The sequence below is a fragment of the Mycobacterium sp. genome (assembly GCF_035633495.1).
GTDB lineage: Bacteria > Actinomycetota > Actinomycetes > Mycobacteriales > Mycobacteriaceae > Mycobacterium.
The window spans coordinates 1-57,671 of the sequence record NZ_DASQEU010000038.1; the positions used below are offsets into that span (position 1 = coordinate 1).

General features: G+C 68.3%; 42 protein-coding genes and 5 pseudogenes (1 of these 47 running past the window's edge). 29 read left to right on the forward strand and 18 right to left on the reverse strand.

The features are described from left to right. The 5 genes and pseudogenes from VET27_RS05825 to VET27_RS05845 all read right to left on the reverse strand — a co-directional run. Positions 1-379: pseudogene (locus VET27_RS05825) on the reverse strand (type VII secretion-associated serine protease); the annotation flags it as partial. Between the two features lie 232 nt (positions 380-611). After that, entirely contained in the window at positions 612-869 is a 258-nt protein-coding gene (locus tag VET27_RS05830; RefSeq protein ID WP_526516024.1) for an HPr family phosphocarrier protein, read from the reverse strand. Positions 870-903: 34 nt separating this feature from the next. Continuing rightward, positions 904-2,907, reverse strand: a complete 2,004-nt coding sequence (locus VET27_RS05835; RefSeq protein ID WP_526516026.1) for a PTS fructose transporter subunit IIABC — start codon at positions 2,905-2,907, stop codon at positions 904-906. Positions 2,908-2,929: 22 nt separating this feature from the next. Continuing rightward, positions 2,930-3,907: a 1-phosphofructokinase gene (pfkB, locus tag VET27_RS05840; protein ID WP_526516028.1), complete on the reverse strand. Its 978-nt coding sequence runs from the start codon at positions 3,905-3,907 to the stop codon at positions 2,930-2,932. Then, positions 3,904-4,683, reverse strand: coding sequence for a DeoR/GlpR family DNA-binding transcription regulator (locus VET27_RS05845; RefSeq protein WP_526516030.1), 780 nt, complete (start codon positions 4,681-4,683; stop codon positions 3,904-3,906). Before VET27_RS05845 ends, pfkB begins: the two co-directional genes overlap by 4 nt. Positions 4,684-4,785: 102 nt before the next feature. Between VET27_RS05845 and VET27_RS05850 the strand changes: the two genes are divergently transcribed. Continuing rightward, complete coding sequence (locus tag VET27_RS05850; RefSeq protein WP_526516032.1) at positions 4,786-6,507, forward strand: phosphoenolpyruvate--protein phosphotransferase; 1,722 nt, start codon at positions 4,786-4,788, stop codon at positions 6,505-6,507. Between the two features lie 99 nt (positions 6,508-6,606). Beyond that, positions 6,607-7,486: pseudogene (locus VET27_RS05855) on the forward strand (pirin family protein). On the opposite strand, the gene VET27_RS05860 reads toward VET27_RS05855, so the two are convergent. Continuing rightward, on the reverse strand, positions 7,483-9,636 hold the full coding sequence (locus VET27_RS05860; RefSeq protein WP_526516034.1) for an FUSC family protein: 2,154 nt from the start codon (positions 9,634-9,636) through the stop codon (positions 7,483-7,485). The pseudogene VET27_RS05855 and the gene VET27_RS05860 overlap by 4 nt on opposite strands. A gap of 23 nt (positions 9,637-9,659) precedes the next feature. Further along, a complete protein-coding gene (locus tag VET27_RS05865; protein WP_526516036.1) occupies positions 9,660-10,223 on the reverse strand; it encodes a TetR/AcrR family transcriptional regulator in 564 nt (187 codons plus the stop codon). Positions 10,224-10,409: 186 nt separating this feature from the next. Between VET27_RS05865 and VET27_RS05870 the strand changes: the two genes are divergently transcribed. The 7 genes from VET27_RS05870 to VET27_RS05900 all read left to right on the forward strand — a co-directional run bounded on the left by VET27_RS05870 (position 10,410) and on the right by VET27_RS05900 (position 16,684). Further along, positions 10,410-11,045, forward strand: coding sequence for a TetR/AcrR family transcriptional regulator (locus tag VET27_RS05870; protein ID WP_526516038.1), 636 nt, complete (start codon positions 10,410-10,412; stop codon positions 11,043-11,045). A gap of 116 nt (positions 11,046-11,161) precedes the next feature. Continuing rightward, positions 11,162-12,094, forward strand: coding sequence for a class I SAM-dependent methyltransferase (locus VET27_RS05875; protein WP_526516040.1), 933 nt, complete (start codon positions 11,162-11,164; stop codon positions 12,092-12,094). A gap of 68 nt (positions 12,095-12,162) precedes the next feature. Then, entirely contained in the window at positions 12,163-13,572 is a 1,410-nt protein-coding gene (locus VET27_RS05880) for an aldehyde dehydrogenase family protein (RefSeq protein ID WP_526516042.1), read from the forward strand. A 55-nt stretch (positions 13,573-13,627) separates the two neighbouring features. After that, the gene (locus VET27_RS05885; protein ID WP_526516044.1) at positions 13,628-14,491 is read left to right on the forward strand and encodes an SDR family oxidoreductase; all 864 of its coding nucleotides are present in this window, start codon (positions 13,628-13,630) and stop codon (positions 14,489-14,491) included. 41 nt (positions 14,492-14,532) lie between these two features. Continuing rightward, the gene (locus VET27_RS05890) at positions 14,533-15,501 is read left to right on the forward strand and encodes an NADPH:quinone oxidoreductase family protein (RefSeq protein WP_526516046.1); all 969 of its coding nucleotides are present in this window, start codon (positions 14,533-14,535) and stop codon (positions 15,499-15,501) included. Continuing rightward, positions 15,498-16,205, forward strand: coding sequence for a haloacid dehalogenase type II (locus VET27_RS05895; protein ID WP_526516048.1), 708 nt, complete (start codon positions 15,498-15,500; stop codon positions 16,203-16,205). The genes VET27_RS05890 and VET27_RS05895 overlap by 4 nt, the downstream gene beginning before the upstream one ends. Beyond that, positions 16,202-16,684, forward strand: a complete 483-nt coding sequence (locus VET27_RS05900; RefSeq protein ID WP_526516050.1) for a DUF456 family protein — start codon at positions 16,202-16,204, stop codon at positions 16,682-16,684. Before VET27_RS05895 ends, VET27_RS05900 begins: the two co-directional genes overlap by 4 nt. A gap of 40 nt (positions 16,685-16,724) precedes the next feature. On the opposite strand, the gene VET27_RS05905 is transcribed toward VET27_RS05900, so the two are convergent. After that, on the reverse strand, positions 16,725-17,039 hold the full coding sequence (locus VET27_RS05905) for a hypothetical protein (protein WP_526516052.1): 315 nt from the start codon (positions 17,037-17,039) through the stop codon (positions 16,725-16,727). 117 nt (positions 17,040-17,156) lie between these two features. Between VET27_RS05905 and VET27_RS05910 the strand changes: the two genes are divergently transcribed. Further along, the gene (locus VET27_RS05910; protein ID WP_526516054.1) at positions 17,157-17,477 is read left to right on the forward strand and encodes an EthD family reductase; all 321 of its coding nucleotides are present in this window, start codon (positions 17,157-17,159) and stop codon (positions 17,475-17,477) included. Positions 17,478-17,484: 7 nt separating this feature from the next. Here VET27_RS05910 and VET27_RS05915 read toward each other — a convergent pair whose 3' ends face one another. Genes VET27_RS05915 through VET27_RS05930 form a run of 4 tightly spaced genes read right to left on the reverse strand, consistent with a single transcriptional unit; the run spans position 17,485 to position 34,521 of the window. Further along, on the reverse strand, positions 17,485-18,291 hold the full coding sequence (locus tag VET27_RS05915; protein WP_526516056.1) for a tyrosine-protein phosphatase: 807 nt from the start codon (positions 18,289-18,291) through the stop codon (positions 17,485-17,487). Further along, complete coding sequence (locus VET27_RS05920; RefSeq protein ID WP_526516058.1) at positions 18,291-19,517, reverse strand: acyl-CoA dehydrogenase family protein; 1,227 nt, start codon at positions 19,515-19,517, stop codon at positions 18,291-18,293. The genes VET27_RS05915 and VET27_RS05920 overlap by 1 nt, the downstream gene beginning before the upstream one ends. Before the next feature lie 34 nt (positions 19,518-19,551). Then, positions 19,552-22,032, reverse strand: a complete 2,481-nt coding sequence (locus tag VET27_RS05925) for a PEP-utilizing enzyme (protein ID WP_526516060.1) — start codon at positions 22,030-22,032, stop codon at positions 19,552-19,554. 6 nt (positions 22,033-22,038) lie between these two features. Beyond that, on the reverse strand, positions 22,039-34,521 hold the full coding sequence (locus VET27_RS05930; protein WP_526516062.1) for a type I polyketide synthase: 12,483 nt from the start codon (positions 34,519-34,521) through the stop codon (positions 22,039-22,041). A 230-nt stretch (positions 34,522-34,751) separates the two neighbouring features. Here VET27_RS05930 and VET27_RS05935 point away from each other — a divergent pair, with 230 nt between their 5' ends. The 4 genes from VET27_RS05935 to VET27_RS05950 are packed head-to-tail and all read left to right on the forward strand — an operon-like array spanning position 34,752 to position 38,822. After that, entirely contained in the window at positions 34,752-36,356 is a 1,605-nt protein-coding gene (locus tag VET27_RS05935) for a pyruvate, phosphate dikinase (protein WP_526516064.1), read from the forward strand. Next, positions 36,341-36,922, forward strand: coding sequence for a MarR family transcriptional regulator (locus VET27_RS05940; RefSeq protein WP_526516066.1), 582 nt, complete (start codon positions 36,341-36,343; stop codon positions 36,920-36,922). Before VET27_RS05935 ends, VET27_RS05940 begins: the two co-directional genes overlap by 16 nt. Before the next feature lie 59 nt (positions 36,923-36,981). Then, positions 36,982-37,623, forward strand: a complete 642-nt coding sequence (locus VET27_RS05945; RefSeq protein WP_526516068.1) for a response regulator — start codon at positions 36,982-36,984, stop codon at positions 37,621-37,623. 2 nt (positions 37,624-37,625) lie between these two features. Continuing rightward, on the forward strand, positions 37,626-38,822 hold the full coding sequence (locus tag VET27_RS05950; protein WP_526516070.1) for a sensor histidine kinase: 1,197 nt from the start codon (positions 37,626-37,628) through the stop codon (positions 38,820-38,822). A 98-nt stretch (positions 38,823-38,920) separates the two neighbouring features. Here VET27_RS05950 and VET27_RS05955 read toward each other — a convergent pair whose 3' ends face one another. Both VET27_RS05955 and VET27_RS05960 read right to left on the reverse strand, forming a co-directional pair. Beyond that, complete coding sequence (locus VET27_RS05955; RefSeq protein ID WP_526516072.1) at positions 38,921-39,160, reverse strand: hypothetical protein; 240 nt, start codon at positions 39,158-39,160, stop codon at positions 38,921-38,923. Between the two features lie 163 nt (positions 39,161-39,323). Beyond that, positions 39,324-40,463 carry an acyl-CoA dehydrogenase family protein gene (locus VET27_RS05960; RefSeq protein WP_526516074.1) on the reverse strand — a complete coding sequence of 380 codons (1,140 nt, stop codon included), beginning with the start codon at positions 40,461-40,463 and terminating at the stop codon, positions 39,324-39,326. A 135-nt stretch (positions 40,464-40,598) separates the two neighbouring features. Here VET27_RS05960 and VET27_RS05965 point away from each other — a divergent pair, with 135 nt between their 5' ends. Genes VET27_RS05965 through VET27_RS05975 form a run of 3 tightly spaced genes read left to right on the forward strand, consistent with a single transcriptional unit; the run spans position 40,599 to position 43,452 of the window. After that, positions 40,599-41,696, forward strand: coding sequence for an NAD(P) transhydrogenase subunit alpha (locus VET27_RS05965; protein WP_526516076.1), 1,098 nt, complete (start codon positions 40,599-40,601; stop codon positions 41,694-41,696). Continuing rightward, positions 41,696-42,019 (forward strand): proton-translocating transhydrogenase family protein, encoded by a 324-nt coding sequence (locus tag VET27_RS05970; RefSeq protein WP_526516078.1) that lies wholly within the window; start codon positions 41,696-41,698, stop codon positions 42,017-42,019. Before VET27_RS05965 ends, VET27_RS05970 begins: the two co-directional genes overlap by 1 nt. Beyond that, on the forward strand, positions 42,016-43,452 hold the full coding sequence (locus VET27_RS05975) for an NAD(P)(+) transhydrogenase (Re/Si-specific) subunit beta (RefSeq protein ID WP_526516080.1): 1,437 nt from the start codon (positions 42,016-42,018) through the stop codon (positions 43,450-43,452). Before VET27_RS05970 ends, VET27_RS05975 begins: the two co-directional genes overlap by 4 nt. An 81-nt stretch (positions 43,453-43,533) precedes the next feature. Here VET27_RS05975 and VET27_RS05980 read toward each other — a convergent pair whose 3' ends face one another. After that, on the reverse strand, positions 43,534-44,544 hold the full coding sequence (locus VET27_RS05980) for a magnesium transporter CorA family protein (RefSeq protein ID WP_526516082.1): 1,011 nt from the start codon (positions 44,542-44,544) through the stop codon (positions 43,534-43,536). Between the two features lie 140 nt (positions 44,545-44,684). Between VET27_RS05980 and VET27_RS05985 the strand changes: the two genes are divergently transcribed. Next, positions 44,685-45,023, forward strand: a complete 339-nt coding sequence (locus VET27_RS05985; protein ID WP_526516084.1) for a hypothetical protein — start codon at positions 44,685-44,687, stop codon at positions 45,021-45,023. A gap of 56 nt (positions 45,024-45,079) precedes the next feature. Here the strand turns inward: VET27_RS05985 and VET27_RS05990 are convergent, their stop codons facing one another. Next, entirely contained in the window at positions 45,080-45,868 is a 789-nt protein-coding gene (locus VET27_RS05990; RefSeq protein WP_526516086.1) for an RNA polymerase sigma factor SigF, read from the reverse strand. Positions 45,869-46,254: 386 nt separating this feature from the next. Here VET27_RS05990 and VET27_RS05995 point away from each other — a divergent pair. Continuing rightward, positions 46,255-46,410 (forward strand): annotated as a pseudogene (locus tag VET27_RS05995) (ABC transporter ATP-binding protein); the annotation flags it as partial. A 26-nt stretch (positions 46,411-46,436) separates the two neighbouring features. Here the strand turns inward: VET27_RS05995 and VET27_RS06000 are convergent. Next, positions 46,437-46,547, reverse strand: coding sequence for a hypothetical protein (locus VET27_RS06000; protein WP_526516088.1), 111 nt, complete (start codon positions 46,545-46,547; stop codon positions 46,437-46,439). Positions 46,548-46,692: 145 nt separating this feature from the next. On the opposite strand from VET27_RS06000, the gene VET27_RS06005 reads away from it, so the two are divergent. Both VET27_RS06005 and VET27_RS06010 read left to right on the forward strand, forming a co-directional pair. Next, positions 46,693-47,373, forward strand: a complete 681-nt coding sequence (locus tag VET27_RS06005; protein ID WP_526516090.1) for a TetR/AcrR family transcriptional regulator — start codon at positions 46,693-46,695, stop codon at positions 47,371-47,373. Next, a complete protein-coding gene (locus tag VET27_RS06010; RefSeq protein ID WP_526516092.1) occupies positions 47,370-49,160 on the forward strand; it encodes an acyl-CoA dehydrogenase C-terminal domain-containing protein in 1,791 nt (596 codons plus the stop codon). The genes VET27_RS06005 and VET27_RS06010 overlap by 4 nt, the downstream gene beginning before the upstream one ends. 28 nt (positions 49,161-49,188) lie before the next feature. Here VET27_RS06010 and VET27_RS06015 read toward each other — a convergent pair. Beyond that, positions 49,189-50,277, reverse strand: a pseudogene (locus tag VET27_RS06015) (alcohol dehydrogenase catalytic domain-containing protein). A 36-nt stretch (positions 50,278-50,313) separates the two neighbouring features. Here VET27_RS06015 and VET27_RS06020 point away from each other — a divergent pair. The 8 genes and pseudogenes from VET27_RS06020 to VET27_RS06055 all read left to right on the forward strand — a co-directional run. Next, entirely contained in the window at positions 50,314-50,769 is a 456-nt protein-coding gene (locus VET27_RS06020; protein WP_526516094.1) for an acyl-CoA thioesterase, read from the forward strand. A 37-nt stretch (positions 50,770-50,806) separates the two neighbouring features. After that, positions 50,807-51,250, forward strand: a complete 444-nt coding sequence (locus tag VET27_RS06025) for an SRPBCC family protein (protein WP_526516096.1) — start codon at positions 50,807-50,809, stop codon at positions 51,248-51,250. A gap of 50 nt (positions 51,251-51,300) precedes the next feature. Continuing rightward, positions 51,301-52,731 (forward strand): annotated as a pseudogene (fadD5, locus tag VET27_RS06030) (fatty-acid--CoA ligase FadD5); the annotation flags it as partial. A 307-nt stretch (positions 52,732-53,038) separates the two neighbouring features. Then, positions 53,039-53,755 (forward strand): MlaE family ABC transporter permease, encoded by a 717-nt coding sequence (locus tag VET27_RS06035; protein ID WP_526516110.1) that lies wholly within the window; start codon positions 53,039-53,041, stop codon positions 53,753-53,755. A 1-nt stretch (position 53,756) separates the two neighbouring features. Then, complete coding sequence (locus VET27_RS06040; RefSeq protein WP_526516098.1) at positions 53,757-54,626, forward strand: MlaE family ABC transporter permease; 870 nt, start codon at positions 53,757-53,759, stop codon at positions 54,624-54,626. Positions 54,627-54,629: 3 nt separating this feature from the next. After that, entirely contained in the window at positions 54,630-55,856 is a 1,227-nt protein-coding gene (locus VET27_RS06045) for an MCE family protein (protein ID WP_526516100.1), read from the forward strand. Continuing rightward, the gene (locus tag VET27_RS06050) at positions 55,853-56,884 is read left to right on the forward strand and encodes a virulence factor Mce family protein (RefSeq protein ID WP_526516102.1); all 1,032 of its coding nucleotides are present in this window, start codon (positions 55,853-55,855) and stop codon (positions 56,882-56,884) included. The genes VET27_RS06045 and VET27_RS06050 overlap by 4 nt, the downstream gene beginning before the upstream one ends. Next, a protein-coding gene (locus VET27_RS06055) for a virulence factor Mce family protein (protein WP_526516104.1) crosses the window boundary here: on the forward strand, positions 56,881-57,671 show its 5' end (the start). It continues 808 nt past the right edge of the window; 791 of the gene's 1,599 nt are visible here — the first part of the coding sequence; it begins with the start codon at positions 56,881-56,883; its stop codon lies off the right edge, out of view. The genes VET27_RS06050 and VET27_RS06055 overlap by 4 nt, the downstream gene beginning before the upstream one ends.

Here is a 57,671-nt window from a genome sequence, read left to right on the forward strand (position 1 = left end):
TGAGCGTGCCGTGGGAGTCGCAGTCGTTCATGCCGTCGCCGGCCTTGTCGACGAAGTCGCCGCCGGGCAGGGCGGGGACGCGCGGCGAGCCGTTCACCCCGGTGTCGATGACGGCGACAGTTACTCCGGCACCGGTTGCAAACTTCTGGGCGTCGCTAAGTCGGAGGTAGTCGTTGGGCCAGGGCTTGTCAGCGAAGTTCGCGCCGGGGAAGCTGATCGGCGACGAGCAGACGCGGCGTAGCTCAGTGGGCGAATCCGGACCCGTCTCGTCAGGTGGCAGCGCCGACGGATCGATGGCAGGCGGCTCGATGGCGAATGCGGGAGGGGCGCTGAACACCGTCAGGAACAGCACGGCCAGCAACATGGCGATCCTGCGCATCACGCGCCACACCCCTTGCCCCGACGTCCGTCCAGCTTGTGCTGAGCTGCCCACAGCAAAGCAAAAGCCGCCCTGCGGACGGCGTATCCCCTCACGTCGAGCCCCCTGACCACGTGCACCCCGCAATCCTACGGTGCGGCGGGAGTGCCTCATGCACCTTTCTCGACGAGCTCAGGGGAGGCGCAGGTAGCGTCTCCCCTGAGTCGAACGGTGTGACCGTCGATGCGTCTACCTAGGCATCGAGGTCCTGCTGGATGAGCTCCGCGACGGTGGTCAGCGCAGACTCGTCGTCCGAGGCGACCGTGACCTTTGCCCCGTTGTCGGCGCCGAGCGTCATGATCATCAGCGCCGAGCCGGCGTCGACCGGTTCACCGCCGTCCATGGACAAGGTCACCGGAACTCCGGCGTTCACGACGGCTTCGGCGATGATTGCTGCCGGTCGGGCGTGGAGGCCGATCGACGAACCGACGATGACGGTCTTGGCGGGCATGGTGGATCTCCTTAGTGTGTTGGTGTCGAGGATGTCAGGCGGCGACGAGCTCGGGAGCGGAATCCGCGTCGGTCTTGGGCTTGGCGAACTGCTTTGCGGCGACGACGGCCACCGCGGCGACGACGGTTCCGGCCGCCAGGGCGACCAGGAACCACGCCAGATGCCCGATGGCGAAGAACACGAAGATCCCGCCGTGCGGCGCCTTGAGCGTCACGTCGAACGCCATGATCAAGGCGCCGGTCACTGCGCCACCCGCCATCATCGAGGGGATGACCCGCAAGGGGTCGGCCGCCGCGAACGGGATCGCGCCCTCGGAGATGAACGAGGCTCCGAGAAGCCAAGCGGCGCGGCCGTTCTCGCGCTCGGGCTCACTGAACAAGCCGGGCCGCAGGACGGTCGATGCCAGCGCCATCGCCAGCGGCGGCACCATGCCGGCCGCCATGACGGCAGCCATGATCCGCAGCGTTGACGGGTCGGCGACGTTCAGCCCGGCGGTGGCGAAGGCGTAGGCGGCCTTGTTCACCGGGCCGCCGAGGTCGAAGCACATCATCAAGCCGAGGATGACGCCTAGGATGATCACCGAGCTGCCGGAGAGACCGCCGAGCCAGCTGGTCAGGCCGGAGGTGATCGCGGCCAGCGGACGGCCGAGCAACAGGAACATCAGCAGGCCGACGACGAGCGATGCGATCAGCGGAATGATCACCACCGGCATCAGGCCCCGCAGCCAGCGAGGGACGTCGATGCGGCTGATCCACAGGGCGGTGAAGCCGGCGATGAGGCCGCCGACGATGCCGCCGATGAAGCCGCCGCCGACGAAGACGGCCACCGCGCCTGCGGTGAATCCCGGTGCGATGCCGGGGCGGTCGGCGATGGCGAACGAGATGTAACCCGCCAGCGCAGGCACCAGGAACCCGAACGCCAACCCGCCGAGTGTGAACAACACTGCGCCGAGGTACTGAAGGAAACCGCCCGACGGCAGGTTGGTCAGCGAGTTGGTGGTGGCGATGATGTTGCCGAGAGACTGCGTCGCGCCGTCGGGCTTGTTGGCGATGTCGTAGCCGGCGAACAGGAAGCCGAGTGCGATGAGCAGCCCGCCTGCGGCGACGAACGGGATCATGTAGCTGACGCCGGTGAGCAGGATCTGCCGGGTGCGGGTGCCCCAGCCGACTCCTCCGGACGCGGACGGGCTGGACGACGACGGTGCGCCCGTCACGCCCTCCACTCGGGCCGCGTTCGGATTGTCCGCCGCGGCAAGCGCTTCGGTGACCATCTTGTCGGGCTCGTTGATAGCCCGCTTGACGCCGGACGCGATGACCGGCTTGCCTGCGAAGCGACCTCTGTCCTTCACGCCGACGTCGGTGGCGAAGATGACGGCGACCGCGCCGGCGATGGTCTCGGCGGGCAGCGGTGTGCTGCCCGAGGAGCCCTGCGTCTCGACCTGCAGATCGATCCCGGCCTTCTTGCCAGCGGCGACCAACGAATCGGCGGCCATGTAGGTGTGTGCGATGCCGGTGGGGCAGGCGGTGACGGCGACGATGGTCTTGGTCTTCGCAGGCTCGACGGGCGCGGCAGCGGCGGCGGGAGCCGGAGCCGGGTTGACGACGCCCTCGACCAGCTCGACGACCTCGGCGGCGGATCCGGCATTGCGCAGCGATTCGACGAACTCCTTGCGCACCAACGCCCGCGCGAGGCTGGACAGCAGCTTCATGTGCTCGGCGCCGCCGGAGTCCGGCGCGGCGATCAGGAACGCGAGATCGGCAGGACCGTCGGGCGCGCCGAAGTCAACCGCAGGGGACAGTCGGGCGAACCCGATGGTGGCCTGGTCGACGTAGGGGGAGCGGCAGTGCGGGATCGCGATGCCGCCGGGAAGACCGGTGGCGGACTGCGCCTCTCGTGCCATGGCGGCGGCGGCGAGGCCGGCGCCGTCGGAGGAGCGCCCGGCATCGGCGAGGCGAGCGGCGAGCAGGCCGATGACGGCCTCCTTGTCGCCGCCTGCGTCGACGCCGATGGCGACGAGGTCGGTGGTGATGATGGACATTGTTTTTCTTCCTCTTGTCGGGTTAGGGACGGCTGGACTCGGGTGTAATCGCATACACCCGAACGGCATTCAGATCGATCTGTGATGGCGAGGGGAGTGCAGAGCCGGGGAGGGCCGCTGCCGCACTGCCATACGCCACCGCCATCTGCAGGCGGCGTGGGGGCTCGGCACCGCCGACCGCGGCACGTACGTAGCCGGCCAGCGAGGAGTCGCCGGCGCCGACGGTGCTGCGCGGCGTGATGGGTGGCGGTGCGGCCATCCAGCTGCCGGTGGGGTCGACCAACACGGCGCCGGCCGCCCCCAGCGTGACGAGTACGGTCTTGGCGCCGCGCTCGATGAGCCGGTTCGCGGCGGACACCACCGGTGCCGGATCACCCTGGGCGGCAGCCCGTTCGAGTTCGTCCGGCGATGCGCCGACGAGGCCGGCGAGTTCCTCGGCGTTGGGCTTGATGACGTCCGGCGCCGCCGTGCCGAATCCTGCGGCCAGTGCGGCGAGCGGGCGCTCGGAGGTGTCGACGGCGATCTGGCAGGGCGCCGACGCCAGCCGTGCGACGACGTCGGCGTACCACTCGTCGGGCACGCCGGGCGGCAGGGATCCGGAAAGCACTATCCACGAGGCGTTCTCGGCGTGGGCGACGACCGTCCGGGTCAGGGCGTCGAGCGCCGCGGCGTCGAGGTGGGCGCCCGGCTCGTTGAGCTTGGTCGTGGTGCCGTCGGCCTCGGTGATCGCCAGGTTGGTCCGCACGGCGCCGCTGACCGGCACGCACTCGAAGGAGACGCCGGCCGTGCGGAGGGCGGTCACCATCGGGTCGTCGTCGGCGGCTGGCAGGACGGCGACGACGTCGAGGCCCGCGAGGATCAGTGCGCGGGCGACGTTGACGCCCTTGCCGCCCGGCTCGCTCGTGGCGGAGGTGACGCGGTGCACGGCGCCGCGGGTCAGCGGTGTGCTCAGCCCGACGGTGCGATCGATGCTGGGGTTGGGGGTGACGGTGACGATCATTCGTCGCCTCCCGTCGCGATGACCTCGACGCCCTGATCGGTCAGGAGCCGACGGTCCGCGTCGGAGATCTCGGCGTCCGTGATGAGGGTGTCGACGCTGGAGAGCGGCGCGAAGCTGACGAAGTCCTCGCGACCGACCTTCGTCGAGTCGGCGGCGACGACGACGTAGTTGGCGCACGCGACCATGGCTCGTTTCACCGCGGCCTCCTCGCTGTCGGGGGTGGACAGTCCATGCCGGACGCTGATGCCGTTGGTGCCGATGAACGCGATGTCGACGCGAAGGTTGTCGAGCACGCGCAGCGCCTGTTCGCCGACGGTGGCCTGGGTGATGCCTCTGACCCGGCCGCCGAGCAGTTGCAGTGACACCGTCGGTACGGACGCAAGTCGCGCGGCGATGGGTACCGAGTTCGTAACCACGAAGAGTTCGCGGTCGGTGGGCAACTGATTGGCGATGCGCGCCGTCGTGGTGCCCGCGTCGAGGAGCACGCTCGCCCCGTTCAGGGGGAAGAAGTCGGTGGCGGCCTCGGCGATCGCGTCCTTGTAGTCGGCGCGGGTGGTCTCCCGCTCGCCGACCCCCGGCTCGACGAGGTGCAACGCCCGCGTCGGGACGGCGCCACCGTGGACGCGGCGCAACACGCCTGCCCGGTCGAGTGCGGCGAGGTCGCGGCGCACGGTCTCGGTCGTGACGTCGTAGGTCTGCGCGAGTTCGGCCACCGAGGCGCGGCCCTGGCTGATCACCAGTTCGGCGATCGCTTGTTGGCGCTCTTCGGCGTACACGACTCTCCGTCTTTGTGGGATATGTGGTTCTGAAATGTTGATATTGTTGGTTTTACCCCTGACTGTGTTGACTTGTCAATGGATTCTTGTAACCTAGTTCACATGAGCACGACATCGTCTTCCACGTCACTTCATTCCGCGGACGTCGCGCCACTGTCGGCGGGAACCGTTCTGCAGGGCATCCCCGCCGTGGGAGGTGTGCAGTACGCCCCGGTGATCAGGCCGGGCTCGCGGCCGAGCGTCGACGACGCCGTGACGGGTAGCGACCTAGGCGAATCCGATCGGCCCGGCGAGGTTGCGCGCTTCACCGCAGCGGCCGCCACGGTGGCGGACCGACTGCGCGAACGCGCCGCAAACGCATCCGGCGCCACCTCGGAGGTGCTGGCGACTACGGCCACCCTGGCGCAAGACCGAGCCTGGATCGCGGCCACCGAGAAGCGGATCGGGGAGGGCAACCCCGCAGTGCGCGCGGTGACCGGGGCGGTCGACGAGTTCGTCGCCATGTTCACCCAACTGGGCGGACTGATGGCCGAACGGGTGACCGACCTGCGTGACATCCGCGATCGCGTCATCGCCGAGCTCAGCGGCCTGCCCGAGCCGGGCGTGCCCGTGCCGGAGGTGCCGTCGATTCTGTGCGCCGAGGATCTGGCCCCGGTAGACACCGCAGGGCTGGACGCCTCGCTCGTGGTCGCCATCGCCACCACGCTCGGCGGGCCCACCAGCCACACCGCGATCATCGCCCGCCAACTCGGCATCCCCTGCGTGGTCGCCGTCGAGGGTCTCGACGCGGTCGCCGCCGGCACCATGGTGATGGTCGACGGCACGGTCGGCACCGTGACGGTGTCGCCCGACGCATCCGCGGCGACCCGCGCCGTCGACGCGGCGCGGGGCGAAGCCGAACTGGCGAAGAGCTGGAGCGGTCCCGGCGCCACCGCCGACGGGCACGTCGTCGCGATCCTGGCCAACGTGCAGGACGGCGCGGCCGCACGGTCGGCGCGCGAGACGCCCGCGGAGGGCATCGGTCTGTTCCGCACCGAACTGTGCTTCCTGAACCGCTCGACCGAACCCTCCGTCGACGAGCAGGCAACGATCTACGGCGAAGTGCTCGACGCGTTCGACGGACGCAAGGTCGTCATCCGCACCCTCGACGCCGGTTCGGACAAGCCGCTGAAGTTCGTCGGCCATCCCGACGAGGCGAATCCCGCGCTCGGCGTTCGCGGCATCCGCATCGCAAACGGCAACCCCGGCATCCTGACCAGACAGCTCGAGGGGATCGCTGCGGCGGCGAAGGCAACCGGCCACGCGCCGTGGGTGATGGCGCCGATGATCGCCACGCCCGCGGAGGCGGAGGCCTTCGCCACGGAGACCCGGGCACACGGGCTCGTGCCCGGGGTGATGATCGAGATCCCTGCGGCGGCACTGCTGGCCGACCGCATCCTGGAGCACGTCGACTTCCTGTCGATTGGTACCAACGACCTGACTCAGTACACGATGGCCGCCGATCGGATGTCGGCCGAGCTGGCCACGCTGACCGATCCCTGGCAGCCCGCGGTGCTGGCGTTGGTCGCGATGACGGCGAAGGCGGGTGTCGCGGTCGGCAAGCCCGTCGGCGTCTGCGGTGAGGCCGCCGCCGATCCACAACTGGCGTGCGTGCTGGTGGGGTTCGGTATCTCGTCGCTGTCTGCAGCCGCGGCCGCCGTCAGCGCCGTCGGGGCGAAACTCGCCCAGGTCACGCTCGCGCAGTGCCGCGAGGCGGCCGACGCGGCCCTGGCCACGGCGACCGCGGCCGACGCACGCGCCGCCGCGAGCGCGGTCCTCTCCTGAGGCCGAGCAGACGCAAAAGTGCCCGTTTCGCGGCGTGTTGCGACACCTTTGCGTCTGCTCGCGCAAGAGAGGGGCAGTGCTTCGACATAGGAGACACCGATGCCCGCCATCACCCTTGACCGCATCGCGGGAACCGCCGCGACCGATACCTCACGTCCGGTGCGGTCGGTGACGACCGGGCCGCGCGGTTACGAAGGCGAGGGCTTCCCCGTCGTCCGTGCCTTCGCCGGCGTCAGCGCTGCCGCGCTGGATCCCTTCGTGCACATGGATCAGATGGGCGAGGTCGAGTACGAACTAGGCGCACCGCGGGGCACCGACTGGCACCCGCACCGCGGCTTCGAGACGGTGACCTACATGATCGACGGCCGCTTCGCGCACCAGGATTCCCACGGCGGTGGCGGACTCATCACCGACGGCGCCACGCAGTGGATGACCGCTGGCTCGGGCATCCTGCACATCGATACGCAGCCTGCCGAACTCGTCGAGAGCGGCGGCACGTTCCACGGCATCCAGCTCTGGGTGAACCTCCCCCTCAAGGACAAGTTCGCCACCCCGCGGTACCACGCGATCGAGGGCGGACAGGTCAAGCTGTTGTCCTCCGACGACGGCGGCGCGTTGGTCCGGATCATCGCAGGCGAGATCGACGACCAGCAGGGCCCTGGCTCGACACATACGCCGATCACGTTGGCGCACGCCACCATTGCGCCCGGGGCACGCGTGGACGTGCCGTGGAACCGCTCGCGGTCATGGGCCCCGGCGACCGGATCACCGTCGCGGCCAGTGGAACGCAGGACTCACGCACCCCCGCCATGTAGGTTCTGCTGTTGGGCGGCAGGCCCATTCGCGAGCCGTGTTCCACTACGGCCCCTTCGTGATGAACTCGAAGTCAGAAGTCATCCAGGCGATGGAGGACTTCAACGCAGGCACGTTCGGCACGATCCCGCCGGACGCGTTGATGCCGCACACCGAGGGGCGTTAGCCGCTCTTCAGCGCGACTGGGCTCGCCGGTTCCGGGTAGAGCAGCTCCAGTTCGCCGAGGTTCGCCGCCACCGTGACCAGCGGTAGCGCCGCCCTGATCGCCAGCTCATTGTCGCCGGCCTCGGCGCGGAGGGCCAAGACGAAGTCGTCGCTGATCGGGCCGAGATCGTGCACCGGACGTCTGCCGTGCAGGCGTTCTCGGATCGCGGCGGTGTGCATCTCGAGCACCTTGCGCACCCGCGGATAGACGGTCAGTGGCGGCGGCACCACGTCGGCGACCAGCTCGGCGGCGGTGCGCACCCGAACGGCACGGTTGGCGGCGCGAATGACCGGCGCGCGCTGATCCGTCGACCCACCGCTCTCCGAAAGGTAATGGCGTACGGCATCATCCAGCGTTCGCGACGCCGTCATGGCGGCGTGGCCCAACGAGAAGACCCGGTCGTTGGCCGATTCCGAGGCGCCACGGGTCACCCGTTTGACCGCCACGGTGAGATACGTCGCCCCTGCGGCGACGGCGGCGTCCACGGCCCGCGACACCCGCGCCGCCGCGCCACGCGGCCAGAGCAGCACCGACACGACGGCGCCCACCATCGCGCCGACGAGGACGTCCTCCACCCGGATCAGGCCCACCTGCCAACCGCTCGGATTGATGACGTTGAAGATGATCAGCACCATCATCGTGAACATCGCCTGGCCCGCCACGAAGGAGGCGACCTCCGGCACGTACGCCGATCCGAAGGCGACGACGGGCAACGCGATCCACAGCACGATCGGATCGACACCCATCAGCTCGATGAAGACGACGCCGAGCAGGAAGCCGATCGTCGTCCCCACGACGGCGCGGACCACCCTCGTTCCCGTGGTCAAAGCGCTGCTGCGCAGGACGGACATCGCACCGAGGACCACCCAGAAGCCGTGCTGGACGGGAAAGACGTGGGTGACGGCGACCGCGAGGGCGAGGCCGAGGCCGGTACGGATGCTGTTGCGCACGACGACCGCTCTGGTGGAGAGGAACCCGCCGGGCAGCGAGGTGAGCGCCTGCGACTCGGAGAGGAGGCGTTCGGCGGCCCCTGCCTCGGGCAGCCTGCGGCCGAGAACGCGGGCCCATACCGGGCGGGCGTCGGCCGCGGCGGCGATGCCGATGACCCGTCCCGTGGTGCCCACGCAGCCCGATATGGTTCTGCGGGTCAACAGCTTTCGTCCCACACCGATGGCGGTGGCGTCGTTGGGTTCGGCGAGTATGTCGGTGATGTCGTCGCGGTAGCGGCTCTTGGCGATCAGCCGTTGGACCGCCAGCGCTTCGGACAAGTTCGCGCGGTAGGTGTCTCGGTCGGCGACCCGCGTGCCGAGCACCTGGGCGCTCTCGCGCAGCACCCGCACGACGGGATCACGCATCTCGGCCAGCAGATCGCCGCTGGAGTCGTTGACGCGATCGGAGAGCCACTGCAGGTCGTCGACCACGCGCACCAGCGCGCGACTGCCCGCGGTCAAACCCACCGGCCGGAAGTCGGCGCCGAGGAAGTTGGCCCGCAACGCGCCCATCGCCGACGCCACGTCGTCAGCCGATGCTGCACCGTCGAGGCGGTCGGCCAGGGTCCGGCACACCAGTGCGGCGTGACGGCGAAGGTCGTCGTGGTGACGAGGCGGCAGCAGGAACAACGCAGCGGGCACGGCCAGCGAGAGCGCGATGAACCAGCCGAGGAGGCGCTCGGGGATGGGACCCACGGGCGTGCACGCGGGCAGCACGAAGGTCAGCAGCGTCGACCGCTGACCCGCGGCGAAGGTCTCACTGAGAACGCCGGAGAACGTCACGGTCACGGCGAGGACGAACATCGTCAGCACCGCCAGCCAGGGGATCGGCGCCACCAAAGAACCCAGCGTGATGAGAACGACGCCGTTGACGCCGAGACCGCCGTAGGCCAGCGCCCGCGCGGGCCGGTTGCCGGGGAAGTCGACGGTGATCAACAGTGCCACCGAGCCGAAGATCGCGAACAACGGTGTCTGCGAATCACTTCCGACGGCGAATCCGGCGGCGGCGGCGAGCGGCAGCACGATCGCCGCCCGGACTGCGCGTCGCGCCGCGTCGTTCTCCGGGTCGCGCTCCCCGACCCGATCGATCGCCCGGCGCCAGAGGCCAGCCGGGGTCAGCATGCACCGGATGGTAGACCGGCGCGTCAGGTGATGTCCGGCACCGAGGCGAACCGGCCGGAATCGAGGGCGTCGAGCAACTGAGCGCCGATCCACGCCAGGTCCTTCGAGGCGAGCGGCAACCTGGACTGCTCGTAGCCGATAAACAGGTACATCGCCGAGGACGCGAACACCCGCGCCCGGTGCTTGTCGTCCAGGATCGCGAACGCGGCGTCGAGAAGCACGTCGAAGCGCCTCTGATCGACGGCAGACTGAACGGCCTGCACCTCGGCGTCGATCGAACTCCAGACGCGGATCGCCGCTTCGGTGCCGTGCGGCAGTTCGAGGGCGGTCTGAATGAACTTGCCGATGCGCCGCCGGGGATCGAGCTGCGTGCAGACGGTCGCGATGCTGATGGCGCGGGCTTCGGCCCAGTAGTCGACCAGAGCCCGGGTGTACGCCGACCAGCTGGGGAAGTAGTGATAAAAGGACCCCGTGGTGACGCCGAGGCGGTGGCATACGCCTGCGAGTTTGAGGCCGCCGTACCCGAGGTCGGACAGCACTTCGAGGCCAGTCTCGAAGTAAGACTCCCGAGACACCGAACCCGCCATGAGAGGAAAGCCTAGTTGCCGGGGCGAGGTACGCACCTAGATGGTGGCTGTCAGGGATGTCGGAATTCCGTCATATTCGCAAGTTAGCCCCGATTGACGACGGGGATGGTTTGCTGGAGTCGAGGCGTTTACGCCCTGCAACCATTCGGGTTCTGGATCCCAGGTGACATGTGGCACAATTTGACTGTGCCGCATACCTCGACCCGAGGACCTGGCCGCCCACCTGCAGCGAAGGCGGCTGAGACGCGGGAGCGCATCGTGCGCGCAGCACGTGAGGTTTTCAGCGAACTCGGTTATGACGCAGCAACATTCCAGGCCATCGCGATACGTGCCGATCTGACGCGCCCGGCGATTAATCACTACTTCGCCAGCAAGCGGGTTTTGTACGCCGAAGTGGTCGAGAAGACCAACGAGATGGTGGTTGCCGCAGGCATGGCCAAGGCGGAGGGGCAGACCTCGCTGCAGAAGCGCCTTTCGGCGTTCTTCTCGGCTGTCATGCAGGCCGATACCCGTGACCGGTCGGCTGCTGCGTTCCTGGTTACCTCGGTGCTGGAATCCCAGCGCCACCCCGAGCTCAGCCGCGACGAGCACAACTTGCTCAAGACGTCCAGGGCGTTCGTGACCTGGGCCGTTACCGATTCGCTCCAGCGTGGCGAGCTCACGACGGACACCGACGTCCCGACGCTGGTCGAGATGCTGGTCGCCGTCATGTGGGGCATGGGTTTCTACGCCGGATACGTCGGCGGCCACGACGAGCTCACCACCATCGTCGACAAGCTGGAGCTTCTGCTGGCGAACAAACTCTGGAAGCTTGCCGAGTAACTCGGCTTGCTTCAGCATTCCGCTCGAGGTGGCGTAGCCCACACCGCCGCATAGCTCGACTAACTTTCTCGGTAGCATGGCGAGCGACCTGAACGGCTACCAAACGAACGGCACCCATGAGTTCCTTGCGCACGCACGACGACACCTGGGACATCGCCACCAGCGTGGGATCCACCGCGGTGATGGTGGCCGCCGCGCGGGCCGGTGAGACGGAGCGCGAAACGCCGTTGATCCGCGACCCGTACGCCAAGGTTCTGGTTGCCGGCGCGGGTACGGGGATCTGGGAGATCATGCTCGACGACTCCTTCGTCGAGAAGGTCGCGGAAGCCGACCCCGAGGCCGCGGCAATCTTCGAGCACATGGGCAGCTACCAAGCCGTGCGGACGCACTTCTTCGACGCGTTCTTCGCCGATGCGGCCGCCACCGGAATCCGTCAGGTCGTCATTCTGGCGTCGGGCCTGGACTCCCGGGCGTACCGGCTCGACTGGCCGGCCGGCACCACCGTTTTCGAGATCGATCAGCCCAAGGTCCTCGAGTACAAGGCGGCGACCCTGGCAGAGCACGGGGTACGACCGACCGCGCTCCGCCACGAGGTGCCCATCGACCTGCGCTACGACTGGCCGACGGCGCTGTTGGAAGCGGGCTTCGATGCTGCGGTGCCGACGGCGTGGCTCGCGGAAGGCCTGCTGATGTATCTGCCGGCCGACGCCCAGGACCGGCTGTTCGCGCAGATCACCGAACTGAGCGCCTCCGGCAGTCGGGTCGCCGCCGAGACCGTCGGGGTGCAGGCGGAAGACCGGCGTGAAGTGATGCGCGAACGGTTCCAGCAGATCGCCGCGCAGTTCGGCATGGAGGACGCCATCGACGTGGGCGACCTGATGTACCACGACGAGAACCGGTCGGACGTCGCTGACTGGCTGAACGGACACGGCTGGGCGGCGTCGGCGGTGACCTCGCGGGACGAGATGCGTCGCTTGGGCCGCTGGGTTCTGCCGGAGGAGACCGACCAGAAGGCGTTCTCCGACTTCGTGGTGGGCGAGCGCGGCTGACTGAGGTCTGTTCGCCAACCAGGTGGTTGGTTAGGATCGGGTATTCCTCGGGTCAGGAAGGACTCCCCATGACCACCGAATTCGTCGCTCCGCCCAGCTCAGCGGCCACTGCAGTCGACATTCCCGCCGTCGTCGCCGGACTGCGCAAAACCTTCGCCACCGGTCGGACCCGTGACGTCGCCTGGCGCAAACAGCAGTTGCAGGCGCTCGAGAAGCTGGTCGTCGACAACGAGGCCGCCATCTCGGAGGCACTCGCGCAGGACCTCGGCCGCAAGCCCTTCGAGGCGTGGCTGGTCGACACCGCCGTCACCGCCGGTGAGGCTAGATTCGCGGCCAAGCACGTCGGCAAGTGGACGAAGCGCAAGCATCGACTGCTCGAGTTCTCCCAGCTGCCCGGCCGCGGGTGGGTGGAGTACGAGCCGTACGGCACGGTGCTGATCATCGGCGCATGGAACTTCCCCTTCAATCTGACCCTCGGCCCGCTGGTAGGTGCGCTTGCAGCGGGCAATACCGTCGTGCTCAAGCCCTCGGAGATCTCGCCCGCATCCTCGGCCCTGATGGCCGAGCTGGTGCCGAAGTACCTGGACACCGACGCGATCGCCGTGATCGAAGGCGACGGCGCGGTCAGCCAGGAGCTGATCTCGCAGGGCTTCGACCGGCTGTGCTTCACCGGTGGCACCGAGATCGGCCGCAAGGTCTACGAGAGCGCGGCGTCGCACCTGACCCCGGTCACCCTCGAGCTCGGTGGCAAGAGCCCGGTGATCGTCGCGGCTGATGCCGATATCGACGTGGCCGCCAAGCGAATTGCCTGGATCAAGGTAGTGAACTCGGGCCAGATCTGTCTGGCCCCGGACTACGTGCTGGCTGATGCGTCCATCCGGGACGACCTAGTGCGCAAGCTCGGCGACGCCCTGGACGAGTTCCAGGCCGATCAGCCCGAAGGTTTGCGCATCGTCAACGTGCGCCACTTCGATCGGCTGGCCGGCTACTTGGCCGCCACCAAGGGCACCGTAGCTTTCGGCGGTGGAATGGATGCGGCGCAAGCGAGGATCCAACCGACGGTTATCGTCGACCCCGCACCGGACGAGCCGTTGATGACGGACGAGATCTTCGGACCCATTCTGCCGGTGCTTACCGTCCAATCCCTGGACGAAGCAATCGAATTCGTCAACTCACGGCCCAAGCCGTTGGCGGCCTACCTGTTCACCAAGAGCAAGGACGTGCGTGAGCGGGTCATCAAGGAGGTGTCGGCGGGCGGCATGCTGGTCAACCACCTGCTGTTCCATGCTGGGACGTCCAAGCTACCGTTCGGCGGGGTTGGCGCATCGGGGATGGGGGCCTACCACGGGAAGTTCGGCTTCGAGGAGTTCAGTCATCGCAAGTCGGTGATGACCAAGCCCACCCGACCCGATTTAGCAGCAATGATCTACCCGCCGTATACAGAGAAGGCGTGGAAGCTGGCGCGAAAGCTCTTCTAGCCTCTAGCCTCGCGCAGCGGAACTCGTCAACGTAGATCGAGAGAATGGGAACGCAATGCCCGGAGTGCAGGATCGCGTCATCGTCGTCACCGGAGCCGGTGGTGGTCTCGGACGTGAGTACGCCCTGACCCTCGCCCGCGAGGGCGCCAGCGTCGTGGTCAACGACCTCGGTGGATCCCGCGACGGGTCGGGCGCCGGATCGGCGATGGCCGACCAGGTCGTCACCGAGATCAAAGACGCCGGTGGCAGAGCGGTCGCGAATTATGATTCGGTCGCCGAGGCCGAGGGCGCCGAGAACATCATCAAGACGGCGATCGACGAGTTCGGCGCCGTGCACGGTGTGGTCAGCAATGCGGGCATCCTGCGCGACGGAACGTTCCACAAGATGACATACGAGAACTGGGACGCCGTTCTCAAGGTGCACCTCTACGGCGGGTACAACGTGCTGCGGGCTGCGTGGCCGCACTTCCGCGAGCAGAGCTTCGGGCGCGTCGTCGTCGCGACCTCGACCAGCGGGCTGTTCGGCAACTTCGGGCAGGCCAACTACGGCGCCGCGAAGTTGGGCCTGGTGGGTTTGATCAACACGCTGGCTCAGGAAGGCGCCAAGTACAACATCAAGGCCAACGCCGTCGCACCGATCGCAGCCACCCGGATGACGCAGGACATCCTGCCGCCCGAGGTGTTCGAGAAGCTGACGCCCGAGTACGTGGCGCCGGTGGTGGCGTATCTCTGCACCGAGGAACTGCCCGACACCGACTCGATCTTCATCGTCGGCGGCGGCAAGGTGCAGCGCACGGCGCTGTTCCAGAACGACGGTGTGACGTTCTCCTCGGTCCCGTCGGTCGACGACGTGGCCGCCAAGTGGGGCGAGATCACCGATCTGTCCGCAGCGCAGTCGGCCAGCTTCAAGCTCGGCTGACCTTCGGTGGGCAGGAGCGAAGCGACCCGGGGCTCTACTCAGTGAAGGCGCTTGTAGCGCAACAACTCTCCGGGCCATCGGGCTTGGTCTACACCGACGTCGACGAGCCAGCCGGCGACGGCATGGTCGTCGTCGATGTCGGTGCGGCCGGGGTCAGTTTCCCCGATCTGCTGCTGATCAGGGGCGAGTACCAACTCAAGCTGGAACCTCCGTTCGTGCCGGGAACCGAGGTCGCGGGCGTCGTCCGGTCGGCACCTGCCGACTCGGGTTTCGCTGCAGGACAGCGGGTTTCGGCGTTGACGATGCTCGGCGCCTGGACCGAACGGGTGGCGGTCCCGGCGACCAGCGTGATGCCCACGCCCGACGGTGTCGACGACGGGTCCGCGGTGTGCCTGCTGGGCAACTACTACACGATGTACTTCGCGCTGGTCCGTCGGGCCGCGCTCCTCTCTGGTGAGACGGTCCTGGTGCTCGGATCGGCGGGCGGGGTCGGCACGGCGGCCATTCAGATCGCAAAGGCGCTGGGCGCCAGAGTGATCGCGATGGTGCACCGGACGGGAGCCATGGACTTCGTGGGGTCGCTGGGCGCCGACGTGGTGTTGCCGCTGACGCCGGGTTGGGCGCAGGCGGTTCGCGACCACACCGACGGCCGCGGCGTGGACGTCGTGGTCGACCCCGTTGGTGGAAGTGTCTTCGACGACGCAATCCGGGTGCTGGCGACCGAGGGACGGCTGTTGGTGTTGGGCTTCGCGTCGGGTGGCGGCATTCCGACCGTCAAGGTGAATCGGTTGCTGCTGCGCAACGTCAGCGTCGTCGGTGTCGGTTTGGGCGAGTTCATCAACCGCACGCCAGGAGCGCAGGCGGAGATCGGCGCCGGACTGGGGAAGCTCGTCGAGGCGGGGCTGCGGCCGCCGCCCCCCGTGCGTCATCCGCTGTCGGAGGGACGGGCGGCGCTGGAGAGCCTGGCCAACGGAGGCGTCCAGGGCAAGCTGGTACTCGAGCCGTCATGAGCGTCCCTCGGGTACTGGCCTTCGACGTCTTCGGAACGGTCGTCGACTGGCGCTCCAGCATCATCGGTGAGCTCGAGATGTTCGGCGAAAGGCATGGGGTGGCGGAGGATTGGGCCACCTTCGCCGATGATTGGCGCGGCGGGTACCCAGCAGCGATGGACCGGGTCCGCACCGGTGAACTCCCGTGGTTGAAGATCGACGCGTTGCACCGGCTGATCCTGGCCGACCTGCTCGATCGAGCGGGCATCGGAACCCTGCCCGACGCGGACGTCGCGGAACTCAACCTCGCCTGGCACCGGCTGGACCCGTGGCCGGACTCGGTGGAGGGGCTGGCGCGGCTGAAACGTCGTTTCGTCATCACGACGCTGTCCAACGGGAACGTGTCGCTGCTGACCAACATGGCCAAGCGGGCCGGGTTGCCATGGGATTGCGTGATTTCCGCCGAGCTGTTTCACCACTACAAGCCGGATCCCGAGGCGTACCTTGGCTGTGCCGAGCTCCTCGACGTCGCGCCGGGGGAGCTGATGCTCGTGGCGGCGCATCCCAGTGACTTGAGGGCGGCGCGGGACGCGGGCTTGATGACGGCGTACGTGGCTCGGCCGTTCGAGCGGGGACCCAATCGCAGGCCGCCGCGTACGGAGGACGGCGAGTTCGACCTCGCGGCCGACGACTTCCTCGACCTTGCTGCGAAACTGGAGGCATGAACACCCTCGAGACCCTGCTCGTGGCGATGGTGATCGCCGTCGGTCTGATCGGCATTCTGGTGCCCTTGTTACCAGGCAGCATCCTGGTGTTCGCGGCCATCGCGGTGTGGGCGTTCGTCGAGGGGAAGACGGTCGCGTGGGTGACGCTCGGTGTCGTGACGGCGATTCTGGCCGCCGCGCTGCTGGTGAAGTATCTGTGGCCGATGAAGCGGATGCGCAGCGCGGACGTCGGCACGTGGAGCCTGTTGGCCGGCGGCGTGCTTGGCATCGTCGGGTTCTTCGTGATCCCCGTCGTCGGGCTGGTCATCGGTTTCGTACTAGGCGTCTTCCTCGCGGAGCTGGCGCTACGTCACAACTCAAGGTTGGCGTGGGCATCGACCGTGCATGCGATGAAGGGTGTTGCGCTGTCGGTCGGGGTCGAGCTGGCCGGGGCGTTGCTGGCGACGATGGTCTGGGTCGCCGGGGTGTTGCTGGTCTGAGGGACGGAGCCGCCGGTCCGACGGCTCTCCAACCACCGACCTAGTTGCCCGCCTTCGAGCGAATTTCGCGGGCTTGAGCGCGTAGCGCCAGCACGCGGTGGTGAATTCGGTATTCCGTCGACCGTGGCATCTCGAACGGTCCGTACACGCCGCGCCCGAGTCGGCAGACCCGGCAATGCCCCATCTCCCACCGCAGCGCGTCCGAAACCGACTTGGGCGGATTCCCGACGATGACGAAGCCCTGCTCAGTGAGCCCGGCGATCAAGTCCGGGATGGTGGCCCGTCCGTGCTGGAAGAGATAGTTGGTGAGCGCGTACCGAAGTTCAGTCCCGCGCAGCACGGCTGAGTCATCCATGGCGAGACGATGGCACGACGGTCCGACACCGACTCGGATTCGCTCGGAGGTGGGCACCCGGGTGTGTGGTGAAAGAGAGGTCATGCGGTAAGCGAGGATGGGGTCCATCATGGGTGCATGTCCGAAACCAAGATCACGGTCATCTACGACAACCCCACCGATCCCGAAGCCTTCGAAACCGCCTACGAAGCAGACCAACTGGAGGCGGCGCGCAACATCCCCGGCCACATCCGCTTCGAGACGTCGAAGGTGTGGCCCAAGGAAGACGGATCCCCGACCCCCGCCTACCGGATGATCGACCTCTACTACCCGGACTACGACGCCGCCAGCCTGGCCGTCACCACACCAGAGGCGGGGGCGTTCTTCCAAGCCATGGCCCAGCTCTCCACTGGCGGCGTTCGCGTGCTGGTCTCCGACGTCGAGATCACCCGTGACTGACTAGGGACTAGGCCAGCAGTGACTCGCGCAGCCGCGACACCTGATCGGCGGTCACGCCGACCGCCTCGAGGTAGTTGGCGGCTGTTCCGTAGTCGGCGTCGATCGAGCGTCGGGCGGCCACCAGGTACTCCTCGCGCACGCCGAGCACCTCGTCGTTGAGTCGCGCCTCGGCGAACGTGACGATCTCCGGCGTCGTCGACTCCTCGGCGCGGTTACGGATCGACTCCAGGATCCGCTCCCGCAGGTGCGGCACCGCCGCATTGCTGCGCAGAAAGTCCGCCACGATCGCATCGCGTTGCACGCCAACGGTTTCCAGCACCAGCGCAACGGTGAACCCGGTGCGGTCCTTGCCTGCGAAGCAGTGCGCGATGACGGGCCGCTGGTCAGCCAGCAACGAGATGACCTGGCGCACCGCCGTCTTGGCCCCGGGGAGCGACGGAAAGCGCTGGTACTCCTCGGTCATGAAACGCGCTGCCGCAACGGCGACATCCTCGTCGTCCGGCTTCGACGTCATCATCTGCTCGAAGGCGCTCTCGTGCGGGGCGTCGGGCTGGTCGCGGGCGAGCTCGTGGAACGGCAGCAGGTGGACGGCCACGCCATCGGGGACCTGGCCGGGCCCTCGACGCTCCACTTCTCGCTGCGATCGCAGGTCGGCGACGTCGCCGATGCCCAACCGCGCCATGGCCGAGCGACCCTCATCGTCCAGACGGCTCAGCTCGCTGGACCGGAAGAGCCGACCTGGCCTGATCCCCGTCTCCTCCGCGACGTCACGGAAGTTCCAGGCTCCGGAGAGCTCGGTGCCATTGGAGACCACTATGCGGTCACCGCTGCCGCGAAAGCGCTCTTCTCCCTGCCGAGTTCGGCACGCGCGATGGAGCGCATGTGCACCTCGTCGGGACCGTCGAACAGGCGCATCGCGCGGTGCCAACCGTAGAGCCGCGCCAACGGGAAGTCGTCGCTGACCCCCGCGGCGCCGTGCACCTGGATGGCCCTGTCGAGGACGTTGCACGCCATCTGCGGCGCGACGGCCTTGATCATCGCCACCTGGTTGCGGGCTTCCTTGTTGCCATGCTGGTCGATCGTCCACGCCGCCTTCTCGCAGAGCAGACGAGCCTGATCGATCTCGTTGCGGGACAACGCGACCTGCTGCTGCACCACACCCTGCTGGGCGAGCGGCTTGCCGAACGCGATGCGCTTGTTCACCCGGTCGACCATCAGCGCCAGCGCCCGCTCGGCCACGCCGATGGCACGCATGCAGTGGTGAATCCGGCCCGGACCGAGGCGGGCCTGGGCGATCGCGAACCCGCCGCCCTCCTCACCGAGCAGATTGCTCACCGGCACCCGCACGTTGTCGAAGACGACCTCGGCGTGCCCGTGCTGGTCCTGCCAGCCGAACACCGGAAGCGAGCGCACGATCGTCACCCCCGGGGTGTCGATCGGCACCAGGATCATCGACTGCTGCTGATGTGACGCGGCGTCGGGGTTGGTGCGGCCCATCACGATCAGGATCTTGCAGCGCGGATCGTTGGCGCCCGAGGCCCACCACTTGCGGCCGTTGATGACGTAGTCGCCGCCGTCGCGCAGCATCGTCGTCTCGATGTTGCGCGCGTCGCTGGAGGCCACCGCGGGCTCCGTCATCGCGAAGGCGCTGCGGATCTCGCCGTTCAACAGCGGCTCCAGCCACTGCTTGCGCTGCTCCTCGGTCGCGAACAGATGCAGCGTCTCCATGTTCCCCGTGTCGGGCGCCCCGCAGTTCAGCGCCTCGGGCGCCAGCTCCATGCTCCAGCCCGACAGCTCTGCCAGAGGCGAGTACTCGAGATTGGTCAGCCCCGACTCCGCAGGCAGGAACAGGTTCCACAGGCCCCGGTCCTTGGCGAGCTTCTTCAGCTCCTCGACCACCGGCGGCACCGTGTGATCGTTCGGCCCGGCCTCCAGCCGGTACTGGTCGTACGAGTGCTCCGCGGGGAACACGAACTCCACCATGAAGTCGGTGAGCCGTTGGTGGTAATCCTGCGCTTTTGCCGACCTTGCGAAGTCCATGACAGTCACAATATGACACGCGTCAGATGGAGCCTCACGCACCGAGCACGGTGATGTCGCCGGTGGCCCCGTCGACTTCGATCAACGTGCCGGTCGACAGCCGCGCGGCAGCGCCTCTGGCGTTGACGACGCACGGCACGCCGAACTCGCGGGCGACGATCGCCGCGTGCGACGTCGGCCCGCCCAGCTCCGTCACAACGGCGGCCGCATAGGCGAACGCCGGGGTGTAGCCCACGTCGGTGACCTTGGCGACGAGGATCTCACCCGGCTGAAGGTCGTCGATCGTATCGGCGTGCACGACGCGGACCAGACCGCGGACCCGGCCGCCCGACACCCCGATGCCGTGCAGAACCTCACCGCCCCGAAAGGCGTCCCCCGTTCCGCTCGTTGGGAGCCACTGGCCGCTGAAGGCCTCCGGCGGCACCAGCTCCTGCAGCGCCGCCTGTTCGGCTCGACGGCGGGCGACGATGCCGGCGAGGTCGGGCGGGGGCGCGTCCAACTCGTCGACGAGCAGGTAGAACACGTCGTCGACCTCGCTGAGCTCGCCAGCCTCGACCATGCGGCGGCCCTGCTCCCGCAGCAACCTCCGGAGCACCCAGATTGCGCGCACCATCCGGTCGCGCCGAACCTCACGCTCGCGGATCTGGCTGGCCGCGGCGACGGCGACCGCCCGCGCTCGCAGCGGCACCTGCGGCAGGACCGGTAAGTCCCGCGCCTCCACCACGAGCGCCTTGGTCACCATGCGGATCAATAGGTCGGGGTCATCGGAATATGTCGCACAACGCATCTCGACCTCGCCAGGCCCCCGGTGCCCGATGAGGGCAAGCTCGCGGGCCAATGCGGCGGAGAACTCCGGCGTCTCGGCGGCGAGAGCGGCGGCATCGATCGCCGGTTGGGACAGCAGCCGGGCCGCCACCGGGTTGCGCCGCGCCGCCGCCGCCAGTCGATGGACGGCGCCGAGGGCCTGCGCGCTGACCAGCTCGTCCCCCGCGGCAGGCATGACGTCGCGTCCGCAGAGCAGTCGCATGACCACGCCGTAGCCGGCGCACAGCAGAATCGACGCCGACGAGAGCACCCATCCGTGGACGACGTGATCGCGCCCCAGCAGGATCAGCTCCCGCAGCCGGCGGTCGGACAGGTCTGCGGGCTGCTCGGACGCCGACTCCAGCCGCGCGACGTCGCCGACGAAGTCACCGGTGTCGCGGTTCGAGCCAGCGGAGAGGCCGATCAGGCAGTTGGCGAACGTCAACCCGCCGCGGAGCTGGCGGACGATCCCGCGCGGTTCGACGGGCGGCAGATGCTCGCCGAACAACTCCAGGCCGTCCTCGGCGTGTCCGAAGAACCCCGACAGCACGATCGCGGGGTCGATGAACGGCACCGTGTGCGCCATGAAGTGTCCAGTCGTGATGCCCGCATACAGACGATGGCCGAAGACGCCGGTCGTCCGCACCGACATCTCGCGCTGAACGGCGCCGCCAGGTCGGAGTCGCTCGGAGATCACCAGACCCGCCGCACGCGTGCCCAGCACGGTCACCGAGGCCGACGACGGTGAGAACGGTCCAGCCAACGCCTCCGACAGGTTCGTGGCGATGAACGCGGGAAACCGTGGGTCGATGGGGGTGTCGAACTCGCCGTTCGCGGCGCCCTTCCCGGCGGGCACCGGCTCGACGCCGTCGGGCGAGGGTGCATCGACCGCCGGGATCTCGAGTACGCGAGGTAGCCGCCAGGGGATGTCGTGGACGGTGGTGCCCAGGGCGATCCGGCCGCGGCACGCGAGCGTGAAGTCCTCCACCACCTCCGCCGCGTCGTAACCGGGGGTGAATCCCCAGTCGTCGTGGAGATCGGTGAGGTCCAGGGTCGGCAAGGGGCGCGCCCGCCAGCCGAAGCCGTTCGGCACGAATCTGCGCAGTGGTGAGGGGATCGAGACGACGGGTCTGCCGATGGCGGTGGCGATCGAGCGCAGGGTGGTGTGACCCGCGGCCGCGACGTCGACTCGACCCGCGGGCAGCCCGGGATCGAGCAGTGCCCGCACGAGCACCCGTTCGACGTCGTGTGCGTGCACCACCTGCAGGGGCCTGTCGGCGGAGCCGTCGACGTCGAGGACGACCGGTCCGGAACACCTCTGCAGCACGGCGTCGTCGACGTGACGGCCCAGCACGAGTGCCGTCCGGACGACGATCGCGTGGAGTCCGGACGCGACGACCTCGGCTGTAATCGACGCGGTGTCGTCCGCGGGCCAGATCGGCGACACGACGACGAGGCGCCCGACGTCCGCCGCCGCCACCGCGTCGAGCAGGGCAGTCACGCTCGCCGAGTTCGCGGCACCGTGCAGGACCGCGTCGGCCCCCTTCATGACGTCTGCGTCGTACCCCTCCGAGACGACGAAGTCGACTGAGCCCGGCCAACTGTCGGGACGCCGCACCCCGACGCCGACGACGTCGTGGGTCAGGCTGACCAGTCGGGCGGCCACCCCACGCCCGATGGCGCCGTCGGCCCCCGTGACGACGATCCTCATCGAGGCCTAGGCGTCATCGCCGTCGCCGTCGTCGCTGAATGCCGCCAGCAGATCCTGGAGGTCCATGTCGGCGATGTCCTGGGTCCTGGGCTCGGTCGATGCGGCGTCTCCGGCGTCCACGCCCGTGCCCTGGGCGGCGAGGTTCAGCAGCATGTCGAGTACGCCCGCCTGCCGGAGCCGCTTGACGGGGATGGACGCCACGACGCGCTGAAGTTCCTCGTCGACCGCGTTCGTCGCGGGCGCCTGCTCGGACTCTCCGACGAGTTGCGTGCGGAAGTACTCGGCGATCGCCGACGGGTTGGGGTAGTCGAAGATCAGCGTCGGCGACAGGGTCAGGCCCGTCGCGGCCTTCAGGCGGTTGCGGAGTTCGACGGCGGTGAGCGAGTCGAAGCCGTGGTCCTGGAACGCCAGGTCCGGGGCGATCGACTGCGGATTCGGCAGCCCCAGAACAGTCGCCATGTGCGACCGCACCAGATCGAGCAGAAGGTCGTGCTGCTCGTCGGTGGGCAGCCCCGAAAGGCGTTGGGACAGAGCTGATCGCGACTGGGCCGCGGCCAGCGAATCACCGACCTGACGACGGGCGGGGCCCGAGATCAGATCGATGAACATCGGCGGCAGCGTCCCCGCCGCGGACTTGGTCCGCAGGGCGACGCGGTCGATGCGCGCGGGCACCAGGAACGGCTCGTCGACCGCCAACGCCTCGTCGAACAGTGCGAGCGCGTCGTCGACCGCCAGCGCCAGGATGCCGTCGCGGTTGAGCCGCGCCAGGTCGACGTCCTGAAGGTGGCCCGTCATCCCACTGGCCTGCTCCCACAGACCCCAGCCCAACGACATCGCGGGCAGACCGTTGGCGCGCCGGTGAGCGGCCAGGGCATCGAGATAGGCGTTGGCCGCCGAGTAGTTCGCCTGCCCGGAAGCGCCGACGAGGCCCGCCATCGATGAGAACATCACGAACGCGGACAGATCGAGATCGCGGGTCAGCTCGTGCAGATTCCACGCCGCATCGACCTTGGCCCGCAACACCGCATCGACCCGGTCCGGCGTCAGAGAGGTCAGCACCGCGTCGTCGATCACGCCCGCGGTGTGGATGACCGCCGACAGCGCATGCTGGTGGTCGATGCCCGCCAGGCTCTTGCCGAGGGCGTCCCTGTCGGCGGCGTCCGCGGCGACCACCTGGACGTGTGCGCCCGCGTCGGTCAGTTCGGCGACCAGCTCCGCGGCGCCGGGCGCGTCGGGCCCACGGCGCGAGAGCAGCACCAGATGGCGCACGCCATGATGCTCGACGACGTGGCGGGCCACCGAGGCGCCCGCCATGCCGGTGCCGCCGGTGATCAGCACGGTGCCGCCGGCCCAGGCGTCGGGCATGGTGAGCACCACCTTGCCGATGTGGCGGGCCTGGCTCAGATGCCGCAGTGCGGCGGGCGCCCGCCGCACGTCCCACGTCGAGACGGGCAGCGGCCGCAGCGCGCCGGTGTCGCTCAGCGCCGAGACGCCGGACAGAATCCGGCCGACGCCGTCCGCTCCCGCCTCGAACAGGTCGAAGGCGCGGTAGCGCACGCCCGGGTGGGCGGCGGCGACGGCGACGGCGTCGCGGATGTCGGTCTTGCCCATCTCGAGGAACGCCCCGCCGCGCGGCAGCAGCCGCAGCGACGCGTCGACGAAGTCGCCCGACAGCGAGTCGAGCACCACGTCGAACCCCCGGCCGCCGGTCACGCCGAGGAACTTCTGCTCGAAGTCCAGGGTGCGTGAGTCTCCGATGTGGTCGTCGTCGAAGCCCATGGCCCGCAACGTGTCCCACTTGGGACGGCTCGCGGTGGCGAACACCTCGAGGCCCCAGTGCCGAGCCAGCTGCACGGCCGCCATCCCGACGCCACCGGTGCCCGCGTGGATCAGCACGGACTGACCCGGTTGCACGTCGGCCAGCCCGCGCAGCGCGAAGAACGCCGTCGCAAAGCCGACGGTGAAGCCGGCGCCCTGTGCATAGCCCCAGTCCGCCGGAATGGGCAGCACGACGCGAGCATCGGTGGTGGCCATCGTGCCGGTGCCCTCGGGGAACAGGCCCATCACCCGGTCGCCGACGGACACCTCCGTGACCCCGGGGCCGACTTCGGCGACGACACCCGCCGCCTCGATGCCCATGACGCCTCCGCCCGGATACAACCCGAGCGCGATCATGACGTCGCGGAAGTTCGCGCCGATGGCACGCACGGCGACCCGGATGCGACCGGGCGCCAGCGGCTCGTCGGCGTCCGGAATCTCTTGCAGCGTCAGGTCGTCGAACGTGCCCGTCGACGCCTCCTCGGCGACCGTCAGCCGCCACGGCGCGCCACCGTCGGGCGGAGCCAGCAGGGACCCGGCAGCCCGGCTCGGCAGCACCCGCGCCGTGTGCAGTACGCCGTCGCGGATCACCACCTGCGGTTCACCGAGGGCGACGATCGCGGCCGGATCCACGTCATTGGCGCCGCCGTCCACGTCCGCCAGCACGACCCGGCCCGGGTGCTCGGTCTGAGCCGCCCGCACCAGCCCCCACACCGCGGCACCCGCCAGATCGGTGACGTCCTCACCGGGCAGGGCAACCGCCCCGCGGGTCATCACCACCAGCGTCGACGGCTTCGTTGAACCAGACGGCGTCGCATCCGCGGCCCCGGCAAGCCACGACTGCAACCGCTCCAGCGCCACGTGGGTGGCGCCGTAGACGCCGGACAGATCATCCGATTCGGTTGTCGCGGGGGCTGATTCGAACACCTCGAACGCGGCGTCGGCGGCCACGGCCTCGGCGGACGAGGGCGCGGCAGACCACACCACCTCGAACAGCTCACCGCCGCCGGAGCCGCCGACCGCTGCCGCCAACTGCTGGGCGGTCACGGGGCGCGCCACCATCGCCTCGACGGAGAGCACGGGCAGGCCAAGGCCGTCGGCGAGGTCGATCGACATCGAGCTGGTGCCGTTCGGGGCGAGCCGCGCGCGGACGGCCGAGGCCCCCGACGCGTGCAGCGAGACCTTCTGCCAGGAGAACGGCAGCGCCATCTCGCCCGGGTTGTCGTCCCGGCTCAGCACCACCGCATGCAGTGCGCCGTCCAGCAGCACGGGATGCACGCCGAAACCGTTCGCCTGCAACTCTTGTGGAATCGCGACCTCGGCGAACACCTCGTCACCGCGGCGCCACATCGCCTTCAGCCCGCGGAAGGCCGGGCCGTACTCGTACCCGCGTGCCGACAACTCGGCGTAGGCCTCGGTGACGTCGATCTCGCGGGCGCCGACCGGCGGCCAGATCGACAGGTCGGAACCCGGCGCCGACGATGCGACGCCCAGTTCGCCCTCGGCGTTCAAGATCCAAGTCGCCGAGTCCTGTTGGGCGCGCGAGAAGATCGACACGACGCGGCCGCCTGCCTCGTCGGCCTCGCTGACCACGACCTGCACGGCGACGCCCTCGGCGGGCAGCACCAGCGGCGCGTGCAGCATCAACTCGTCGACGACGTTGCAGCCCACCTCGTCGCCGGCCCGGATCGCCAACTCGACGAAACCCGCACCGGGGAAAAGCACGACGCCCGCGACCGCATGGTCGGCCAGCCATGGCTGCGCCGACGTGGACAGCCGGCCCGTCAGGACCACGCCACCGGTCTCCGGCGACTCGACGACCGCCCCGAGGAGCGCGTGGTCGGCTCCGCCGAGTCCGAGGCCTGCGGCGTCGGTCGAACCCGACCCGCCGCTCGACAGCCAGAAGCGACGCCGTTGGAAGGCGTAGGTCGGCAGGTCGACGAGTCGTCCGCCGTCGCACGCCGCCCGCCAGTCCACGTCGACGCCCGACACGGACAGGGTACCCAGCGCCGTCAGCAGCGTCGCGGGCTCGGGCGCGTCCTTCTTGAGGGTCGAGGCCGTCACGGGTTCGGAGTCGTTGAGCGACATCGCGATCGAGGCCGTGAGTCCGCTTGCCGGTCCCACCTCGAGGAACCGGGTGACGCCCACCGACTCGAGGAACCGGGCGCTGTCGGCGAACCGGACCGCCTCGAGGATGTGACGTGACCAGTACGGTGCCGTCGCGAAGTCCGGGCCAGCCAGCTCGCCGGTCAGGTTGGAGATCACGGGAATCGTGCGCTCCGACAACGACATTCCGCCCGCCACCGTGCTGAACTCCAGGAGCATCGGCTCCATCAGCGACGAGTGGAATGCGTGTGACACCGAGAGTTGGTGCACCCGCCGGCCCGTGGCCCGCGCCTCCTCGGCGATCGCCAGGACCGCGTCCTCGGGACCGGAGATCACGACGGAGTCGGGTCCGTTCACGGCCGCGATGCCGACGCCGTCGCGCAGCAAGGGTCGCATCTCGGCTTCGCTCGAGGACACGGCCACCATCGCGCCGCCCTCGGGTAGCCGCTGCATGAGCCTGCCCCGCGCGGCGACGAGCGCGGCGGCGTTCTCCAGTGACAGCACCCCGGCGACGTGTGCGGCGGTCAACTCACCGATCGAGTGGCCCAGCACGTAATCCGGCTGCAGACCCCAGGACTCGAGCAGACGGAACAGCGCGACCTCGACGGTGAACAGCGCGGGCTGCGCGAACTCGGTCGAGTCCAGCACTGCGGCGTTGCTGCCCCACATGACGTCGCGGATCGGGCGCAGCAGGTGCCTGTCCAGCTCGCGGGTGACCGCGTCGAACGCCTCGGCGAAGACGGGGAACTCGGCGTGCAGCTCGCGACCCATGCCGAGCGACTGCGCGCCCTGGCCCGGGAAGACGAACGCGGTCTTGCCCGAGCCGGAGGCCCGACCGCGAACCGTGCCCGGACCCTGTTGCTCGTCGCCAAGGCTCCTCAGCTCGGCGAGCAGTGCCTCGCGGTCGGCGCCGAGCATCACCGCGCGGTGCGGGAACGCCGAGCGCCCACCGAGCGTCCAGCCGACGTCGACGGCGTCCAGTTCGGGGTGGGCTTCGACGTGGTCGGCGATTCGACGCGCCTGATCACCAAGGCCCTCTGGGGATTTGGCGGACAGCGCCCACGGAATGACGGCGGGTCGGCGAACGTCGACGGCAGGCGCGACCGATACCGGCGCCTGCTCGATGATGACGTGCGCGTTCGTGCCGCTGATGCCGAAGGACGACACCCCGGCCCTGCGCGGCGTGCCGTTCTCCGGCCAGGGCTGAGCCTCGGTGAGGAGGGCGACCGACCCCATCGTCCAGTCGACGTGCGGGGTGGGCTCGTCCACGTGCAGCGTGGCGGGCAGTTGCTCGTGGCGCATCGACTGGACCATCTTGATGATGCCCGCGACGCCCGCGGCGGCTTGGGCGTGACCCATGTTCGACTTCACCGAGCCAAGCCACAGCGGGTGGCGGCGGTCCTGTCCGTAGGTCGCCAGCAGCGCCTGCGCCTCGATGGGGTCGCCGAGCGTGGTGCCGGTGCCGTGCGCCTCGACGACGTCGACCTCCGAGGCACTGAGCCCGGCGTTGGCCAGCGCAGACCGCAGGACGCGCTGCTGCGAGGGCCCGTTCGGCGCGGTGAGCCCGTTGGACGCACCGTCCTGATTGATCGCCGAACCGCGCACCAGCGCCAGCACCTGATGGCCGTGGCGTTGCGCGTCCGACAGGCGCTCGACGACGAGAATGCCTCCGCCGTCGGCGAATCCGGTGCCGTCCGCCGCACCGGCGAAGGACTTGCACCGGCCGTCCGACGACAACCCGCGCTGTCTGCTGAACTCGACGAAGATGTCCGGCGTGGCATTGACGGTGACGCCGCCCGCGAGAGCGAGGTCGCACTCACCGGTTCGCAGCGCCTGCATCGCCATGTGCAGGGCGACCAGCGACGACGAGCATGCAGTGTCGATCGACACGGCGGGACCCTCGAGACCGAGCACGTAGGACACCCGGCCCGACGCCACGCTCGAGGCCTGACCCGTCAGACGGAAACCCTCCGCGCCGTCCGCGCCGACGCCGTAACCCTGGGCGTACACGCCCGCGAACACGCCGGTGGCGCTGCCGCGCAGCGACGTCGGGTCGATGCCGCCGCGTTCCAGCCCCTCCCACGCGAGTTCGAGGAACAGTCGCTGCTGCGGGTCCATGGCCAGCGCCTCGGTCGGGGAGACCCCGAAGAAGGCCGGGTCGAAGTCGGCCGCGTTCTGGAGGAACCCTCCGGTGCTGGCATACGACTTGCCCGGGGCGTCGGGATCCGCACTGAACAGTCCGGCGAGGTCCCAGCCGCGGTCGGTCGGGAAGTCGGTGAGGACGTCGCGGCCCGCGGCGACCATGTCCCACAACGCTTCTGGTGAGTCGACACCGCCGGGGTACCGGCAGGACATGCCGACGATGGCGATCGGCTCGTCGACGGCGGAGGACACGGTCGTGGTCTGCGTGACCTCCTGGGGCGCCTCCGCGAGCTCCTGCCGGATGTAGCCGGCCAACGCCACCGGCGTCGGGTAGTCGAAGATGAGGGTCGGCGAGAGCGCGAGTCCGGTGGCCGTCTTGAGCCGGTTGCGCAGTTCGACGGCGGTGAGCGAGTCGAAGCCGTGGTCGGAGAAGGCCAGCTCGGCGGTGATGGCCTCCGGTTCGGTGTTTCCGAGCACGGCGGCCATGTGCGATCGCAGCAGGTCGAGCACCAGCGCCTGCTGAGCCTGTTCGGTCAGCCCGTGGAGCCGTTGTGCCAGAGCCGACTTCGACTTCGCGGCGACCAGCGAGTCGTCGACGCGACGCCTGGCGGAGGTGTTGGCGAGCTGAGCGAACATCGGCGGCAGCAGGCCTTCGGCTGACCGCGAGCGCAACGCCGCGCGGTCGATCCGGACGGGTGCGAGAAGCGGCTCACCGACCACCAGGGCCGAGTCGAACAACGCCATCGCGTCCTCGGTCGACATCGCGAGGATGCCGTCGCGCCCCAACCTGGTCAGGTCGGCGTCCGCGAGGTGGCCGGTCATGTCGCTGGCCTGCTCCCACAGTCCCCACGCCAGGGAGGTCGCGGGCAGACCGTGGGCGCGACGGTGGGCGGCCAGCGCGTCGAGGAAGGTGTTGGCCGCGCAGTAGTTCGCCTGCCCGGACGAGCCGACGACGCCGGCCATCGACGAGAACATCACGAACGCAGCGACATTCGTCTCGCGACTGAGCTCGTGCAGGTTCCATGCCGCGTCGACCTTGGCCCGCAGAACGGGATCGATGCGTTCGGGCGTCAGCGATCCCACGACCGCGTCGTCGAGCACACCGGCCGCGTGGATCACCGCGGACAGCGGCCGCTCGGCCTCGATGGCGCCGAGCACGGCGCGCAGCTCGGAGCGGTCGGCGGCATCCGCGGCGAGCACCTTCACGTTTGCGCCAGCGGCGGTCAGCTCCGCGACGAGCTCACGTGCGCCGGGGGCGTCGGGCCCGCGTCGCGAGAGCAGCGTCAGGTGGCGTACGCCGTGGTGCTCGACGACGTGGCGGGCCACCGAGGCGCCCGCCATGCCGGTACCGCCGGTGATGAGCACGGTGCCGCGCGTCCACGCCCCGGGCATGGTCATCACGATCTTGCCGACGTGGCGGGCCTGGCTCAGGTGCCGCAGCGCCGCAGGTGCGCGTCGGATGTCCCAAGTCGTCACCGGCAAGGGCGCCAGGATGCCCTCTTCGAACATCCTCGACAGCTCGACGATGTACTCGTGCATCCGTGGGCGGCCGGGCTCGAAAAGGTCGAAGGCGCGGTAGCGCACGCCCGGGTGGGCGGCGGCGACGGTGTCGGCGTCGCGGATGTCGGTCTTGCCCATCTCGAGGAACGACCCGCCTCGCGGCAGCAGTCGCAATGACGCGTCGACGAAGTCACCGGCGAGCGAGTCGAGCACCACGTCGAAGCCGCGGCCACCGGTGACGTCCATGAACTTCCGCTCGAAGTCCAAAGTGCGTGAGTCGCCGATGTGGTCGTCGTCGAAACCCATCGTCCGCAGCGTGTCCCACTTGGGGCGGCTGGCGGAGGTGAAGACGTCCAGGCCCCAGTGCCTGGCCAGTTGCACGGCGGCAAGGCCCACGCCGCCCGTCGCGGCATGGATCAGGATCGACTGACCGGGCTGCACGTCGGCCAGCTCGCGCAGACCGTAGTAGGCCGTGGTGAAGACGACCAGCGTCGCTGCCGCCTCGGCATCCGTCCAGCCGGTCGGGATGGGCGCCACCAGTCGTGCGTCGGCCTGCACGACCGTGCCGGTGCCCTCGGGGAACAACCCCATCACCCGGTCGCCGACGGCGAACTCGGTCACTCCCTCGCCGACATCGACGACCACGCCCGCGCCCTCACTGCCGAGCAGCGCGTCGTGGGTGAACATGCCGAGCGTGATCATCACGTCGCGGAAGTTGGCCGCGACGGCGTTCATCTCGACGCGGATGTGCGCAGGCCGCAAAGGTTCGTCGGCGTGCGGAACCTCTTCGAGCGCGAGGTTGTCGAACGTTCCGGCCGTCGCGATGCCGAGCCGCCACGGCTTGCCCGTGGTCGGAGGCTGCAGCACCGAGTCGACGCCGCGGCTGCGCACCACACGCGCGGTGTGGGGCACGCCCGCCCGCAGCACGACCTGCGGTTCGCCGACGGCCAGGACGGTCGGGACGTCCAGTTCGCCGATCGCATCGACGAGGACGATGCGGCCGGGGTTCTCGGTCTGCGCGGCCCGGACCAGACCCCACACCGCCGCACCGGCCAGATCGGTGACGTCCTCACCAGGCAGGGCCACCGCACCGTGCGTCACGACCACCAGCGTGGACGCGGACGGCTCGGCGAGCCATGACTGCAACTGCTCCAGCGCGCGGTGGACGGTCGTGTGGGTCTGCGCCGCGACATCGTCGGAATCGCCTGCCACGGAACGAGTTTCGTATACGGTGAAGGCATCGGCCGTCGGCTGCGAGACCTCTGGTACCGCAATCGCGGACCACTCCACCTCGAAGAGTTCACCGTCGGCGCCAGCTCGACCCACCAGCGCGAGCTGCTCGGCGCTGACCGGCCGGGTGGTCATCGAACCCACCGAGAGAACCGGTAGACCCAAACCGTCGGCAAGCTCGATCGACACCGAGTTCGGACCGACCGGCGCGATCCTGGCGCGCACCGAGGACGCACCCGCCGCGTGCAGAGACACCTTCTGCCACGAGAAGGGCAGCGCCAGTTCGTGATCCCCGACCACCAGGGCGATCGCGTGCATCGACGCGTCCAGCAGCACGGGATGCACGCCGAACTCGGCGGCCTGAACGTCCTGCGGGATGGAGACTTCGGCGAACACCTCGTCGCCGCGCCGCCACATGGCGGTGAGCCCACGGAACGCCGGGCCGTACTCGTAGCCGCGTGCGGCCAGCACCTCGTACGCGTCGCTGACGTCCACCGCCACCGCCCCCGCGGGCGGCCATGCCGTCAGGTCGGCCGTCGGCGCGCTGACGGTGGGGCCGACGATCGCCTCGGCGTGCAGCACCCACGGCGATTCGTCGTCGTCGGTCCGCGAGAACACCGACACCGACCGTGAGCCGGACTCCTCGGCAGCACCGACGAGGACGCGGATGGGGACACCGGACGGCGCCACGACGAGAGGCGCCTGCAGGGTCAGCTCCTCGACGACGGGGCACCCAACCTCGTCGCCGGCGCGGATGACCAGCTCCACGAATCCCGCACCGGGGAAGAGGATTACGCCACCGACGGCGTGGTCGGCCAGCCACGGCTGCGTCGAGACCGCAAGCCGGCCGGTCAGGACGACCTGACCCGTGTCGGGCACCTCGACGACGGCGCCCAGCAATGCGTGGGCGGCGCCGTTGAGACCGAAGCCCGAGGCGTCCGAGGTCCCGGTACCGCCGCCGGACAACCAGAAGCGCCGCCGCTCGAAGGCGTATGTCGGGACGTCGACCAACTGACCGCCGTCGCACACCGCCCGCCAATTCACGGCGATGCCGGAGGTGAACGCCTGCGCCGCCGAGGAGAGGAAGCGGTCCCAACCGCCCTCGTCGCGGCCCAGCGTCGGCACGACGACCGGCTCGGTGGCGGCGTCGGTGCAGTCGCGGACGGTGTCCTCGACGCCCGCGATGAGCGCGGGGTGCGGGCTGGTCTCGACGAAGGCCCGGTAACCATGGCTGCAGGCGGCCCGGACGGCCTGGTCGAACTGCACCGTCTGCCGGATGTTGCGGTACCAGTAGTCGGCGTCGAGGGTGGCGGTGTCGACGAGATCGCCTGTGACGGTGGAGAAGAACGCCGTGCGCGTCGAATGCGGTTCGAGGCCGGAGAGCGCTTCCTGCAGCCGGCCGTCGATCGCCTCGACCTGCGCCGAGTGCGACGCGTAGTCGACGTCGATGCGGCGGGCGCGGATCTGCAGTGCCTCACACTGCCGCATCAGCGCGTCGAGCGCCGACGACTCGCCGGAAACGACGACGGCGGAGCGCCCGTTGATCACGGCGATGTCAGCGCGATCGGCGTGAATGTCCAGACCTGCCAACAGTTCGCGGGCACGATCGACGCCGCAGGCCAACGACACCATGCCGGCCGAACCGGACAGTTCGACCAGAAGCTTGCTTCGCAGCGCGACCACCCGTGCGGCGTCGCGAAGGGACAACGCCCCCGCGACGTGGGCGGCGGCGATCTCGCCCTGGGAATGACCGATGACGGCGTCGGGGGTGACACCGACCGAGGCCCACAGTTCCGCCAGCGACACCATTACGGCGAACAATGCGGGCTGGACGACGTCGACGCGGTCCAGGCCCGGCGCTCCCGGCGTCCCGCGCAGCACGTCGACGAGCGACCAGTCCACGAACTCCGCGAGCGCTTCCGAGCAGGCCACCATCTTGTCGGCGAAAACCGTTGATTTGGACATCAATTCGATGCCCATGCCGAGCCATTGGCTGCCCTGGCCCGGGAAGACGAAGGCGACCTTGCCGACGGGCGTGGCGGTGCCGCGGATCGCCAGCATGCCGTCGGCGTCGGAGGCCAACTCCGACAGTCCGGCGAGCAACTGGTCGCGGTCGGCGCCCAGGACCACGGCGCGGTGTTCGAAGGACGTCCGCCCCGCCAGCGTCCACGCCACGTCGCGGCCGTCGAGTTCGGCGTGTGCGGCGAGGTGGTCGGTCAGCCGGGCGGCCTGCCCGCGCAACGCGGCCGCTGACTTCGCCGAGAGCACCCAGGGCAGCACGGCGGCGGGCGGCGGCGTCGACGCTTCGACGTCAGTCTCGACCGGCTGGGCCGACTCGACGATCACGTGGGCGTTGGTGCCGCTGATCCCGAACGACGAGATGCCGGCCCGGCGGGGAGTCGCACCGGCGGGCCACGGCTGCGGCTCGGTCAGCAGCGACACCGCGCCCGCGGTCCAGTCGACGTGCGGACTGGGCGCGTCGACGTGCAGCGTCGCGGGCAGCGACTCGTGGCGCATCGACATGATCATCTTGATGACACCCGCCACGCCCGCCGCGGCCTGGGTGTGGCCCATGTTCGACTTCACCGAGCCCAGCCACAGCGGCTGCGTCCGGTCCTGTCCGTAGGTCCCGAGCAGTGCCTGAGCCTCGATGGGGTCACCCAGCGGGGTACCGGTGCCGTGGCCCTCGACGACGTCCACCTGTGCGGTCGACAGGCCCGCGTTGGCCAGCGCGGCGCGTACCACGCGCTGCTGCGAGGGCCCGTTCGGCGCCGTCAGCCCGTTCGAGGCGCCGTCCTGGTTGACGGCCGAACCCCGTACCACCGCGAGCACCGGGTGGCCCAACCGCTGCGCATCCGAGAGCCGCTCGACGGCGAGCACGCCGCCGCCCTCTGCCCAGCCGACGCCGTCGGCTGCCCCGGCGTAGGGCTTGCAGCGACCGTCGGTCGCCAGCCCCCGGTGGCGGCTGAACTCCACGAAGATGGTCGGGGTGGCGTTGACGGTGACACCGCCCGCCAGGGCCATGTCGCACTCGCCGAGCCGCAGCGCCTGCACCGCCATGTGCAGCGCGACCAGCGACGACGAGCATGCGGTGTCGATGGACACCGCGGGGCCCTCGAGGCCCAGCACGTAGGCCACCCGGCCCGACGTGACGCTCGACGTCATGCCGGTGAGGCGGTAGCCCTCGATGCTGTCGGCGGACATGCCGTAGCCACCGGCGATGACTCCTGCGAACACGCCCGTCGCGCTGCCTCGCAGAGACGTCGGGTCGACGCCCGCACGCTCCAGCGCCTCCCAGGACAGCTCCAGCAGCATGCGTTGCTGAGGATCCATGGCGAGGGCCTCGCTCGGTGCGATCCCGAAGAAGCCCGCGTCGAAGTCGGCCACGTTCTCGACGAAGCCGCCCGAACGTGCGTAGGACTTGCCGGGCGCGTCGGGATCGGCGTCGTACAGGCCTGCGACGTTCCAGCCGCGGTCGTCCGGCATGTCCGACACCACGTCGCGACCCGAGGCCACCATGTCCCAGAGGCCCTCGGGGGAGTTGACGCCGCCGGGGAACCGACACGACATGCCAACCACGGCGATCGGTTCACCCGATCGCTCGAGCAGAGACCGGTTCTGCGTCTTCAACCGGTCGTTCTGGACGAGCGCCCGGCGAAGCGCCTCGGTGGCGTGTGCGAGTTGATCGGCCATACGGTGTGAAACCCCTGTCTGGATCACTGCGTGGGCAGTGACCCCCAAGTATTCGGTACAAGGCGCCCATTAGATGAATCGAGAAGCTCCCGATGGCGCCCAACGAGGCAGCGTGAACGCTGTCAGATCATTGTGTTCCCTGCTTTCCGCGGGTGATCACCCACCTGCTTACACTCGGGCATTCCTGGGAACTTTCCAAGCATCACCGGGCGAGACGACGGAGCGCAGCGATGACATTCGGCGCAGGTAGCCGACACGTTCACGCCGCGCACCGCCATACCGCGACGGCGCTGGACACCGACCTGGACGCCGCCGCACGCACGGTCGTCGGAGGCAAGGGGCGTGCGGTCGCGGCGATGGCGGGCGCGGGTTTGCCCGTCCCGCCGGCGTTCTGCGTGACCTCCGAATGGTGCGATGGATGTGCCCACGATCCCGCCGCGGTCGTCGAACGGATGTGGCAGGACGTACTGGGCGGGCTGACGTTGCTGGAGGAACGGACGGGGTGCACGTTCGGCGCCGGTCCCCGTCCGCTTCTGCTGTCGGTCCGCAGCAGTGGGGCCACGTCAATGCCCGGCATGCTCGACACCGTCCTGAACGTCGGAATCGACGACGCGGTCGCCGAAGCGCTCGGGAACCGGTACTCGGCCCGGTTCGCCGACGACACCCGCGAGCGGTTCCGCTGCGGTTACCGCCTTGCCGTGCCGGCCGGCGCGGACGTGCCCGACGAACCCCTGGCGCAATTGCGTGGCGCCCTCGAAGTGGTGGTGTCCTCGTGGTCGTCGAGCCGGGTGACCGCCTACCGTGCGCATCACGGTCTGGAACGTGGTGGCATCGCAATTCTGTTGCAGGCCATGGTCTTCGGTAATCTGGACGCCGGCTCGGGCGCCGGCGTGCTCTTCACCCGCGATCCGGCGTCGGGCGCCTCGAACCCGTTCGGCGAATGGCTCCCCGCCGCTCAGGGCGACGACGTGGTGTCGGGGACCAGCGACTGCGAGCCGCTGGTCGCGATGCGGGACCGACTGCCGGACGCCTACGAGGAGTTGATCGACGCGGGCATTCGCCTGGAGCGCCTCGGCGCCGACGTGCAGGACGTCGAGTTCACGGTAGAGGCGGGCAAGCTGTGGCTGCTCCAATCCCGGGTGGCGAAACGCTCGCCACGGGCAGCGGTGCGGCTGGCCTTGGCGTTTCGCGAGGAGGGCGTCATCGACGACGTCGAGGTGCTGGACCGGGTGACTCCCGAGCAGCTCGCCTCGGTTCTCGAGGCGCGATCGGCTCCCGAGCAGTCCGGTCCGCCGCTGGCCACCGGCGTGGCTGCCTCTCCGGGAGTCGCGTCGGGCCTGGTGTGCGTGACCAGCGATGACGCCATCGCCGCGGCCGACGACGGGCGCGACGTCGTCCTGGTGCGCCCGACGACGAGTCCCGACGACGTCGCGGGACTCGTGGCGGCCAAGGCCGTCGTCACCGAAGTCGGCGGGGCCACCAGTCACGCCGCGATCGTCGCGCGCGAACTCGGCATTCCCGCGGTCGTCGGGTGCGGAGCCGGCCTCACCGCCCTGCTGGCGGGCCGGATCGTCACCGTCGACGGCGACGCCGGGGAGGTACGCAACGGGGAGTCGACACCGTCGGAATCGACCGACTGCCCGGAACTGCTGCGGTTCGCCGACATCGTGCGCGCGACGAGTCCGCTCCGCGCGCACGCCGAAGGTGACTACCCGGTCCTCGACGACGCCTCCGAGGAGTCCGTCGCCGCCGCGCTCGCCGCCGGTCACACCGACGTGGTGTCGTCCGAGCCGCTTCGGACCATGCACCTTGCCGCGCGATGGGCACGCAGGTGAGCGATGCCGCCGACCTGGCCGTCCTGCAGGCGGTCCGGCTGAAGGGCCGGGTCGGTCGCGCGGAACTGACCGACACCGTCGACGGGTTGATCGCCTCCGGGCTGCTCACCGACGGCGCATGGGTGCGGCTGACGGACGACGGCCGCGCCCGGTTGGCCGGGCTGCTCGCCGCCGAGCGCGCCACCGTCGACCCCGAGGCGGTGAATCACCTGTACGAACGGTTCCTCGTCGTCAACGCCGGCTTCAAGCCCCTGATCTCGCAGTGGCAGCTGGAGAGGGCCTCGGCGGGGGTCGACGGCGCGGCCGCCGTGCTGGCCAAGATCGACGAACTTCACCGCGACGTGCTGCCGGTGATCGCCAGCGCGAGCGGACTGGTGCCGCGCCTCGGGGCACACGCCGACCGTCTCGACGCGGCGTTGCAGAGGGCGCACGGCGGTGACATGTCCTGGCTAACCCGTCCGATGGTCGATTCGTATCACACGGTGTGGTTCGAGCTGCACGAGGAACTGATCGGTCTGGCCGGGCGGACGCGCGCGACCGAAGCCGAGGCCGGCAGCGCGGACTGAGGACGATTGCGTGTGTCCGATCGGGGCAAGGTCCGCGGGTGGTGTGCCAAGCTGGCGGCGTGACCGGCGACAAGGTGCGCGTGGTGGTGGGTGACGACCATCCGCTGTTCCGCGACGGCGTCGTGCGCGCCCTCACCTCCAGCGGAGCCATCGACGTGGTCGCGGAGGCCGACGACGGGGTGGCCGCGCTGGCACTGATCCGCGAGCACGGGCCGCAGGTCGCGCTCCTGGACTACCGGATGCCCGGACTCGACGGCGCCCAGGTCGCCGCCGCGGTCCGTCGCGACCAGCTGCCGACGCGAGTCCTGCTGATCTCCGCGCACGACGAGTCCGCGATCGTCTACAGCGCATTGCAGGACGGAGCCGCGGGGTTCATCTCCAAGGAATCCGGTCGCGCCGAACTCGTCGACGCGGTGCTGAACTGTGCGAAGGGCCGCGACGTCGTCGCACCCAACCTCGCCGCGGGACTGGTCGGCGAGATTCAGCGTCGCAACGACTCCGACACCCCCACCCTCAGTGCCCGCGAGCGCGAAGTGCTCGGCCACATCGCCAGTGGGCAGACCATCCCGGCGATGGCCAAGCACATGTTCCTGGCCCCGTCCACGGTGAAGACCCATGTGCAGCGGCTCTACGAGAAGCTCGGCGTCGGGGACCGCGGTGCCGCAGTCGCAGAGGCGATGCGTCGCGGGCTTCTGGAATAGCGGTGGATCGCCTTCCCCAGCGAATCGTCGACTACTTCGCCGCAGAACCCGTCCGCGTCTCGGCGCTGCTTCGTCTGCCGTTGATCGCCCTGATGGGCGTCCTGGTGTGGCTGTGGGAGGTCGACAGCTGGTTGCCGGAGGTCTACACCACGATCCTCGGCGCCTACGCCGTCGCCGCGCTGCTGTGGGCGGTGCTGGTCTTCCGCGGACCGGTGCCCTCGTGGGGTGGGTGGCTCTCGACCGGCGTCGACGTGCTCGCCGTCGTGTCGCTCTGCGTCGTCTCCGGGGGTGCGACCGCGGCGCTGCTGCCGGTGTTCTTCCTGCTGCCGCTGTCCGTCGCGTTCGGTGACCGACCGGTCCTGACGGGTGTCCTCGGGTTGGGGACCGCGGCGTGCTACCTCGGGGCGTGGATCGTCTACTCGAGGCGCGACGACCACGTCGGCATGCCCGACGTCGTGTATCTGCAGTTCGGCTTCCTGATCTGGCTCGCGGTCGCCACCACGGCGCTGTGCCTGGTGCTGACGCGGCGTGCGGCCCGCGTCGCCGCGCTGCTGGACGTGCGCCGCAGGCTGGTCGCCGAGTCGATGCAAGCCGACGAACGGACGAACCGGGAGCTGGCCGAGCATCTGCACGACGGCCCGCTGCAGACCCTGCTCGCCGCTCGCCTGGAACTCGACGAGGTGCGCGAACGCATGCCCGACCCCGCCCTGGACATGGTCTACGCGGCGCTCAACGACACGGCCGCCGGCCTGCGGTCGACGGTGACGGCGCTGCACCCGCAGGTGCTCGCCCAGCTCGGCTTGACGCCGGGCGTACGAGAACTGTTGCGACAGTATGAGAGTCGGGGTGACTTCACCGTCGACGCCGAGCTCGAAGACGTCGGCAAACCAGTGTCGCAGGCCCTGCTGTACCGGGCGGCGCGCGAACTGCTCGCCAACGTCAACAAGCATGCGGGCGCCAGTTCGGTCACCGTTCGGATGTTCCGCAAGGGCGATCGCGTGGTGCTCACCGTCGCCGACGACGGTGCGGGTTTCGAGCCGTCGATCGTCGATCAACGCGTGGCCGAGGGGCACATCGGGTTGGCGTCGTTGCAGGCCCGCTTCGACTCGATGGGCGGTGCCATGACGATCGACTCGACCGTCGGCCGCGGCACGCTGGTCACCGTGACGTCGCCTCCGGAGGAGTCGGCGACCGAGTAGGCGGCGCCCGCGTAGGCCGTCTCCTCGCCGACTCTGCGCTCAGGGCGAGGGCCACTCGCACTTCTTCACCGTGGCTGCAGAATCGAGAGCTGACAGAATTACTCGGCGCCGAAGTCGAACCGGTGGTGTTGGCGGTGCCAGCGGGCGCCGGGCTGCACCAGGACGGGCGGTGTGGCCCGGATCGTCGGTGCGTAGAAGTTGCCGGAGTCGTTGGACGAGATCGAAGGGGCTGCACAGGCCGCCCCTGCAGTGCCGAGGAGGGCGCCAGCGGCGATGACCGCGGCGAGGATCGGGAGGGCGGCGTAACGGGCCAGCTTGGGAGCGATCGAGTTGGTCATGCCTCAACTGTGTCCCGGCGCGGCGGCGGTGTCTGTCGGGTGACCGGTGGGCACAGCGGCTGAATCGCGTGTCCCCCGATCGGTGGACCGCCCCAAGGTGTTTCTTCAACCTCGATATTGCCGGCGACATCAAGGTTGAAATCGACACTCACTCGCGACGCGGTTACGTCGTCAGGCCGCGGGCGATGACGAGTCGCTGAATCTGGTTCGTGCCCTCGAAGATCTGCGTGATCTTGGCCTCGCGCATGTAGCGCTCGACGCGGTAGTCGCGCGTGTAGCCGGCACCCCCGAGCACCTGCACGGCGTCGGTGGTGACCTTCATCGCCGCGTCAGTGCACACCATCTTTGCCACGCTGGCCTGCGACGAGTACGGCCGCCCCAGGTCGCGGCGCCGCGCGGCGTCGAGGTAGGTGGCCCTCGCGCTGCCCACGGCGGCGGCCATGTCGGCCAGCAGGAAGCCCAGCCCCTGGTGGTCGATGATCTTGCGGCCGAACGTTGTTCGCTCATTGGCGTAACGGCACGCGTCGTCCAACGCGGCCTGCGCGATCCCGGTCGCGACCGCGGCGATACCCAACCGGCCCGCGTCGAGCGCGCTGAACGCGATTTGCAAACCCTGTCCCTCGGCGCCGATGCGGCGGTCGGAGTCGATCGGGGCGTTGTCGTAGAACGCCGACGTCGTCGGGACGGCCGAGAGCCCCATCTTCTCCTCCGGCTTGCCGAACGTCAGCCCCGGCAGATCGCCCGGCACCAGGAAGCAACTGATGCCGCGGGAGCCCGCGCCCGTCCGTGCGAACAAGGTGTAGAAGTCGGCGATGCCGCCGTGGGTGATCCACGACTTCGACCCGTTGAGCACGTAACCGCCATCTGTCGGCACGGCCGCACACCGCAACGCCGCCGCATCCGAACCCGCCTGCGGCTCGGACAGGCTGTACGCGCCGATCCGGTCGCCCGACAGCATCTCCGGCAGCCACCGCTGCTTCTGCTCGTCGGTCCCGAACGCCAGCAGCGGGTGCGACGACAGGCTGTGCACGCTGACCGCCACGGCCACGGCAGCCCACCGCGCGGCGATCTCCTCGAGCACCTGCAGATAGACCTCGTACGGCTGGCCGCCACCGCCCCATTCCTCGGGCTGGGGCAGGCTCAGCAGCCCCGCGGCACCGAGTTGCGTGAACACGCCGTCGGGGTAGGTCTCGGTGCGCTCGTGCTGGTCGACGAGTGGATCCAGCACCTTGTCGGCGACGTCCCGCGTCAGCGCGATGAGCTCGTCGGCGTCCTCCGTCGGCAGAATCCGGTCGACAGTCATGGTTTCGACTCCTAGCTTTGGGGCCCCGCCGAACTGTATCGATGCATCCGGACGTGAATCGTTCGTGACCGGCGGTAACGGTTAGGGTGTCTGAGTTCAAATCACACCGCGGGTGAGCCGGCGGGGGAAGTAGACATGACTGAGAAGAAGACGACTGTGGGTGTGGTCGCCGAGTCGGGCGCGGACGAGCGCCGGGTGGCGCTGGTACCCAAGGCGGTGACGTCGCTGGTGAACACCGGCGTCGACGTGATCGTGGAATCGGGCGCAGGCGAGCGCGCGCTGCTGCCGGATGACCTGTACACGGCGGCCGGAGCGACGATCGGTGACGCGTGGTCGGCTGAGGTCGTGGTGAAGGTCGCCCCGCCCTCGACGGAGGAAGTGGCAAAACTCACGAGCGGCCAGACGCTGATCGGGTTTCTGGCGCCGCGCAACGAGGTGAACCAGATCGGCGCGCTCAAGGCCGCCGGCGTGCAGGCCTTCGCCGTTGAGGCGATCCCGCGCATCTCCCGTGCGCAGGCGATGGACGCACTGTCGTCCCAAGGCAACGTGTCGGGGTACAAGGCCGTCCTGCTGGCGGCATCGCTGTCGACGCGATTCTTCCCGATGCTGACCACCGCGGCGGGCACCGTGAAGCCGACCAGCGCGTTGATCCTCGGCGTCGGCGTGGCGGGCCTGCAGGCGTTGGCCACCGCCAGGCGCCTCGGTGCCAAGACCACCGGCTACGACGTACGCCCCGAGGTGGCCGATCAGGTCCGCTCGGTGGGTGCGCAGTGGCTGGACCTCGGCATCGACGCGGCCGGCGAGGGCGGGTACGCCCGCGAGTTGACCGAATCCGAACGCGCGCAGCAGCAGAAGGCGCTCGAGGAGGCGATCACCAAGTTCGACGTGGTGATCACCACCGCGCTGGTGCCGGGACGGCCCGCGCCGCGCCTGGTGACCGCGGCCGCGGTCGAGGGCATGAAGCCGGGCAGCGTCGTCGTCGACCTGGCCGGCGAGACCGGCGGCAACTGCGAGCTCACCGAGCCCGGCCAGACCGTCGTCCGCCACGACGTGACGATCGCCTCGCCGCTGAACCTGCCCGCGACGATGCCCGAGCACGCCAGCGAGCTGTACGCCAAGAACATCACCTCTCTGTTGGAGCTGTTGATCACCGACGGTGCACTGGCACCGGACTTCGACGACGAGGTCGTTTCGGCGTCGTGCGTCACCCGAACTGCGGGGGAGACCGCCTGATGTATGACCAATTGTTGGCCAATCTCGCGATCCTGGTGTTGGCCGGGTTCGTCGGGTTCGCCGTGATCTCCAAGGTCCCCAACACGCTGCACACGCCGCTGATGTCGGGTACCAACGCCATCCACGGCATCGTCGTGCTCGGCGCCCTGATCGTGTTGGGCGAGTTGCCGGCCGACGCGTCATGGGGCGTGCGGATCATCGCGTTCATCGCGCTGATCTTCGGCACGCTCAACGTCATCGGCGGCTTCCTGGTCACCGACCGCATGCTTAGCATGTTCAAGGGCAAGAAGCCTGAGCCTGCGAAGGCGGAGGCCGACAAATGACCTATCTCGTCAACAGCCTCTACATCCTCGCGTTCGCCCTCTTCATCCTGGGCCTGTCCGGACTGACCGGCCCCAAGACGGCCGTGCGCGGCAACCTGATCGCCGCCGTCGGTATGGCCGTGGCGGTCGTCGCCACATTGATCAAGGTGCGCGACACGGCCTCGATCAACTGGATCCTGATCGTGGCCGGCCTGGTCATCGGCGTGGTGCTGGGTGTGCCGCCCGCCAAGAAGACCAAGATGACGGCGATGCCGCAACTGGTGGCGCTGTTCAACGGCGTCGGTGGTGGCACGGTCGCGCTCGTCGCGTGGGCTGAGTTCATCGAGACCGACGGGTTCGGGCACTTCCGGCCCGACCAGTCGCCGACCGTCGCGCTGGTCGTCGGATCACTGTTCGCGGCGATCGTCGGCTCGGTGTCGTTCTGGGGCTCGCTGGTGGCGTTCCTCAAGCTGCAGGAATCGATTCCGAAGAACGTCGAGAAGGCATTGGTCCGCTCCGCCAAGATCTTCCAGGCCGCCAACGTCGTGCTACTGCTCGGCGCGGTCGCCGCTGCGGTCTACATTGGCCTGAACGCCGGGCAGGGCAGCCCGACCTGGATGATCGTCGTGGTCCTGGTGCTCGCTGGGATCATGGGCCTGTTCGTGGTGTTCCCGATCGGTGGCGCGGACATGCCGGTGGTCATATCGCTGCTCAACGCGATGACCGGATTGTCGGCTGCGGCAGCAGGTTTGGCGTTGAACAACACCGCGATGATCGTCGCGGGCATGATCGTGGGCGCGTCCGGCTCGATCCTGACCAACCTGATGGCCGTGGCGATGAACCGGTCGATCCCGGCCATCGTGTTCGGCTCCTTCGGGGCGGGCTCGGCAGGTGCCGCCGCCGCTGGGGGTGATCATCAGGGCACCGCGAAGGCGACCTCGGCCGCCGACGCCGCGATCCAGATGGCCTACGCCAACCAGGTGATCGTGGTGCCCGGCTACGGCCTGGCCGTCGCGCAGGCCCAGCACGCCGTCAAGGACATGGCCGCGATCCTGGAGTCCAAGGGCGTCGAGGTGAAGTACGCGATCCATCCGGTCGCAGGCCGGATGCCCGGGCACATGAACGTGCTGCTGGCCGAGGCCGACGTCCCCTACGACGCAATGAAGGAGATGGACGACATCAACGGCGAGTTCAGCCGTACCGACGTCACCCTCGTCATCGGCGCCAACGACGTGACCAACCCGGCGGCCCGCAACGACCCGTCCAGCCCCATTTACGGCATGCCGATCCTCAACGTCGATCAGTCGCGTTCGGTCATCGTGCTCAAGCGGTCGATGAGCTCGGGCTACGCCGGCATCGAGAACCCGCTGTTCTTCCTCGAGCACACCTCGATGCTGTTCGGCGACGCCAAGAAGTCCGTCAACGCGGTCATCGAGGAACTCAAGGCCCTCTAGCCCCACGCCCAACGCGATTTCGGCGCGTCAACCGTCGCCGAGCGAACGTTGGCGCGCCGAAATCGCGAGGGGGTGGCGGGGTTAGAGCCAGCCGCGCCTGCGGAACATCACGTACAGCAGCGTGACCAGGGCGATGATGACGAAGCTACTGCTGACGAACCCGGCTACCGTGCTGATGCCCGGATACGCGACGTTCTGGCCGTAGAAGCCGGTGACGGCCGTCGGGACGGCGATGATGGCCGCCCAGCCGGTCAGCTTCTTCATCACCGTGTTCAGCCGCGCGTCCTGCAGCGACAGGTTGGTCTCGAAGACGGTGGTGACCATGTCGCGCAACGACTCCGTCCACTCCGAGGCCCGCAGCACGTGGTCGTACAGGTCGTCATAGAGCGGATCCAGGTCCGGGGAGGACTGCGAGTCCAGCCGTCGGCTCTTGATCGCGGTGACCACTTCGCGCATGGGCAACACCACCCTGCGCAGTTCGACGAGGTCCTTGCGGTAGCGGTAGGTGCGCCTCTGCAACCCGCGTTTAGGACCGTCCTCGGCGAACAACTCGTCCTCGAGTGATTCGATGTCGTCGTCGAGCGACTGCACCGCGTCGAAGTGCCCGTCGACCACGGCGTCGAGCAGGCCATGCACCAACGCGCCGACGCCATGCTGCTGACCACCGAGTTCGTCGAACCGCTGGGAGACTTCGTCCATGCCGAAGCCGGGGTCGTCACCCGCGGTCGGTGGCAGCCGTACCGTGATGAGTCCGCGGGGCAACACGAACGCCGAGATGCGGTGCATGACAAGGGACGAGGTGGTGTCGTCGCCGACCGGGGGAGTCAGCGCCTGCACCGCGTAGACGGTGAAGAAGGTATGCGTGCGGTACACGGTGGCCTTGGTGCGCTCGTTGGGCGCCATCGCGTCCTCGACGGCCCAGATGTTGAGTCCCAGTTCGTCGGCCAGCGCGCTGAGCGCGTCGTGGTCCGGGTCGTAGACGTCCGCCCACACCAGCGTGTCATCGGCGGCCAGGCATTCCGAGATGGCCGAGAACGTGAAGCCGTCCACCGGCTCGCCTGATCGCCACACCCGTCCGCGCACCTCAGTCATCACGCCATCATCCCGCAGGGCGTCATCTCGATTGCGCACCGATCGCGTATCGAGATCCGCGGGCATGGTGCACCCACGACTTTCAGGCCTCACGATGGCGACCAGTGAAACTCGAGTTCGACTGAAGGAGTGCTGCTGCCGTGAGTGTGGTGGTTGAACGTGGACTCGCGCGGTGTCCACGATGCGTAGCGGTCGCCGACTACACCTTCGTCGAGTCGGGACCCAACTCGTTGCGTTACGAGGTGCACTGCGGGCGGTGCGGTGAGGCCTACTGCGAAGTCCACACTCCCGTGACACCCGACTTCACGGCGGCCGTCGACGCGTTGGTGGTTCCCCCTCCCGCCGCCCCGCCGAGCGCACTCGAGCTGGGTCGCCGACGGGCCGCGAACTGGCTCACCGGATTGCGCGCCAAGGCCTCCTCTCTCGCGGGCCCGGCGTCGTCGCGAATCGCCCTCAAGGTTCGGAGCATTCGGCACTGAACAAAGCGAGCGAGGCCCCTCCCCGGATGCCAGGGAGGGGCCTCATCGTGGCGGGTCTAGAGCTGTTCGCGCAGCTCCCGCAGGGTCTTCTCCAGGATGCGGGAGATGTGCATCTGCGATACGCCGATCCGTTCGGCGATCTGACTCTGGGTCATGGACTCGAAGAAGCGGAGGTAGAGCACGGTGCGCTCGCGCTCCGGCAGCGCAGCGAGCAGTGGTCGCACGGTCTCCTGGTCGGTGATGCGGTCGAACGCGAAGTCGACCTCACCCACGGTGTCGGAGACCATCCTCGGTGCGGAGTCGCCGCTCGACACGGGAGCATCGATGGAGTGGACCCGGTACGCCTCGGCTGCCAGCATGCTGTCGACGATGTCCTCGCGGCTCATGTCGAGTACATCGGCCAACTGGCCGGCGGTGGGAGCCCGCCCCAGCGACTGGGTCAATTCCATCGTCGCCCTGGTGATGTGCCCATGCCGATCCTTGAGGCGGCGAGGGACGTGCATCGACCACCCGTGATCGCGGAAGTGCCTACGCACCTCGCCCATCATGGTGGGGACGGCGAACGCGACGAAGTGTGATCCCTTGCTGGGATCGAACCTGTTGACGGCCTTCACCAGGCCGAGCCTGGCGACCTGCGTCAGGTCCTCGATGTCCTCGCCGCGACCGCCGTAGTGGCGCGCGATGCGGTCGGCCAGCGCGAGGCACCGGTTGAAGATGGCTTCCCGTTGACGATCGACGTCGGAGGGGGACGGCATGCCGTCCAGCACGACGAACATCTCCATCACGTCGGCGTACTCGTCGACCTGCTCGACCGGGGTGCGCGTGCGTTCTAGTTGAACGGTCACTGGGTCACCACCTGGGCAGCGGTGATCTCGATGAGTTCGATTGTGTAGTAATGGGCTTCCACGTTGGGACCCCCTAAGAGGCATCCAAGGGCGCAGCGGTACACGGAGGGTCTCAATGCAACGCGGAGCCCGATCCGTCAGCGACGGAACCGGCGACTTGCCGTGGCCACGCGGGGCTAAAGGGCGCAACCACCCGCAGGAGTCTCAACGAATGCGGCGCTACCCAATGGAATCGCGGGGCTTTGTGGCCCGCTTGGCGCTAAACGGGAATGTCCTAGTGGACATCGGCAATGGTACGCCCTCGTGGCGAGCCCAGGTAGACCGCGACTAAAACTCGCGCTGAGCACAGCCATTCATCAGGTTTTGACGGGCCGGTAGAAATTGGGCTCGACGAACCGTTCGCGGCCCTCGACGCCCTCACCAGGGAACGCCTGCAGGAAGACGTGCGACAGGTGAGTGCGGAGACCGGTCGTAGGACGATTTTCGTCACGCACAGCGCCGACGAGGCCGCGTTCCTGGGTTCGCGCATCGTGGTGCTGACTCCAGCTACGTCGCTCGCAGGCCGGACTCAGACCGGTGGATAAGCGGGCGGCGGGTAAACGCCGCGCAGGCCCCACGGAATGAAGTTGAAGAAGTACTCGATCTCGTCGCTGGCGTCGTAGTCCGGATTCGGATCCATCTTTACCTCCAAGCGAGACGATTACTTGGACAAAGTCTAGCCCGCGCCACCCCGCGCCGAACAGTGGAACGTGCCGTTTGCCTAAACTGGCCAACCAGTTGATTGGTACCCGGGGAAGGGCCCGGCATACATATAGTGAGTCGCGATGTCCACCGAGCCTGATTCTCTTCGCGCGAGCGGCTCAACGCCGTCCGCGAACGGCCTGACCCGCCGGGAGGAGCTGCTGGCGGTCGCCACCAAGCTGTTTGCGGCACGCGGCTACCACGGCACCCGGATGGACGACGTCGCGGATGCGGTGGGCCTGAACAAGGCCACGGTGTACCACTACTACGCCAGCAAGTCGCTGATCCTGTTCGACATCTGCAAGAGCGCCGCCGACTTCACGGTCGATGCGCTCCACGACGATCCGTCGGCGTCGGCCCGCGAGATGATCTACCACTTCACGCGCCGGCTGCTGGTCGGCATCGCCAGTGACGTCGAGCGCGGCGCCGTCTACTTCCAGGAGGCGCCGTACATCACCGAATGGTTCACCGAGGATCAGGTGGCCTACATCCGCAAGGCCGAGACCACGGTGTACGAGCACTGCCGCGACGTCATCGACCGCGGCATCGCCAGTGGTGAGTTCTACGACTGCGACTCGCACGTGCTGGCGCTGGGGTACATCGGCATGACGCTGGGTTCCTACCGCTGGCTCCGCCCGCAGGGCCGCCGCACCGCGCAGGAGATCGCCGTCGAGTTCAGCACCGCACTGTTGCGCGGCCTGATCCGCGACGAGGCCGTGCGCACCGAAGAGCCGCTCGGCATCGACCTCGCGGGTACGACGTGAGGTCCACCCTGTTGTCGCGACGCGACCTCGACTTCCTGCTGTACGAATGGCTTCGCGTCGACGAACTGACCAAGCGGCAACGCTTCGCCGAGCACTCCCGCGACACGTTCGACGGGGTGCTCGACCTCAGCGAGGAGCTCGCCGAGAAGTACTTCGCCCCTCACAACAAGAAGAGTGACGCCAACGAGCCGACCTTCGACGGCACCCGCGTCATCGTCATCCCCGAAGTCAAGGAGGCCATCGACGCGTTCGCGCAGGCCGACCTGATCGGCGCCAGCATGGACGAGGCCCTCGGCGGCGCCCAGTTGCCGGTTTGCGTGGCCCAGGCGGCGTTCGCCTACGTCTCGGCGGCCAACGTCAGCACCTCGGGGTATCTGATGCTGACGGTGGCCAACGCGAACCTCATCGCGAAGTTCGGCGGCGACGAGCAGATCGAGGCGTTCGTCAAACCGATGCTCGCCGGACGCTTCACGGGCACGATGGCACTCTCGGAGACGCAGGCCGGCTCGTCGCTGGCCGACATCCTGACCCGTGCCGAACCGCGGCACGACGGCACCTACCGGCTGTTCGGATCGAAGATGTGGATCTCCGGAGCCGAACACGAGCTCACCGACAACATCGTCAACCTGGTGCTGGCGAAGATCCCCGGTGGGCCGGCCGGCACCAAGGGCATCTCGCTGTTCGTCGTGCCGAAGCACCTCGTCGGCGCCGACGGCACGATCGGGGAGCGCAACGACGTCACCCTCGCCGGGCTAAATCACAAGATGGGCCAACGCGGTATCAGCAACACCGTGCTGAACTTCGGCGAAGGGGTCTACACGCCGGGTGGGGAAGCGGGCGCCGTGGGCTATCTCGTCGGCGAGCCCCATCACGGCCTGATGTACATGTTCCACATGATGAACGAAGCCCGCCTTGCCGTCGGGATGGGCGCGGTGTCGTTGGGCTACACCGGCTACCTGAAGTCCGTGGAGTACGCGCGCGAACGTCCGCAGGGCAGGCTGCTCAAGGACCCGTCGACGCCCCAGGTGCCGATCGTCGAGCACGCCGACGTGAAGCGAATGTTGTTGGCGCAGAAGTCCTATGTCGAAGGCGGACTCGCCCTCGGCCTGTACTGCACCAAGCTGATCGACCTGCAACGCACCGCGGAATCCGACGGGGAAGGCGATGCCACCTCGCTGCTTCTCGACATCCTGGTTCCGGTGGCCAAGAGCTGGCCTTCGCAGTGGTGCCTCGAGGCGAACAGCCTAGCCATCCAAGTACACGGCGGGTACGGCTACACCCGCGAGTACGACGTCGAGCAGCACTACCGCGACAACCGACTGAACCCGATCCACGAGGGCACCCACGGCATTCAGAGCCTGGACCTGTTGGGTCGCAAGGTCACTCAGCGCGGAGGGGCCAGTCTCGCGGAGTTGGGCAAGGCCGTGTCGGCGACCATCGCGCAGGCCACGGCCGCGGGTGGCGAGGCGGCCGACCTTGCCGCCCTGCTGGATTCGTCCTGGCAGCGCGTCGTCGAGGTCACGGGCGCGATGTTCGCTTCCGGTGACGCCGAGGCAACGCTCGCCAACAGTGCGATCTACCTCGAGGCGTTCGGACACGTCGTCATGGCCTGGATCTGGCTGGAACAGTTCATCGTGGCCCGCGGTGAAACGGGCGACTTCTACGACGGGAAGCGCCACGCCGCCCGATACTTCTTCCGCTACGAACTTCCGAGGACCGCACCGCAACTCGACCTGTTGGAGCGGCTGGATCGCACCACGCTGGAGATGCGCGACGCCTGGTTCTAGTGTGCGGTGAGCGCACACTGGACGGACCTCAGCCGAATTCGATGATCTGGCGTACCGCGCGCCCGTCGGCCAGTTCGTCGATACCGTCGTTGATCTGATCGAGGCCGATCGTCGCCGACACCAGTGACTCGATGGGTGGCCGGCCCGCCTGCCACATCGCGACGAAACGCGGGATGTCCCGCGCCGGGACCGCGGACCCCAGATAGCTGCCGATGAGCGACCGGCCCTCGGCGACGAAACCCAACGGCGACAAGCTGATTCGGGCGTCCGGGCGGGGCAGTCCGACCGTGACGGTGCGGCCACCAGGCGCGGTCGGGGCGATGGCCGTCTCCAGTGCTGCGGGGTGACCCGCGGCCTCGATCACGATCCGTGCCTTCAGGTCGCCCGTCTGGTCGGGGGTGACGGCGGTGTGCGCGCCGAGGCTGGTGGCCAGCGCGAGCTTGTCCGGCAGTTGGTCGACGGCGATGACATTGACGTCGTCGTGCGCGAGCGCGGTTAGCAGCGCCGCCATGCCCACCTCGCCCATGCCGACGATCGCGACGGTGTCACCGGGCCGCGGCTGGCCCGCGTTGAGCACCGCGCCGCCGCCCGTGAGCACCGCGCAGCCCAACAGGGACGCCACCACGGGTGGCACGTCCTGGTCCACCGGCACGACGGAGCGGCGTGGGTCGCGAAGGCCGAGACACCGAGGTGGTGCAGCACCGGCCTACCCTCGGCGGCGAGTCGGGTGCCGCCGCCCAGCAGCAGCGCCCTCGGCGCTGGCGGCGCTGCCGGGGATGCATGGTGCGAGCCCATCGGTGGCGCAGGCCGTGCACTCGCCGCACCGCGGCAGGAACGTCATCACGACGCGTTGCCCCACCGCGAGGTCGCCCACTGCGGCGCCGACCTGCTCGACGATGCCTGCCGCCTCATGTCCCAGCAGCATCGGCACCGGCCGGACGCGGGAGCCGTTGACCACGGACAGATCGGAGTGGCACAGCCCGGCCGCCTCGATGGGGACGAGCAGTTCGGTGTCACCCGGCGGCGCGAGCTCGAGGTCGGTGATCGTCAACGGTGTGGACTCGGCATAGCGGGGTGGCGCCCCGATCCGGTCGAGGACGGCTCCCCGGATCTTCACCGCTACCAGCTTGCCAGGGGCTGCAAGACTTGCCCGATGAGCGCTAGCGAGCGGGAGCTGACGTCGCACGACTTCCCGGTGCACTGGCCGGTGCTGACGCGGTGGACGGACAACGACATGTTCGGCGATCTCAACAACGCGGTCTACTACGAACTGTTCGACACGGCGATCAACGCGTGGCTCGACACCACTAAGGGTCTCGACCCGCTGACGGCACCGTGGCTTGGGGTGGTCGCCGAATCCGGCTGTCGGTACTTCGCGGAACTCCAGCTCCCCGACCCGCTGGTCGTCGGGTTGGCCGTCACCCGCCTGGGGACCAGTAGCGTCACCTACCGGCTCGCGGTCTTCCACCCACCCGAAGCGCCCGACGCCACGGAAACCGTTGCTGCAGTGGGTCACTGGGTGCACGTCTACGTCGACCGGACCTCGCGGCGTCCAGTGCCGATTCCCGACGCCATCCGCACCGTGCTGGACCACGCCGTCGTCACCTGACCCGATCGCGTCCATCCGCAGCCGATAAACTCGCGTGATGCCACTCGTGAGCAAGACCGTCGAGGTCGAGGCCCCCGCCGAATCGATCATGGCGATCGTCGCGGACTTCGAGTCCTATCCGCAGTGGAACGAGGAAGTGAAGGGTGTCTCGGTGCTCGCCCACTACGACGACGGCCGCCCCAGCCAGTTGCGTCTCGACGCTGCCGTCGGCGGTTTCGACATCACCTACGTCCAGGCGATCTACTATCCCGGCGAGAACCAGATTCAGACCGTCATGCAGCAGGGTGACCTCTTCTCCAAGCAGGAGCAGCTGTTCTCCGTCGTCGCGATGGGCCCGACCACGCTGCTGACCGTCGACCTGTGCGTCGAGACGACGATGCCCGTGCCCAAGCCGATGGTGAAGAAGATGGTCAACGACGCGCTCGAGCACCTGGCCGGGAACCTGAAGACGCGCGCCGAGGTTCTGGCAGCCGGCGGGTAGCCCTACGTCCAGAGGCCCAGTTCATCGAGTCGCGCGGTGAATCGCCGGGCACCGAGTTCATCGAATCTGTGCTGACGGCGAATCTGCTCGGCGCGATCGCGGTGCCGGTGAACTTCCGCATGACGCCGCCGGAGATCGCGTTCCTCGTCGGCGACTGCGAGGCGCGCATCATCGTGACCGAGCCGGTGCTGGCGGCCGTCGCGACGGCGGTGCGCGAGCTCGATCCGATGCTGGCCGACGTGATCGTCACGGGCGGGACCACCGAGGACGGGCTGCTCGGGTACGAGGACCTCCTCGCCGAGGAGGGCTCGGCGCCCGAACCGGTCGACATCCCCAACGATTCGCCCGCGCTGATCATGTACACCTCGGGAACCACCGGGCGTCCCAAGGGTGCGGTGCTCACGCACGTCAACCTCTCCGGCCAGGCGATGACGCACCTGTTCACCAGCGGCGTCGACCTGAACAACGACATCGGCTTCGTCGGTGTCCCGCTGTTCCACATCGCGGGCATCGGCAACACCATCACCGGCCTGTTGCTGGGACGACCGAAGGTGATCTACCCCCTCGGCGCATTCGATCCCGGCGCCCTGCTCGACGTGTTGGAGAGCGAGCGCGTCACGGGCATCTTCCTGGTGCCCGCGCAATGGCAGGTGGTGTGCGCCGCCCAGCGGGCCAACCCGCGCCAACTGAAGCTGCGAGTGCTGTCATGGGGCGCAGCCCCGGCGTCGGATAACCTCCTTCGTGAAATGGCCGCGACCTTCCCAGGAACCCAGATCCTCGCCGCCTTCGGCCAGACGGAGATGTCGCCCGTGACCTGCATGCTGCTGGGTGACGACGCCGTCAGGAAGCTGGGCTCGGTCGGCAAGGTCATCCCGACCGTCGCGGCGCGCGTCGTCGACGAGGACATGAACGACGTCCCCATCGGTCAGGTGGGCGAGATCGTGTACCGCGCGCCGACGCTGATGGCTGGCTACTGGAACAACCCCAAGGCTGGAACAACCCCAAGGCCACGGCCGAATCCTTTGCCGGTGGCTGGTTCCATTCGGGGGACCTCGTTCGCCAGGACGACGAGGGCTACGTCTGGGTCGTCGACCGCAAGAAGGACATGATCATCTCGGGCGGTGAGAACATCTACTGCGCCGAGGTCGAGAACGTCCTGGCCGCGCACCCGTCGATCGGAGAAGCGGCGGTCATCGGTCGGCCCCACCCCGAGTGGGGCGAGGTTCCCGTGGCGGTCGTGGCCATCGGAGCGACCGCGCCGTCCGGTCTGACGCTCGCCGAACTCGTCGAGTTCCTCACCGAGCGGCTCGCCAGATACAAGCATCCGAAGGTGCTGGAAGTCGTCGACACCTTGCCCCGTAACCCAGCGGGCAAGGTGGTCAAGACGGAACTGAGGGCGCGCTTTGGTTCAGAGGATTCGATTGACGCCCGGCGAAAGTTCTTCTGCTCCAACGGTTTCAGCCACAGTGACGGAAGGCTGACCTGCGATCACGAGTTTGCAACGGGCGGGGTGACAATCCTGCGGATGCGGTGCACCGCGCCGTTGCCATCGGGTACTCTCCTGTGGTCCGCCTTACTGCCCACCAGTAGGGAGACAGTGATCACACACACGAAGCTCGAGCAAGGAGAAGGCGTGCGACAGGTTCTGCCGTTGCGCCACAGTGGTCGCGGCTTCGTCGGGCGCGAGATCGTGAGTGCCAGGCGGTGACTGCCCAGACGCCGGGTCTCGTCGACAACGTCCGCGACCGGGTGAGACCAGGTCTGACGGCCGTCGGTGGCTTCGTGAAGATGTGCGTGCTCACGGGCAAGGCGCTGTTCCGCCGACCGTTTCAGACGCGCGAGTTCATCCTCCAGGGCTGGTTCTTGATGCGGGTGGCGTTCCTGCCCACCATCGCGGTCGCCATCCCGTTGACGGTGCTGATAATCTTCACGCTGAACATCCTGCTCGCCGAATTCGGTGCCGCCGACATCTCCGGCGCGGGCGCGGCACTTGGCGCGGTTACCCAGCTCGGACCTCTGGTAACCGTGCTGGTGGTTGCCGGCGCGGGTTCCACCGCCATCTGCGCCGACATCGGAGCCAGGACGATCCGCGAGGAGATCGACGCGCTCGAGGTCCTCGGCATCGACCCGATCCACCGCCTCGTCGTCCCCCGCGTGATCGCCTCCACGCTCGTCGCCTTCCTTCTCAACGGCGCCGTCATCACCATCGGCCTGGTCGGCGGTTTCGTCTTCGGCGTCTACATCCAGAACATCTCCGCAGGCGCCTACGTGGCGACGCTGACACTGGTCACTGGACTTCCGGAGGTGCTGATCTCTGTCATCAAGGCGCTGATCTTCGGCATGATCGCGGGGCTGGTGGGCTGCTACCGCGGCCTCACCGTCTCCGGTGGCGCCAAGGGCGTCGGCACCGCGGTCAACGAGACGCTGGTGCTCTGCATCATCGCGCTGTTCGCGGTGAACGTCATCATGACCACCATCGGCGTTCGATTCGGAACGGGGCGCTGACATGTCGACTACTGCAGTACTGAGGTCCCGCTTCCCCCGCACCGTGGCAGGCGGCGAGCGGCTCGCGAGTTCGCCGGCGCGCTTCCTCGACAGCATGGGCCACATCGCCTGGTTCGTCGTCACCGCGGTCGGCTCGATCGGTCACGCCTTCCGGTTGTACCGCAAGGAGATGTTGCGCCTGGTCGCCGAGATCGGCATGGGCACCGGCGCCATGGCCGTCATCGGTGGCACCGTGGCCATCGTCGGTTTCGTCACCCTCTCCGGTGGCTCGCTGATCGCGATCCAGGGCTTCGCGTCCCTGGGAAACATCGGTGTCGAGGCGTTCACCGGATTCTTCGCCGCGCTGGTCAACGTGCGCATTGCCGCACCGGTGGTCGCGGGTCAGGCGCTGGCAGCCACGGTCGGCGCCGGTGCGACCGCCGAATTGGGCGCCATGCGCATCAGCGAGGAGATCGACGCGCTCGAAGTCATGGGCATCAAGTCGATCTCGTACCTGGTGTCGACGCGTCTGGTGGCCGGCTTCGTCGTCATCATCCCGCTGTACGCGATGGCGATCATCATGTCGTTCCTGTCGGCGAGGGTGACCACGACGCTGTTCTACGGGCAGTCGACGGGTACCTACGAGCACTACTTCCGAACGTTCCTGCGGCCCGACGACGTGGCCTGGTCGTTCGTGCAGGCGATCATCATCTCGATGATCGTCATGCTCATCCACTGCTACTACGGCTTCTACGCCAGCGGCGGCCCGGTTGGCGTCGGCGAGGCCGTCGGCCGCTCGATGCGCGCCTCGCTGATCGCGATCGTCCTGGTCGTCCTGTTCGCTTCGATGGCGCTCTACGGCACCAACGCCAACTTCAACCTGACGGTGTAGCCGATGACCGCTCCAGGCCAGATGCAACTGCCTGTCAACATGCCGCGGACGCCTCCGTACAAGGTGGCCGGGCTCATCCTGCTGCTGATCGTCGCGGTCGTCGTCGCGCTCGTCTGGACTCAGTTCCGCGGTGGCTTCAGCGATCCGGAGAAGCTGACGTTGATCTCGTCGCGTTCGGGTCTGTCGATGGATCCGGGTTCGAAGGTCACCTTCAACGGTGTCGAGATCGGCCGGGTGGCCGGCGTCGCGGCGATCAACCAGAACGGTGAGCCGAAGGCCAAGGTCACCCTCGACGTCGACAGGCAGTTCATCAAGTTGATCCCGGCGAACGTCGACGCCCAGATCAAGGCGACCACCGTGTTCGGCAACAAGTACATCGCCTTCTCCTCGCCGAAGAACCCCAGCGGAAAGCTCCAGCCGTCCACGCCGATCGATGTCTCCGGCGTGACCACCGAGTTCAACACCTTGTTCGAGACCGTCGTGTCGGTGGCGGAGAAGGTCGACCCCATCAAGCTGAACCAGACCCTGACGGCGGCGGCACAGGCACTCGACGGATTGGGTGATCGGTTCGGCGAGTCCATCGAGAACGGCAACACCATCCTGGCAGACGTCAACCCGCTGCTGCCTCGACTCCGGCAGGACACCCAGCGCCTCGCCGACGTCGCCGACATCTTCTCCGCCGCCGGGCCCGACCTCTTTGACGGTCTGGAGAACGCCGTCACGACGGCGAAGACGCTCAACGACGAGCAGGGCAACATCGACCAGGCGCTGATGGCTTCCGTCGGGTTCGGCAACACCGCTGGCGAGGTCTTCGAGAAGAGCGGGCCGTATCTAGTCCGCAGCTCGGCTGACCTGGTCCCGACGAGTGCGCTGCTCGACGAGTACAGCCCGATGCTCTTCTGCACCATCCGCAACTATCACGACGTCGAACCGAAGATCGCCTCGTCTCTCGGTGGCAACGGATACTCGCTGAACACCCACTCGGAGGTTCTGGGTGCAGGCAACCCCTACGTGTATCCCGACAACCTGCCCCGGGTGAACGCCCACGGCGGACCCGAGGGCAGGCCGGGTTGCTGGCAGCCCGTCACCCGCGACCTGTGGCCCAATCCGTACCTGGTGATGGACACCGGCGCCAGCATCGCTCCCTACAACCACATCGGACTCGGTCAGCCCATCGCCATTGAGTACGTCTGGGGACGCCAAATCGGGGAGAACACGATCAACCCATGAGAATCACCGGTACAGCGATCAAGCTCGGCGCACTCTCCCTGGTGCTGCTGATGTTCACCGCGATCATCATCGTGGTGTTCGGTCAGCTGCGGTTCGATCGCACCACGGGCTACTCCGCGATCTTCAAGAACGCCAGTGGCCTGCGGGCCGGGCAGTTCGTTCGCGCCTCGGGTGTGGAGGTCGGCAAGGTCTCCAAGGTCGAACTCATCAACGGTGGCAACGAAGTCGAAGTCAACTTCGCCGTGGACCGTTCGCTTCAACTGTTCCAGGGGACGACGGCCTCGATCCGCTACCTGAACCTGATCGGTGACCGCTACCTGGAACTCAAGCGTGGCGACGACAACGCCAAGATGCCCGCAGGTGGCACCATTCCGGATTCCCGCACCGAACCCGCACTCGACCTGGACGCGCTCATCGGTGGGTTCCGGCCGCTGTTCCGGGCGTTGGAACCGGAAAAGGTGAACAACATCGCCCAGTCGATCATCACGATCTTCCAGGGTCAGGGCGGCACCATCAACGACATCCTCGACCAGACCGCCTCGCTGACCTCTGCGCTAGCCGACCGAGACCAGGCGATCGGTGAGGTGATCAAGAATCTCAACACCGTCCTCGCCACGACGGTGAAACACCAGCAGCAGTTCGACGAGACCCTCCAGAACTTCGAGACGCTCGTCACCGGACTGAAGAACAGGGCCGACCCGATCGCGGCGTCGGTGGCCGACATCAGCGACGCGGCAGGATCGGTCGCCGACCTGCTCGGCGACAACCGTCCCCTATTGCAGAAGACGATCACCAACCTCGAGATCATTCAGCAGCCGCTGGTCGACCAGAAGGAACAGTTGAACGACACGCTGATCAAGATTCCCGCCGCTCTGAAGATCATCGGGCGCGCGGGTGGCATCTACGGCGACTTCTTCAACTTCTACGCCTGCGACGTCACCCTCAAGTTGAACGGATTGCAGCCGGGTGGCCCGGTCCGCACGGTCAAGGTCTGGTCTCAGCCATCGGGTAGGTGCACACCGCAATGAGGAGTATCGAAGGCGACAACCGGATCCGCAACGGGTTGATGGGCATCATCATCCTGGCGCTCGTCATCGGCGTAGGCCAGAGCTTCGCCAGTGTGCCGATGATCTTCGCGCAGCCCAAGTACTACGCGGAGTTCTCTGATACCGGCGGCCTCGACACCGGCGACAAGGTGCGCATCGCAGGCGTCGACGTGGGCCAGGTCCAGACGCTGGCGATCGACGGCGACAAGGTTCTCATCGGCTACACACTCGACGGCACGAAGATCGGTACCGACAGCCGTGCCAACATTCGTACGGACACCATCCTCGGGCGTAAGAACCTCCAGATCGAGCCCAAGGGTTCGACGGCGCTGGGAGCCAACGGAGTGCTGCCAATCGGCCAGACCACGACGCCGTACCAGATCTACGATGCGTTCTTCGACCTCACCAAGGCAGCGTCCGGCTGGGACACCGAGTCGGTCAAGAAGTCGCTGAACGTGCTTTCGGAGACCATCGACCAGACCTACCCGCACCTGAGCGCGGCGCTGGACGGTGTCTCGCGATTCTCGGACACGATCGGCAAGCGCGACGAGGACATCAAGAAACTGTTGGCGAACGCCAACAAGATCGCCGGAGTGCTTGGCAGCCGCGGCGGACAGATCAACGACTTGTTGGTCAACGCCAAGACCCTGCTGGCGGCGATCAACGAGCGGTCCTACGCGGTCAGCATGCTGCTCGAGCGCGTCGGTGAGTTCTCCACGCAGGTCGAGGGTTTCATCGATGACAACCCCAACCTGAATCGCGTGCTGAA

Coding starts and splice junctions, on each gene's coding strand:
- VET27_RS06000 (WP_526516088.1), bottom strand. CDS start 46,547: ATGGATCCGAATCCGGACTACGACGCCAGCGACGAGATCGAGTACTTC.
- VET27_RS05935 (WP_526516064.1), top strand. CDS start 34,752: ATGACATTCGGCGCAGGTAGCCGACACGTTCACGCCGCGCACCGCCAT.
- VET27_RS05880 (WP_526516042.1), top strand. CDS start 12,163: ATGACCACCGAATTCGTCGCTCCGCCCAGCTCAGCGGCCACTGCAGTC.
- VET27_RS05900 (WP_526516050.1), top strand. CDS start 16,202: ATGAACACCCTCGAGACCCTGCTCGTGGCGATGGTGATCGCCGTCGGT.
- VET27_RS05835 (WP_526516026.1), bottom strand. CDS start 2,907: ATGTCCATCATCACCACCGACCTCGTCGCCATCGGCGTCGACGCAGGC.
- VET27_RS05885 (WP_526516044.1), top strand. CDS start 13,628: ATGCCCGGAGTGCAGGATCGCGTCATCGTCGTCACCGGAGCCGGTGGT.
- VET27_RS06020 (WP_526516094.1), top strand. CDS start 50,314: ATGAGCGCTAGCGAGCGGGAGCTGACGTCGCACGACTTCCCGGTGCAC.
- VET27_RS05965 (WP_526516076.1), top strand. CDS start 40,599: ATGACTGAGAAGAAGACGACTGTGGGTGTGGTCGCCGAGTCGGGCGCG.
- VET27_RS05955 (WP_526516072.1), bottom strand. CDS start 39,160: ATGACCAACTCGATCGCTCCCAAGCTGGCCCGTTACGCCGCCCTCCCG.
- VET27_RS05910 (WP_526516054.1), top strand. CDS start 17,157: ATGTCCGAAACCAAGATCACGGTCATCTACGACAACCCCACCGATCCC.
- VET27_RS06025 (WP_526516096.1), top strand. CDS start 50,807: ATGCCACTCGTGAGCAAGACCGTCGAGGTCGAGGCCCCCGCCGAATCG.
- VET27_RS05860 (WP_526516034.1), bottom strand. CDS start 9,636: ATGCTGACCCCGGCTGGCCTCTGGCGCCGGGCGATCGATCGGGTCGGG.
- VET27_RS05875 (WP_526516040.1), top strand. CDS start 11,162: ATGAGTTCCTTGCGCACGCACGACGACACCTGGGACATCGCCACCAGC.
- VET27_RS05930 (WP_526516062.1), bottom strand. CDS start 34,521: ATGGCCGATCAACTCGCACACGCCACCGAGGCGCTTCGCCGGGCGCTC.
- VET27_RS06045 (WP_526516100.1), top strand. CDS start 54,630: ATGACCGCTCCAGGCCAGATGCAACTGCCTGTCAACATGCCGCGGACG.
- VET27_RS06035 (WP_526516110.1), top strand. CDS start 53,039: ATGTGCGTGCTCACGGGCAAGGCGCTGTTCCGCCGACCGTTTCAGACG.
- VET27_RS05920 (WP_526516058.1), bottom strand. CDS start 19,517: ATGGACTTCGCAAGGTCGGCAAAAGCGCAGGATTACCACCAACGGCTC.
- VET27_RS05905 (WP_526516052.1), bottom strand. CDS start 17,039: ATGGATGACTCAGCCGTGCTGCGCGGGACTGAACTTCGGTACGCGCTC.
- VET27_RS05830 (WP_526516024.1), bottom strand. CDS start 869: ATGCCCGCCAAGACCGTCATCGTCGGTTCGTCGATCGGCCTCCACGCC.
- VET27_RS05980 (WP_526516082.1), bottom strand. CDS start 44,544: ATGACTGAGGTGCGCGGACGGGTGTGGCGATCAGGCGAGCCGGTGGAC.
- VET27_RS05940 (WP_526516066.1), top strand. CDS start 36,341: ATGGGCACGCAGGTGAGCGATGCCGCCGACCTGGCCGTCCTGCAGGCG.
- VET27_RS05925 (WP_526516060.1), bottom strand. CDS start 22,032: ATGAGGATCGTCGTCACGGGGGCCGACGGCGCCATCGGGCGTGGGGTG.
- VET27_RS06040 (WP_526516098.1), top strand. CDS start 53,757: ATGTCGACTACTGCAGTACTGAGGTCCCGCTTCCCCCGCACCGTGGCA.
- VET27_RS06005 (WP_526516090.1), top strand. CDS start 46,693: ATGTCCACCGAGCCTGATTCTCTTCGCGCGAGCGGCTCAACGCCGTCC.
- VET27_RS05895 (WP_526516048.1), top strand. CDS start 15,498: ATGAGCGTCCCTCGGGTACTGGCCTTCGACGTCTTCGGAACGGTCGTC.
- VET27_RS06050 (WP_526516102.1), top strand. CDS start 55,853: ATGAGAATCACCGGTACAGCGATCAAGCTCGGCGCACTCTCCCTGGTG.
- VET27_RS05960 (WP_526516074.1), bottom strand. CDS start 40,463: ATGACTGTCGACCGGATTCTGCCGACGGAGGACGCCGACGAGCTCATC.
- VET27_RS05970 (WP_526516078.1), top strand. CDS start 41,696: ATGTATGACCAATTGTTGGCCAATCTCGCGATCCTGGTGTTGGCCGGG.
- VET27_RS05850 (WP_526516032.1), top strand. CDS start 4,786: ATGAGCACGACATCGTCTTCCACGTCACTTCATTCCGCGGACGTCGCG.
- VET27_RS05975 (WP_526516080.1), top strand. CDS start 42,016: ATGACCTATCTCGTCAACAGCCTCTACATCCTCGCGTTCGCCCTCTTC.
- pfkB (WP_526516028.1), bottom strand. CDS start 3,907: ATGATCGTCACCGTCACCCCCAACCCCAGCATCGATCGCACCGTCGGG.
- VET27_RS05865 (WP_526516036.1), bottom strand. CDS start 10,223: ATGGCGGGTTCGGTGTCTCGGGAGTCTTACTTCGAGACTGGCCTCGAA.